The organism is Aeromonas sp. QDB11 (genome assembly GCF_027705265.1).
Classification (GTDB): Bacteria; Pseudomonadota; Gammaproteobacteria; order Enterobacterales; family Aeromonadaceae; genus Aeromonas; species Aeromonas allosaccharophila.
Genome location: NZ_JAPDBM010000037.1, coordinates 1 through 49,669, shown reverse-complemented (window position 1 = coordinate 49,669; position 49,669 = coordinate 1). Strand labels below are relative to the sequence as shown.

Annotated in this window: 42 protein-coding genes; 13 read left to right on the top strand and 29 right to left on the bottom strand. The window is 59.6% G+C overall.

Annotated features, from left to right (window positions below; translation table 11 throughout):
- The first annotated feature begins 513 nt into the window (after window positions 1–513).
- Window positions 514–1,362: an NAD-dependent epimerase/dehydratase family protein gene (locus tag OKC40_RS13565; RefSeq protein WP_270795551.1), complete on the top strand. Its 849-nt coding sequence runs from the start codon at window positions 514–516 to the stop codon at window positions 1,360–1,362.
- 59 nt (window positions 1,363–1,421) lie between these two features.
- A complete protein-coding gene (gene yciA, locus OKC40_RS13560) occupies window positions 1,422–1,826 on the top strand; it encodes an acyl-CoA thioester hydrolase YciA (RefSeq protein WP_270795548.1) in 405 nt (134 codons plus the stop codon).
- Here the strand turns inward: yciA and OKC40_RS13555 are convergent, their stop codons facing one another.
- Complete coding sequence (locus OKC40_RS13555) at window positions 1,827–2,051, bottom strand: hypothetical protein (RefSeq protein ID WP_042061420.1); 225 nt, start codon at window positions 2,049–2,051, stop codon at window positions 1,827–1,829.
- A gap of 106 nt (window positions 2,052–2,157) precedes the next feature.
- On the opposite strand from OKC40_RS13555, the gene OKC40_RS13550 reads away from it, so the two are divergent.
- Entirely contained in the window at window positions 2,158–3,003 is an 846-nt protein-coding gene (locus OKC40_RS13550) for an endonuclease/exonuclease/phosphatase family protein (protein WP_075114512.1), read from the top strand.
- A gap of 105 nt (window positions 3,004–3,108) precedes the next feature.
- Here OKC40_RS13550 and OKC40_RS13545 read toward each other — a convergent pair whose 3' ends face one another.
- The 9 genes from OKC40_RS13545 to OKC40_RS13505 form a co-directional block, all read right to left on the bottom strand.
- Window positions 3,109–3,405, bottom strand: a complete 297-nt coding sequence (locus OKC40_RS13545; protein ID WP_257496286.1) for a GrxA family glutaredoxin — start codon at window positions 3,403–3,405, stop codon at window positions 3,109–3,111.
- 97 nt (window positions 3,406–3,502) lie between these two features.
- On the bottom strand, window positions 3,503–4,939 hold the full coding sequence (dacB, locus tag OKC40_RS13540) for a D-alanyl-D-alanine carboxypeptidase/D-alanyl-D-alanine endopeptidase (RefSeq protein ID WP_270795546.1): 1,437 nt from the start codon (window positions 4,937–4,939) through the stop codon (window positions 3,503–3,505).
- A gap of 131 nt (window positions 4,940–5,070) precedes the next feature.
- On the bottom strand, window positions 5,071–6,831 hold the full coding sequence (locus OKC40_RS13535; protein ID WP_270795553.1) for a DEAD/DEAH box helicase: 1,761 nt from the start codon (window positions 6,829–6,831) through the stop codon (window positions 5,071–5,073).
- A 104-nt stretch (window positions 6,832–6,935) separates the two neighbouring features.
- A complete protein-coding gene (locus OKC40_RS13530) occupies window positions 6,936–7,973 on the bottom strand; it encodes an HlyD family secretion protein (protein WP_075112117.1) in 1,038 nt (345 codons plus the stop codon).
- A 3-nt stretch (window positions 7,974–7,976) separates the two neighbouring features.
- Window positions 7,977–8,315, bottom strand: a complete 339-nt coding sequence (locus tag OKC40_RS13525; protein ID WP_058053676.1) for a DUF3302 domain-containing protein — start codon at window positions 8,313–8,315, stop codon at window positions 7,977–7,979.
- A gap of 222 nt (window positions 8,316–8,537) precedes the next feature.
- Window positions 8,538–9,959 carry a carbon starvation CstA family protein gene (locus OKC40_RS13520; RefSeq protein ID WP_182970749.1) on the bottom strand — a complete coding sequence of 474 codons (1,422 nt, stop codon included), beginning with the start codon at window positions 9,957–9,959 and terminating at the stop codon, window positions 8,538–8,540.
- A gap of 139 nt (window positions 9,960–10,098) precedes the next feature.
- Complete coding sequence (btsR, locus tag OKC40_RS13515) at window positions 10,099–10,803, bottom strand: two-component system response regulator BtsR (protein WP_139407533.1); 705 nt, start codon at window positions 10,801–10,803, stop codon at window positions 10,099–10,101.
- Window positions 10,800–12,470 carry a sensor histidine kinase gene (locus tag OKC40_RS13510; protein WP_270795542.1) on the bottom strand — a complete coding sequence of 557 codons (1,671 nt, stop codon included), beginning with the start codon at window positions 12,468–12,470 and terminating at the stop codon, window positions 10,800–10,802. The genes btsR and OKC40_RS13510 overlap by 4 nt, the downstream gene beginning before the upstream one ends.
- A gap of 353 nt (window positions 12,471–12,823) precedes the next feature.
- The gene (locus tag OKC40_RS13505) at window positions 12,824–14,059 is read right to left on the bottom strand and encodes an HD-GYP domain-containing protein (protein ID WP_182970751.1); all 1,236 of its coding nucleotides are present in this window, start codon (window positions 14,057–14,059) and stop codon (window positions 12,824–12,826) included.
- A gap of 230 nt (window positions 14,060–14,289) precedes the next feature.
- On the opposite strand from OKC40_RS13505, the gene OKC40_RS13500 reads away from it, so the two are divergent.
- The gene (locus OKC40_RS13500; protein ID WP_270795541.1) at window positions 14,290–15,906 is read left to right on the top strand and encodes a phosphoethanolamine transferase; all 1,617 of its coding nucleotides are present in this window, start codon (window positions 14,290–14,292) and stop codon (window positions 15,904–15,906) included.
- A 70-nt stretch (window positions 15,907–15,976) separates the two neighbouring features.
- Here OKC40_RS13500 and nagC read toward each other — a convergent pair whose 3' ends face one another.
- From nagC to nagB, 3 genes are read right to left on the bottom strand one after another with little or no spacing between them, the layout of a single operon-like run.
- Entirely contained in the window at window positions 15,977–17,191 is a 1,215-nt protein-coding gene (nagC, locus tag OKC40_RS13495; protein WP_042057499.1) for a DNA-binding transcriptional regulator NagC, read from the bottom strand.
- Window positions 17,192–17,195: 4 nt separating this feature from the next.
- The gene (gene nagA, locus OKC40_RS13490; RefSeq protein WP_042657090.1) at window positions 17,196–18,341 is read right to left on the bottom strand and encodes an N-acetylglucosamine-6-phosphate deacetylase; all 1,146 of its coding nucleotides are present in this window, start codon (window positions 18,339–18,341) and stop codon (window positions 17,196–17,198) included.
- Window positions 18,342–18,350: 9 nt separating this feature from the next.
- Window positions 18,351–19,151, bottom strand: a complete 801-nt coding sequence (gene nagB, locus OKC40_RS13485) for a glucosamine-6-phosphate deaminase (protein ID WP_042057494.1) — start codon at window positions 19,149–19,151, stop codon at window positions 18,351–18,353.
- Between the two features lie 273 nt (window positions 19,152–19,424).
- Here nagB and nagE point away from each other — a divergent pair, with 273 nt between their 5' ends.
- The 3 genes from nagE (at window position 19,425) to glnS (ending at window position 25,702) form a co-directional block, all read left to right on the top strand.
- Window positions 19,425–20,903, top strand: a complete 1,479-nt coding sequence (gene nagE / locus OKC40_RS13480) for an N-acetylglucosamine-specific PTS transporter subunit IIBC (protein ID WP_058053683.1) — start codon at window positions 19,425–19,427, stop codon at window positions 20,901–20,903.
- Between the two features lie 120 nt (window positions 20,904–21,023).
- Window positions 21,024–23,687 carry a beta-N-acetylhexosaminidase gene (locus OKC40_RS13475; protein WP_182939288.1) on the top strand — a complete coding sequence of 888 codons (2,664 nt, stop codon included), beginning with the start codon at window positions 21,024–21,026 and terminating at the stop codon, window positions 23,685–23,687.
- A gap of 353 nt (window positions 23,688–24,040) precedes the next feature.
- Window positions 24,041–25,702, top strand: coding sequence for a glutamine--tRNA ligase (gene glnS / locus OKC40_RS13470; protein ID WP_182939289.1), 1,662 nt, complete (start codon window positions 24,041–24,043; stop codon window positions 25,700–25,702).
- A 115-nt stretch (window positions 25,703–25,817) separates the two neighbouring features.
- On the opposite strand, the gene fur is transcribed toward glnS, so the two are convergent.
- Window positions 25,818–26,246: a ferric iron uptake transcriptional regulator gene (fur, locus tag OKC40_RS13465; protein ID WP_005334301.1), complete on the bottom strand. Its 429-nt coding sequence runs from the start codon at window positions 26,244–26,246 to the stop codon at window positions 25,818–25,820.
- 242 nt (window positions 26,247–26,488) lie between these two features.
- Between fur and OKC40_RS13460 the strand changes: the two genes are divergently transcribed.
- Window positions 26,489–26,962, top strand: a complete 474-nt coding sequence (locus OKC40_RS13460) for a DUF4442 domain-containing protein (RefSeq protein ID WP_005334300.1) — start codon at window positions 26,489–26,491, stop codon at window positions 26,960–26,962.
- Between the two features lie 90 nt (window positions 26,963–27,052).
- On the opposite strand, the gene fldA is transcribed toward OKC40_RS13460, so the two are convergent.
- The 4 genes from fldA to OKC40_RS13440 are packed head-to-tail and all read right to left on the bottom strand — an operon-like array spanning window position 27,053 to window position 28,993.
- Window positions 27,053–27,577, bottom strand: coding sequence for a flavodoxin FldA (gene fldA, locus OKC40_RS13455; protein ID WP_005334298.1), 525 nt, complete (start codon window positions 27,575–27,577; stop codon window positions 27,053–27,055).
- Window positions 27,578–27,616: 39 nt separating this feature from the next.
- The gene (ybfE, locus tag OKC40_RS13450; protein WP_005334297.1) at window positions 27,617–27,913 is read right to left on the bottom strand and encodes a LexA regulated protein; all 297 of its coding nucleotides are present in this window, start codon (window positions 27,911–27,913) and stop codon (window positions 27,617–27,619) included.
- A gap of 20 nt (window positions 27,914–27,933) precedes the next feature.
- Window positions 27,934–28,155 (bottom strand): DUF2788 domain-containing protein, encoded by a 222-nt coding sequence (locus tag OKC40_RS13445; protein ID WP_033138903.1) that lies wholly within the window; start codon window positions 28,153–28,155, stop codon window positions 27,934–27,936.
- 55 nt (window positions 28,156–28,210) lie between these two features.
- The gene (locus OKC40_RS13440) at window positions 28,211–28,993 is read right to left on the bottom strand and encodes an alpha/beta fold hydrolase (RefSeq protein WP_232093621.1); all 783 of its coding nucleotides are present in this window, start codon (window positions 28,991–28,993) and stop codon (window positions 28,211–28,213) included.
- A gap of 274 nt (window positions 28,994–29,267) precedes the next feature.
- Here OKC40_RS13440 and seqA point away from each other — a divergent pair, with 274 nt between their 5' ends.
- Both seqA and pgm read left to right on the top strand, forming a co-directional pair.
- A complete protein-coding gene (seqA, locus tag OKC40_RS13435; RefSeq protein ID WP_182939290.1) occupies window positions 29,268–29,777 on the top strand; it encodes a replication initiation negative regulator SeqA in 510 nt (169 codons plus the stop codon).
- A 58-nt stretch (window positions 29,778–29,835) separates the two neighbouring features.
- Window positions 29,836–31,485, top strand: a complete 1,650-nt coding sequence (gene pgm / locus OKC40_RS13430; protein ID WP_182939291.1) for a phosphoglucomutase (alpha-D-glucose-1,6-bisphosphate-dependent) — start codon at window positions 29,836–29,838, stop codon at window positions 31,483–31,485.
- Between the two features lie 102 nt (window positions 31,486–31,587).
- Here the strand turns inward: pgm and mltB are convergent, their stop codons facing one another.
- The 8 genes from mltB to tnpA form a co-directional block, all read right to left on the bottom strand.
- The gene (mltB, locus tag OKC40_RS13425; RefSeq protein WP_182939292.1) at window positions 31,588–32,670 is read right to left on the bottom strand and encodes a lytic murein transglycosylase B; all 1,083 of its coding nucleotides are present in this window, start codon (window positions 32,668–32,670) and stop codon (window positions 31,588–31,590) included.
- 132 nt (window positions 32,671–32,802) lie between these two features.
- Window positions 32,803–33,417, bottom strand: a complete 615-nt coding sequence (locus OKC40_RS13420) for a CDP-alcohol phosphatidyltransferase family protein (RefSeq protein ID WP_058053689.1) — start codon at window positions 33,415–33,417, stop codon at window positions 32,803–32,805.
- Between the two features lie 14 nt (window positions 33,418–33,431).
- Window positions 33,432–34,082 (bottom strand): ATP-binding cassette domain-containing protein, encoded by a 651-nt coding sequence (locus OKC40_RS13415; RefSeq protein WP_270795552.1) that lies wholly within the window; start codon window positions 34,080–34,082, stop codon window positions 33,432–33,434.
- A 23-nt stretch (window positions 34,083–34,105) separates the two neighbouring features.
- Window positions 34,106–35,740: an ABC transporter permease gene (locus OKC40_RS13410; RefSeq protein WP_270795538.1), complete on the bottom strand. Its 1,635-nt coding sequence runs from the start codon at window positions 35,738–35,740 to the stop codon at window positions 34,106–34,108.
- Window positions 35,741–35,814: 74 nt separating this feature from the next.
- On the bottom strand, window positions 35,815–37,038 hold the full coding sequence (locus tag OKC40_RS13405) for an ABC transporter substrate-binding protein (RefSeq protein WP_232099215.1): 1,224 nt from the start codon (window positions 37,036–37,038) through the stop codon (window positions 35,815–35,817).
- Between the two features lie 17 nt (window positions 37,039–37,055).
- Complete coding sequence (locus OKC40_RS13400) at window positions 37,056–39,209, bottom strand: FAD-dependent oxidoreductase (protein WP_064338319.1); 2,154 nt, start codon at window positions 39,207–39,209, stop codon at window positions 37,056–37,058.
- Window positions 39,209–39,790, bottom strand: coding sequence for a carboxymuconolactone decarboxylase family protein (locus tag OKC40_RS13395; protein WP_021231092.1), 582 nt, complete (start codon window positions 39,788–39,790; stop codon window positions 39,209–39,211). Before OKC40_RS13395 ends, OKC40_RS13400 begins: the two co-directional genes overlap by 1 nt.
- A 99-nt stretch (window positions 39,791–39,889) precedes the next feature.
- Window positions 39,890–40,306, bottom strand: coding sequence for an IS200/IS605 family transposase (tnpA, locus tag OKC40_RS13390; protein WP_064338318.1), 417 nt, complete (start codon window positions 40,304–40,306; stop codon window positions 39,890–39,892).
- 21 nt (window positions 40,307–40,327) lie between these two features.
- On the opposite strand from tnpA, the gene OKC40_RS13385 reads away from it, so the two are divergent.
- Window positions 40,328–41,533 (top strand): RNA-guided endonuclease InsQ/TnpB family protein, encoded by a 1,206-nt coding sequence (locus tag OKC40_RS13385; RefSeq protein ID WP_149153227.1) that lies wholly within the window; start codon window positions 40,328–40,330, stop codon window positions 41,531–41,533.
- A gap of 39 nt (window positions 41,534–41,572) precedes the next feature.
- On the opposite strand, the gene OKC40_RS13380 is transcribed toward OKC40_RS13385, so the two are convergent.
- The 3 genes from OKC40_RS13380 to OKC40_RS13370 form a co-directional block, all read right to left on the bottom strand.
- Entirely contained in the window at window positions 41,573–42,247 is a 675-nt protein-coding gene (locus OKC40_RS13380; protein ID WP_270795537.1) for a DUF1499 domain-containing protein, read from the bottom strand.
- 180 nt (window positions 42,248–42,427) lie between these two features.
- A complete protein-coding gene (locus tag OKC40_RS13375) occupies window positions 42,428–42,706 on the bottom strand; it encodes a peptidylprolyl isomerase (protein WP_042657102.1) in 279 nt (92 codons plus the stop codon).
- A 133-nt stretch (window positions 42,707–42,839) separates the two neighbouring features.
- The gene (locus tag OKC40_RS13370) at window positions 42,840–43,214 is read right to left on the bottom strand and encodes a hypothetical protein (protein WP_033136756.1); all 375 of its coding nucleotides are present in this window, start codon (window positions 43,212–43,214) and stop codon (window positions 42,840–42,842) included.
- A 514-nt stretch (window positions 43,215–43,728) separates the two neighbouring features.
- Here OKC40_RS13370 and tamA point away from each other — a divergent pair.
- A complete protein-coding gene (gene tamA / locus OKC40_RS13365; protein ID WP_064338317.1) occupies window positions 43,729–45,504 on the top strand; it encodes an autotransporter assembly complex protein TamA in 1,776 nt (591 codons plus the stop codon).
- 61 nt (window positions 45,505–45,565) lie between these two features.
- Complete coding sequence (gene tamB, locus OKC40_RS13360) at window positions 45,566–49,417, top strand: autotransporter assembly complex protein TamB (RefSeq protein WP_270795535.1); 3,852 nt, start codon at window positions 45,566–45,568, stop codon at window positions 49,415–49,417.
- The last annotated feature ends 252 nt before the right edge of the window (window positions 49,418–49,669 follow it).

Genomic DNA, 49,669 nt, shown 5'->3' with positions numbered 1-49,669 from the left:
ATGACTCATGATGAACCCTTTTTCATGGCTCCAGATGACAAACATGATCTCATATCAGGGACTTGTTCGCACCTTCCTTAGCTTGTTTGCGTAATGCAGAGGCGATTCTTCCTGAGCTAGAGTCTGATATTTCCAGAGTGGAAGAACTTGCTGCGATGAGCATTGGAAGTGCAGTCCCAGCAACTGTAACGGGCATAAGAATTGAAGCAGAACGATCCGCCTCGTATGAATGCACCTTTTTTGACGGGGAACATGAAGATGAATTCATAACCATCAGCAGAGATTCTGGTGGCTACCTTTTTACTGATGCTCAGAGCAAGCGTGCAAGGTGAAAGGGCTATAGAAAAGGCTTTATAAGAAGCTGACGAAGCTGACACAGAACCTGATAGACAAATGCCGCCATCTTGGCGGTATTTGTCTATCTGTAGGCTGTAGGAGAGTTGGCCAAGACTTCCTTTTCCTACCAAGGCAGGTAAGCTGCGGGGCAAATAGCGTCAAGCAGGAGAAGGGACGATGACAGAGCAACATTTCGCCGGGACGATCGGCATTCTGGGGGCGGGTTGGCTCGGGCTGCCGCTGGCGCGGGCCCTGCTGGCGGCAGGCAAGCCGGTAGCGGTGACGGTCAGCAGCGCCGAGAAGGCGGCACGTCTGCGGGGGGAGGGGATCAACGCCAATCCGCTGACCATCTCTGCCAACATGGGCTCTGCCGAGATGCCCATCGCTGATCAAAAAGCGCCGTGGCCCATCCCCTGCGAATCGTTGGTTATCTGCGTACCGCCCAGCAAGACCGATGACTATCCGCAAGCGGTGGCAAAGGCCTGCGCATTGGCCAAAGCGAGTGGCACCCGGCGGGTGCTGTTTGTCAGCGCCACCTCAGTGTGGGGGGCAGGGCAGCAGGAGGGGGAAGAACCCCAACCCCGCCATGCCCGTGGCGAGCGGATGCTAGCGGCGGAGCAAGCGGTGCTGGCGGCCGGTTTCGAGGTGGTGATGATAGTGCGCCCCTCCGGCCTTTATGGCCCGGATCGCCATCCCGGCCGTTTCCTCGCGGGCAAGACTCTCGATGGCGGCGCCCAGTCGGTCAATCTGGTTCATCTGGACGATGTGGTGGCGGCTTGCATGCTGCTGCTGGAGCGGGGCAAGGACGGGAATGTTTTCAACCTGAGCGCACCGGTACATCCGCGCCGCGAGCAGTTCTACCCCTTTGCGGCGCGCCAGCAGGGGCTGCCTGTGCCGGTCTTTATCGAGCCTGCCGGTGAATTTCAGCCCATCGACGGTCAGCTGATTTGCCAGCAGATGGGATTCAACTATCGCTGGCCCGATCCGGCCCACTGGTTTGCCGAGCTCGCCGCCTCGGGCAATTGAGGTTTGCCAAGGGGGTGATCGCCCCCTATCATGCCGCCATCCATGAGAGAGAGGCGGTAATGATGGTAGATACAAAACGTCACCCCGATGGGGAGTTGTTGCTGAGAACCCTGGCAATGCCAGCCGATACCAACCCCAATGGCGACATCTTTGGTGGCTGGATCATGTCCCAGATGGATATAGGTGGGGGCATTATGGCCAAGGAGCTGGCAAAAGGACGTATTTGTACCGTATCCGTCGAAGGCATGACCTTTCACAGTCCGGTCAAGGTGGGCGATGTGGTCTGCTGCTACGGTCGCTGCATGAAGATCGGCCGCAGCTCCATGAAGCTCAAGCTGGAGGTGTGGGTCAAGCCGGTACTGCGGGAAAACGATGCCCAGCGTTACTGCGTGACCGAGGGGGTCTTTACCTATGTCGCCATCGACGACAACGGTAAATCCCGCCCGGTTCCGGTCAGCGTCTGATCAAATCAGCCGGGCATTGATGATGGATATTTCCTGCTCAAGCCCGGTTTTTTGCCGTATCATGCGTTCCAGCATCTCTTCCGAGCCCACATATTGCAGGGTGTCAAACAGGCAGAGATCGCATTGAGGGTCCCGTCTTATCTGATAGACGGTGGCCAGCTCCACTTGATGACAATTTCCTTGTTGATCATAAAACGTCACGCAGTACCGAAGTTCTCTCGCCATTGACAGGCTCCTTCTGGTTGGGTGGAACAGGGACTATCAGCTTAGTCGGCGTGGATGACGTTTGTGATGGTCGCAACAAAAAGCAAAGGCGGGCGGTTGTTAGCCAATGAAAAATAGTTATCGCATTCTTGGCACCTCCCTGCTGACCCTGGGGTTGGTAGGTTGTTTTGAGGTGCCGGATCAGAACCATCTGGTCACTGCTCAAGGGATTGTGCCGGGACTCGACTGCCAGCGTCCGCCGCTGGTAGCGTTGGCGACCACGGCGCTGCCCCGCGAATTCGGGGTGACGGTATGGAATCTCTACAAGGGTCAGCGCAAGAACTGGCGCGAAGGGATGGACAGTTATGCCAAGGGGCAGGATCTGGTGTTGCTGCAAGAGTCGGCCACCCGCCCCGAGATGCTCGACTGGCTACGCGCCGGTGATTTCCAGTGGCAGCAGCTGCAAGCCTTCACCCAGGGCGGCGTCTCGTTCGGGGTGATGACGGTGGCCAAGACCCCGCAGGCATTCGTCTGTGGCGTGCGCTCCCCCGAGCCCTTACTGCGCATCCCCAAATCCGGGCTGGTGAGCCTCTATCCGCTGCAGGGCGACCCTGACGGCGTACTGGTGATCAACCTCCATGCGGTCAACTTCGAACTGGGGATGGCCACCTTCCGCGAGCAGCTCAACGATCTGACTGCCTTGGTACGCCGCCATCAGGGGCCGGTTATTCTGGCCGGTGACTTCAATACCTGGAGCGACAAGCGCCAGTTCTGGCTGAATAAACTGGTGGACGAGCTGGGCCTGCAAGAGGCCGTGCCGGTGCCTGATCTGCGCCGCACTGCGTTTGGTCGTCCGCTGGATCACCTCTACTACCGCAATCTGGACTTGGTCGAGGTGAGCTCACCAGCGACCGATTCCTCGGATCACAACCCCATCATTGCGCGCTTTGCCGCCCAGTCGGTGACCCCCTGATCGGGGATGATGTGCGCGTGTTGCCCATAAAAAAATCCGGCGCCTGATGGCGCCGGATTTTTTTTACGCTCTGGCGGTTAACCCGCTCGGGCTGACCCGCAGGTATTACTGGTAGAGACCCAGATTCTCTTTGGCGTAAGCTTCGAAATCGGTGCAGCCACCGATGTGCTGCTCGTCCAGGAAGATCTGCGGCACGGTATTGACCGGCTTGCCGGCGCTCTTGGCCAGATCTTCTTTGGTGATCCCTTCGGCATGGATATCCACGTAGCGGAATTTGAAGTCATCGCGCTGCTCGGTCAGCTGCTCGGCGATCTGTACGGCACGGACACAGTAGGGGCAACCCGGGCGACCAAAAATCACTGCAAACATATTTTCTCTCCGTTCTTTAAGCCGTTTTGCTATGGCCGTTGATATGAGGCAGGCAACAGCATAGCCCTGCCTCGTGGCGACTTGAAGCCGAAATTATCGATACCGTGATTCGAGTGGGCCTATTACGGCATCACTGCTGCTCGGCGATCTGGATCGGTTGCTGCTGGTAGATGCTCTCCAGCACGCCCTTCTCGAATACGGTCCAGGGCCAGGGTGCCTTGCTGGCACGGTAGCGCTCATGGGTGGCCGGATCTTGGGACAGGCCGCGCTGGAACATCACGAACGCCTTGCGCTGGCCGCCTGCCGTGTCGATAAAGCCCACCAGATTGGAGGTGCCGGTGATGGTCCCTGTCTTGGCGTGCACCTTGTTCTTCATCATGGGGGCGGTGACGCTGCGGCGCCACGCCAGGGTGCCATCCACCTGAGAGCTTGGCAGCAGCTTGATCAGGCCAAGTTCGGCATCATTTTTCTGGATGAAGTTCAGCACTGACATCATCTGACGGGCGCTGATGAGATTGTGAGCGGAGAGACCGGAGCCGTCTGCCAGAGTGGCGTTGCCCAGATCGATGCCGTTCTTGGTCAGGATGGCGCGCACCGCCATGGTGCCGCTGCGATAGCTGCCCGGCTTGTTGTAGTAGTGACGGCCCACGGTTTTGAGGAAGGTGTCGGCGTAGAGGTTATCCGATTTCTTCAGCATCTTGGCGAGCATCACCGGCAGGGAGACCGAGTAGTGAGTGCCGAGGGTCTCAGCCCCTTCAGGGGCCTTGTGGGTGACCCGCAGCAGGCCATCATGCTTGATACCGGCACGGTTCATCGCCCAGCGGATGTTGTCCCAGCCCCAAGCCTCCACATCGTGAATGGCGAAACGCAGACCCTGCGGCTCCTTGTTCGGGGTGATGCAGCCCTTGAGCTCGTAGAAGTTGCCCTTGGCCATGTCCACTTCCAGTGCGCAGAACTGGCGCGCCATGTCGCCATAGCTCATCACCTCCACGTTGTCGGCACCGATGCCGATGGGCACGCCGGTAGCTACATTGCCCACCGCCGGTTTGCCAATCTGGGTGGCAGTGATGGTGCCGTAGGCGCAGTTCTTGTCGATGATGACCGAGGAGACAGGAGCGGCGAAGCAGAGGGTCTGATCCCCCCACGACCAGCCGTTACCGCGCTCGTAGCCGTTGTAGGCGCCGGTGTTGACGTAGACATTGCCCTTGATGCTGCTGACGCCGAGCTGTTTGAACAGGGCCAGCAGATCCATGCGGGAGAGGGTGGGGTCACCGACGAAGTTGATCCAGATATCGCCGTTGATGGTGTCACCCTGTTTGGCGCCCGGCTGAGCCTGAATGTCGGTGGCAAAGCGGAAGTCGGCACCCAGCTCAAGGCGGGCTGCCAGGGCGGTGAGCACCTTCATGGTGGAGGCGGGGGCGATCATCTGATCGGCATGGCGGGCGAACTCCACGCCGTTATTGCCCTGCACTATGATGGCGTACTGGCCACCCTGAGGGGGCGTCAGCGGGGCGGCCTGAGCCGCCAGAGAAAAGAGAGCACAAAAACCAATCAACAGCCGCTGCATAACATCCTCTAACGTGACGAAGGGACCCGGCAGTGGTGCCGGCCCTGATAATTCAACCTTGTTTCACCCGCCGATGCAGGATCGGCCGTGGCAAAGCAATTCATACGATTTATGCCGGTCGCCACTGGCCATCACGCCAGCGAGTTGGCGGTGCGATAGCGACCCTCATAATCAAAAATCTTCTCTTTTATCTGCCAAAAACGACCCGATTTGCGGGCGATGACGAAATCGGGATGGCGAAACTGGCTTTCTGCCGCCAGCACGCTCGCCAGGGTGGCAAATTCGGGCTCCAGACCCGGGGCGGGCCAATGATGACGCACAAAGTGCTGTTGAAACAAGCGCCGCGCGCCCTCGGAGTGAAATCCGAAGTACTCGCTGAGGGTCAGACCATCCTCATCGTGGTAGGTCACCTCCAGCCGCTCCCCCTGTTTGCCGCGCCCTGCGGTGAGGGTTAGCCCTGCGCAGCGAATGACCATGCAATCCTTGAGATTGAGCGCCTCTTTAAGCTTGTCGTCCGGATCCACCAGCAGCTGATCGCAGCTCTGGCAGCGGCGGGCGGCAATATCGTTCTCTGCGCCGCAGCCGGGGCAGATCTTGGCCCGAAAGCGGTAGTCGCACTCCTCGCGATTGCCCTCGTCATCTTCAAACAGCCCCTGACAGCGGCGACCGTAGTGCTCGATCACCTTGCCATCCTCGTCGGTCTTGCCCCAGAAGGTGTTGGCAAAGCCGCAGGCGGGGCAGGGAACCTGCACCGGCTCGGTGCCTGCGTGGGGGCGGGGTTCCCCCACTTCGGGGGCGAACAGGTTGAAGTTGTTGCCCGCATAGTCGAGCACCAGACAATCCTCTTTGCCCGGCGAGAGGCGCAGGCCCCGACCGACGATCTGCTGATAGAGCGACACCGACTCGGTGGGGCGTAGCATCACGATGAGATCGACATGGGGGGCATCGAAGCCGGTGGTGAGCACCGCCACGTTGACCAGAAACTTGATCTCCTGTGCCTTGAAGGCGCTGATAAGGGCGTCGCGCTCCGGCCCCGGGGTCTCGCCGGTGACGAGGGCTGCACTCTGGGATTGGGCCTGCAGCAGCCCCTGAATTTCCCGGGCGTGCTCGACGGTGGCGGCGAAGATCATCACCCCCTGCCGGTCGGCGGCATACTCCAGCACCTGACTCAGGATATGAGGGGTAACCCGCTGCTGGCGCTTGAGCTCGCCGTTAAGATCCGCCTCGCTGAACAGGCCGTTCTCCCGAGCCACCAGCTTGCTGAAGTCGTAGTGGACGATGGGGGCATCCACCATGCGCGGCGGCGTCAGGTAGCCGTTTTTCACCATGAAGCGCAGGGGCAGCTCGAACACGCAGTCGCCAAACAGCCGCTCGCCGTGGCTCTTGACCATGCCGTGGTAGTGGCGTCGGTAGATCCAGCCCAGCCCGAGCCGATAGGGGGTGGCGGTGAGACCTAGGATCTTGAGGGCGGGATTGGCTGCCTTGAGATGCTCGATCACCTGATGGTACTGGCTGTCGTCATCGAGCGAGACCCGGTGGCACTCGTCGATGATCAGCAGCGAGACGGCGCCGTCGAAGGCCGCCAGATTGCGGGCGACCGATTGCACCGAGCCGAACACCACCTGAGCGCTCGCCTCCTTGCGATCCAGCCCTGCGGCGAAGATGTCGGCCTTGAGCCCCCACGCCTCGTATTTGGCGTGGTTCTGCTCCACCAGCTCCTTGACGTGGGCCAGCACCAGCACCCGACCGCGTGCCTTGCGGGCCAGTTCGGCGATCACCAGACTCTTGCCCGCACCGGTGGGCAGCACCACCACGGCAGGGTCCGGGTGTTTGCGAAAGTGGCTGATCACGGCGTTGACTGCGTCGGTTTGATAGGGTCTGAGAACGAACATGAGGGTGTGGCGTTTGGGCATGGTGTGGCGCCATTATAGGGATCTTGCCGCCACAAAAACAGCGGGCCGGCATGATGCCGGCCCGCTGGGAGGTAGGGTGCTGATTAATGGAACGGGAAGATGTAGTTCATCCAGCTTGCCATGCGCAGCAACACTTTCCGCATGATGGAGACATGGTGGAAGTAGTGGGTATAGATAGCAGCCTGACCACTGGCACCGGCGATCACCTGATACTTGGGCCACTCGGGGTCAGTGATGGAGATGATCACAGGCAGACGGCCCGGACGCACCGCAGTAGTCTGATCCAGCAGACCGGCGTTGGCTTGCACGTTACCGGCGGCAATGGCCGGGATCACTGCAGTCACCTTGCCCTTGAAGATCTTGCCGGGGATGCCATCGATCACCACTTCGGCCTCGTCGCCAATCGCCAGACGCTGCATGCTGTTTTGCCAGAACCAGCCGACATAGGCGGTCTCATCCTTGTGGATGAAGGTCATCACCGGGCGGTACATGAAGGGGGTGGCGATCATGCCGGGGCGCAGGGCCAGCTGCACTACATGGCCATCGCTCGGGGCATAGACCACGGTTTGGGCCAGCTGATACTTGGCTTCCAGCAGCTGAGCTTGCAGATCGTTCAGGGTGGCTTTCTGCTGGTCAATCTGGGCCACGATATCGTCTACGTTGGCCTGGCTGACATCCAGATCACGCTGTTTGCCGACACCACGTTGCATCAGCTCTTTGGCGCGATCCCGATCCAGCTTGGCGGAGCGCAGCCGCGCTTCGATGGATTTGAGGTGTTCGCGGTTGGATTCGACCCGTGCGGCGAGGCTGTCTGCCTTCAGGCGGAACGGCTCATCATCAAGGCGAAACAGCACATCCCCTTTTTTCACCAGCTGGTTGGGCTTCACCGGGACTTCAACGACCCGGCCCTTGACCAGCGGCACAATCGGGGTGGATATGTAGTAATTGCGCGCCATCTCCGAGTAGGGATGGTTGTAGTTCATCAGTATGATCAGGGCGCCGATGATGATGATGCCACCCAGTGCGGCAGTGGGAACCGTCCACTTGTTGAGCGGGATACGGAAGATTTTGAATACGGCCACACACAGTGCCGTATAAGTCAGGATCAGTAGCAGGTCCATGGTTTATCCCTGTTGCTCACTCTGTTCGATAGTGTTGATACGGCTCTTCAGATCGGCCAGCTCCTGCTTGAGAGCGGCCAGATCGTCTTCATCTTTTTCCAACCGCTGGCTAAAGCCCCAGCCGCGATCCGGCCGATAGAGGGTTGCCCAGATCCAGAGGAAGGGCCACAACACATGCAGGGTAAACAGGCTGACCCAACCCGCGACATGAATAGCATCCTGATGAGGGTGATTCCGGTGTTTGGCAATATCGTAGGGAATATCGTGGATCACGATGATTCCATAAAAAATGACCAGCCCGACAAAGACGAGCAGGCCAAGAGCAAAATAATCAAGGGCCATTTATAACCTCCACTGGCATGACGCGCAGCTTAATCATGGGTTCCAACAAGCACTAAAGCAATTAAGAATCACATATTTATCGTTATTTCGCACGGAATCTTAAGCGCTTTCGCTGTATTGAAGCTGAAGCCATCACAGAGTTTTGTTATTACTTTATTTGTCATTTAAAAAGGCGCCATAAGGCGCCTTTTTATGCTGTTTTTTGCAGCATTTTTTGCCGTATTACCCTTCACTGGCACGGCTGACCAGCGGTTGGCGGAATTTCACCAGGAAGGCAACGGTAATCACTGCGGTGGCTGCCAGACCGATGATGGTGGAGATCCCCATCTCCAGCCCGAACCCGATGGGGGCGTTGGCCAGATAGGTGAACACCACGGCGGTCATGAACATGGCGGGCAGGGTGCAGACCCAGTGCAGCTTGCCCTCTTTGATGAGGAAGGCGGCAGCGGCCCACAGCATGATGACGGCGGTTGTCTGGTTGGCCCAGCCGAAGTAGCGCCAGATCACCCCGAACTCGGCCTTGGAGATGATAAAACCAAGGATGAACATGGGGATGGCGATCAGTAGACGCTTCATCAATGGCTTCTGGGTCATCTTCAGGAAGTCCGCCACGATCAGGCGCGCACTGCGAAACGCGGTGTCACCGGAGGTGATGGGCAGGATCACCACGCCGAGGATGGCCAGAATGCCGCCCACGGTGCCGAGCAGGCTGGTGGAGACTTCGTGTACCACGGCGGCCGGGCCGCCGTTGGCCATGGTGGCGTTGAGCGCTTCGGTGCTGTCGTAGAAGGAGAGACCCAGGGTGCACCAGATCAGGGCGATGATCCCTTCACCGATCATTGCACCGTAGAAAATGAAGCGGCCGGATTTCTCGTTTTGCATGCAGCGCGCCATCAGTGGTGACTGGGTGGCGTGGAAGCCCGATACCGCGCCACAGGCGATGGTGATGAACAGCAGCGGCCACAGCGGCAGCTCGGTCGGGTGCAGGTTGGAGAAGTCCATCCCGGTGTTGTAGAAGCCTTTGCCGGAGGCGATCAGACCGATGATGAGGCCGACCGACATGAACACCAGCAGGGCGCCGAAGATGGGGTAGAAGCGGCCAATGATCTTGTCGATGGGGACTATGGTCGCGAGGATGTAGTAGGCAAAGATCGCCACGATCCAGTAGACCAGATCGGTGGAGGTGAGGTTGGCGAGCAGCCCTGCCGGGCTCAGCACGAACACCACGCCCACCAGCATCAGTAGCACCACGGCAAACAGGTTCATGAAGTGCTTGGCGGCGGTGCCCAGATGCTCACCGACCACGGTCGGCACCGAGGCGCCCTTGGCGCGCACCGACAGCATGCCGGAGAAGTAGTCGTGTACCGCACCGGCGAAGATGCAGCCAAAGACGATCCAGAGCATGGCGACCGGACCGTAGAGGGCACCGAGGATCGGGCCGAAGATGGGGCCGACGCCTGCGATGTTGAGCAGCTGCACCAGATAGACTTTTTTGTCCGACATGGGGACATAGTCCACCCCGTCAGCCATGGTAATGGCGGGGGTTTTCAGCTCGGGTTTTGGGCCAAATATCCGTTCGATGAACTTGCCATATATGAAGTAGCCGGCCACAAGCAAGCCGACACAGAGGAAGAACCAGATCATTGTTACGCTCCTGCATTGTTATTTTTTAGTGTGCAGAGCGAGTCTAAAACGGTTGCGCCTGTCTGGCAGGTGAAACCACCCGAGCGGCGTTTTGGCGCGCCGAGCGGTCGGCGGCTGTGATCAGGCGCACACTCTTGGCTTAGTCCAGTCCCAGTTGATCCTTCAGTTCCTTGAGATAGCGGCGGCTGACTGGCACCCGAGCACCGCTCGGGGTGACGATCTCCGCCAGTTGGTTATCCAGCAGCCGGATCTCGAAGATGGCGTTGGGGGATACCAGATACTGGCGGTGGCAGCGCAGCAGCGGGCTCTTCTCCTCTAGAGATTTGAGGGTGAGCTGGGTGTGGAACAGCTCGCCCTGACAGGCCACATGGACGCCACCGAGATCGGAGAAGGCATACTCCACCTGCGTGATGGGCAGCAACCTGACCCGATTGTGCAGATAGCCCGGAATGTGTTCGATGGTGGGGGCGAGCCGCTCGATGGGCTGTGGGGAGATATCCTGCTTGAGGCGAGCCAGCGTCTTGGCGAGGCGCGCGGGCTCCACCGGTTTGAGCAGGTAGTCGAAGGCGTTCTCTTCGAAGGCCTGGATGGCGTACTCGTCAAAGGCGGTGACAAAGACGATGCGGGGCAGGGGGTCGAGCATGGCCACCAGTTCCATACCGCTCAGCTTGGGCATCTGGATATCGAGAAACACCACGTCGGGCTTGAGCCGTTGAATAAGCGGCAGCGCCTCGATGGCGTTGGCCGCTTCCCCCACTATCTCGATGGCGGGATCGCAGGCCAGGTGCTGTTTCAGCTCCTCACGGGCGTAGAGTTCGTCATCGACAATCAGGGTGCGGATCATGGTTGCTCCTTGGGGATGGTGAACGAAACCCGGGTCCACTGCTCCGGCTCGCACGCAATAGTCACGCCGTAGCGTTCGCCAAAGGCACTCTTGAGTCGCCGGTCAACGATGGTCATGCCAAGACCGTCGCCAGCGGGGCGCGCTTGCCAGGTGCCGGCATTATCTTCCACATGGATGGTGACGCTGGCGGGCTGTTCCTCGGTCCAGAGGCGAATGCGCCCCTGCTCCAGCAGGGTCGAGATGCCGTGCTTGATGGCATTCTCGATCAGCGGTTGCAGGGTGAAACTGGGCAGCCGCAGTGTGGCCAGATGGGGCGGGATCTCGTTGATCACCGTCAATCTGTCGCCAAAACGGGCCAGTTCGATCTCCAGATAGGATTGGCAGTGCTCCTGCTCCTCCTGCAGGGTGGCAAGGCCGCTCTGGCGCTTGAGATTCTTGCGAAAGAACAGGGAGAGGTGCAGCAGCAGACCCCGCGCCTTGTCCGGATCGCGCCGGGTGATGGCACTGATGGTGTTGAGGGTGTTGAACAGGAAGTGGGGGTTGATCTGCGCCTGGATCAGCTTGAGTTCGGATTGCACCAGCAGCCGCTGATGCTGCTCCAGCCGACCGGCCAGCAACTGCTGTGACAGCAGGTTGGCAATCCCTTCCCCCAGGGTGTGGTTGATCTTGAGAAACAGCCGCTTCTTCGGCTCGTAGAGCTTGATGGTGCCGATCACCCCCTTGTCTCCCTGCAGCGGGATCACCAGCACTGAGCCCAGCTGGCAAGCGGGTGAGAGGCTGCAGCGATAGGGCTGGCTGTTGCCATCGGCAAACAGCACCTTGTTGCGGGCGATGGCCTTCATGGTGATGGCCGACGCAATGGGGGTGCCCGGCAGGTGGTGATCTTCCCCGGTGCCGATAAAAGCGAGGATTTTCTCGGTGTCCGTGATGGCAACGGCCCCTACGCCGGTCTCTTCCTGAATGATGCGGGCAATCTTGCTGCTCGCCTCTGGCGTAAAGCCCTGACTCATGATCCCTACGGTGCGGTTGGCGATGTTGAGCGCCTTGGCGGAGAAGACCCGTGAGAACTTTTCATACATCTGCTGCTGGTCGCGGATCATGCTGATAAAGAGCGCAGCGCCGCAGGAGTTGGCCAAAATCATCGGGGTGGCGATGGTGCGCACCAGCAGCAGGGATTTGTCGAACGGGGTGGCCACCAGCAGGATGATCAGCATCTGCATGATCTCGGCATAGAGGGTGGTAAAGAAGGCGATCCGAGGTTGAAACAGGGCATCCGTTCGCCCCGCGCGCATCAGCCGCCAGTGCACCACTCCGCCGAGCAAGCCTTCGCAGGTGGTGGAGATGGCGCAGGCGAGATCGGTAAATCCCCCCAGCGTGTAGCGGTGCAGACCACCGGTCAATCCCACCAGAAATCCCACCAGCGGGCCCCCCAACAGCCCCCCCAACACGGCGCCGACCGCCCGGGTGTTGGCGATGGCATCGTCGATATCGAGGCCGACATAGGTGCCGAGGATGCAAAAGCTGGAAAAGATGATGTATATCAGTATCTTGTGAGGTAGTCTCACCGAATAGTTGGCAAGCGGGCGCAGCAGCGGACTTTTGGAGAAGAGATAGGCGATCACCAGGCTGACGCTCATCTGTTGCAGCAAGGAGAGGACCAACTGCATAAAAAACGTTCCTCATAAGTCGGGTGAAAAAATAACCAGCCCGTGAATAAGTGTGATCAAGATCTTGTTCTGTTGGCCAAAAGGGCTGCAACGGGCCGCCAGTTTGCCAGAACAGGTGGATAAAACCATATTAAATCAGCATGTTAAATTGATATTTGTGTAAGCGGCCACGGGTTGATATTGATGGGTAGAGCATGGAAGTATCCGCTGGATACGCTACACGGAGGTGGCATGCTCCGCCCAGCCCCATGGCTGGGCGTTTTTTATACATGGTCAGATGGCAACCTTGGGATAGGGATTCGAGCAATTATTCCGGTTTGTCCAATGAGTTATCCCCAGCTTCTGGGGATAACTCAGAAGGCAAAGTAGTAGCAGAAGCGGCGGGTCAGATTGAAGAACTGCCGTTGTCCCTCATCCAGTTCGTCCTGTTTGATAAACGCGGTGATGGTGCGTTCATCTTCCCGCAGATCGATCATGGCGACCGCTTCCGGCCGCTGCGCCTTGATATAGGGCAGGATCTTCGGTTTGAGGGGCATGGTGGGCTCGGTGGAGAGCACCAGCGCGATGCTCTCGTCCGAGAGTTTCACCAGTGATCCTGGCGGATAGACCCCCAGCACCTTGACCAGCAACTTGACCAGATTCTGGTCGAACTTCTTCTGGGATAACTTGTAGAGCTGGCTGATGGCCTGACTCGGCGCCGCCGGGGTACCGCTGTTGCGGGGATGGAGCAGTTCGTCGTAGAAGTCGACCAGTCCGATCAGCCGGGCCAGCGGCGGGATCTCCCCCCCCTTGATCCCGAGCGGATAGCCGCTGCCATCGAGTCGCTCGTGGTGCAGATGGGCGACCTGACGGATTTTCGGCTCAAAGGCGTTGAGCTGGGTCAGCATGTCGAGCCCGTATTGCGGGTGCATGTTGAGAAAGTTCTGCTCTGCCTTGCTGAGCTCCCCACGCTTCTGGATGATCTGGCTCGGTATTTTGAGCTCGCCGATATCGTGGATAAGTCCGGCCAGACCGGTTTCTTCCAGTTCGATGGGATTCATGCCCAGCTCGCGCGCCATCAACATGGCGATAAAGGCCACGTTGAGACTGTGCTGCAGCAGGATATCGGTGTGGGGGCTGCGAATAAGGTGCAGCCCGAGGGGGCCCTCGTGCTGACTGAGGGTGAAGGCGGCATTGCGGACGATCTGGGCGGTGTTGGCCAGCCCTTCATCCGGTTTGAGATTGAGCGCCCCGAGCGCATCGCGCAGCTCGCTCATGGACTGGCCAAAGGCTTTGTCGGCGGCGCGCATGGAGCGGCGAAAGGCCTTCTCGTCAAAGGGGGGCGGGCCCGAGGCAATCAGCTCTTCCAGCTCGTCAAGATCAGGTCCTGCATCGGGAATATCACCGCGCAGCAGCGGCTCGATAGGCAGATCGCTCTTGTCGGGGTCGACCATCAGCAGGGTGAGATCAAGATGACGGATAATGTCGAGTTGCTGCTGATCCTTGATCTTGAACGTATTGAACATGAACGGATGGTTGGTCCAGCCGGTCGGAAGGTGGATAAAGTGGCCTACTCTCAACTGCTCTATCGAGGCTTGGATCAGTGCCATCAGTGAACCTGCATTTCGTGAATGCCTACTCAACAAGCTAGCAAAATCCAAGGGATAGACAACTAAAAATCCATTGTGAGTGAGGTGATTACCCCACGCTGTGATGGCGCGCACTAGCACCACGCTTCCCTTCTTAATTCGTTCTTAAGTTTGACTTCCTACGCTGGCCCCGTCGTTTCTGTTGGCTTGACCGCGCCCTCTCTCTGTAGGCCGGTATGTAGGAGTTGTTTATGCGAGTGACCCTCGGTGTACTGCAGACCAATCTGTTGCTGGTGCTCTTTTTCGCTCTGGTACTGAACTGGCCAATCTTTTTGCATTTCTATACGGTGCTCAGTGGTCTGACCCATGTCAAAGCCGGGTTTGCCATCTCGATCCCGTTGGTGCTGATCGCGGCGCTCAATGCCGTGTTTATTCCCTTCACGTTCCGGTTTGTGCTCAAGCCCTTTTTTACCTTGCTGATCCTGAGCGGCTCCATCGTCAGCTACGCCATGCTCAAATACGGCGTCATCTTCGATGCCGGCATGATGCAGAACATAATCGAAACTAACAGTGGTGAGGCTGGGGCCTATTTGAATGGCTCGGTGGCACTCTGGTTTCTGCTGACCGGGCTGCTGCCTGTTCTGGTGCTTTGGTCGATCAAGATCCGTTATCCAGCTCGCTGGTATCAGGGGCTGGCGTTGCGGGCAGGTGCGCTGGCCATCTCCCTGCTGTTTATCGGGGGCGTTGCCGCACTTTACTATCAGGATTACGCCTCGGTCGGGCGTAACAACAAGTCGCTGGCCAAAGAAATTGTGCCCGCCAACTATGTCCACGGCCTCTACAAATATGGGCGGGATGTACTGTTTGCCACCACGATCCCCTACCAGCATCTGGGGACTGACGCCAGGGTGGTGGCCCGGGGAGGCAAGCCGACCTTGATGTTCCTGGTTGTGGGGGAGACTGCGCGCAGCCAGAACTACTCCCTGAACGGTTATGGAAAGGCAACCAACAGCTTCACCTCGAAAGAGCAGGGGGTGGTGTCGTTCAAGGATGTGCGTTCCTGCGGCACGGCAACCGCCGTATCGGTGCCTTGCATGTTCTCCAACCTCACACGGCGCGGCTACGATGATCAGCTCGCCAGCTCCCGTGACGGCCTGCTCGATGTGCTGCAGCATGCCGGGGTATCTGTGCTGTGGAAAGAGAACGATGGCGGTTGCAAAGGGGTGTGCCGCAATGTGCCGACCATCGAGATCCTTCCCAAATCCTATCCGGCGCTCTGTCAGGGAGAGTCCTGCTATGACGAGGTGCTGCTGGAGGGGCTGGATCAGCAGATTGCCGGCATGAAGGGCAACAAGTTGGTGGCCTTTCATCTGATGGGCAGCCATGGCCCGACCTATTTCCGTCGTTACCCTGCCAGCGAGCGCGCCTTTATGCCGGACTGCCCGCGCAGCGACATTGAAAACTGCAGTAACGAAGAGCTGGTCAACACCTATGACAACACCATCCGCTACACCGACAAGGTAGTGGGGCTACTGATAGACAAGCTCAAGTCGCTGGAGAGCCAGTACGATGTGGGACTGGTCTATCTCTCCGATCACGGCGAATCCCTCGGTGCCATGGGGCTCTATCTGCACGGCACCCCCTACAAGTTTGCGCCGGATGACCAAACCCGGGTGCCGCTGTTGACCTGGTTCTCGCCTCAGTTACAGGCCGATCGCCAGCTTGATATGGGTTGCCTGGCGGCGGAGGCAAGCAGCCAGCGCTTCTCCCATGATAACCTGTTTCACTCCATGCTGGGGATCATGGATGTGCAGACAAGTGTCTACGACAACAAGCTGGATCTGTTCAAGCCGTGTCGGGCGGGCTAAATCTCCAACGAGCACACAATAGAAAACGGCAGCCAGTGGCTGCCGTTTTGTTATCTCGCAAGGTAAGTCCTTACTTCTGCTCCATGATGATCTGCAGCAGATCCCCTTCCAGCAGGGCGCGCTTGACCAGCGCAAAGCCGCCATAGGTCGGCTGGTTCTGGAAGCGGGCCTTCACGATGGGCAGGCCACGGTGGAAGCTCGGCAGGGATTGATGCTCGACGCAGCGACGGATGGCCGGGAAGAGGATCTCTTCGGCGGCGGTGATTTCGCCGGCGATCAGCACCTTCTGCGGGTTGAACAGGTTGACCGTAATGGCTACCGCTCGTCCCAGATGCTCACCGACGTTCTCGATCACGCTGCGGGCCAGTTCATCACCGGCCATGGCCGCCTTGCACACCTCCTGAATGGTGATGTGCTTCTCTTGCAGCGCGCTCTGGTGGCCGCGGCTGATGAGCTCCTTCACCTTGTCGATGATCGCTTCGTTGGAGGCGATGGTCTCGAGGCAGCCGAAGTTGCCACAGTGACAGCGCTTGCCGAGCGGCTCGACCTGAATATGGCCGATCTCGCCGACGTTGCGGTTCTGACCAAGGAACACCTGACCCTTGGTGATGATCCCCGAGCCCGTCCCCTGGTGAACACTCACCAGAATGGAGTCCATGCAGTCGCGGGACTCGCCGAAGAAGTGTTCGGCCAGCGCCAGCGAGCGGGTGTCGTTACCCACGTAGCAGGGGAGGTTAAAGTGGTTTTCCAACAGCTTCGCCAGTCCCAGATTGCGGATCTGGTACTTGGGGGTGTAGATGACCATACCGGATTCCGGGTTGACCAGACCCGGCATAGTCAGTGCGATGCTGATCAGGTTGCGGCTGCGTTCGCGGTTGGCATCGATAAAGGCGCCAATCTCCCGCAGCAGCATGTCGACCACGGGTTGCTGGTCGATCTCGGTCACCTGGGTGACGTGCTGGTCGAGCTCCTTGCCATCGAGGTCATAGAGACTCAGTTGCAGGTAGCCACGGCCCAGCTTGGCAGAGACAAACTGAAAGCGTTGTTTGATGGTGGTCAACGAGATGGCTCGCCGCCCGCCGGTAGAGGCTTGCGGTGAGGTCTCCTTGATCAGGCCATGCTCGATCAGTTGCCGGGTTATTTTGGTCACGCTGGCCGGGGCCAGCTGACTCAACTCGGCAATCTTGACCCGGGAGATGGGGCCTTGCAGATCGATGAGCCGATACACGGCTGCACTGTTGACCTGCTTGATAAGATCTACGTTTGCTATTTGTCCGCCAGTCATGATGTCACTGTTGTGTGTAGTGTCCGTTAACCACGGTCCCACGGACCGTGAAGTCCTGATCGAAGACAGTGAGGTTGGCTACTTTACCGACCTGGATACTACCGAGACGTGAGTCCCATCCAATGGCGCGAGCGGGGTAGAGGCTGGCCATTCTCAGTGCTTCATCGAGCGGTAATCCGACCTGCTTGACCAGATTTTCCACCCCCTCAATCATGGTGAGGGAGGAACCGCCGAGTGTACCATTCTCGTCGACACACTGACCATCGCGTAAAAAGACGGTGGTGCCACAAAAATCAAATTTCTCAAAGCCTTCCGGCGCGCCGGCTGCCGCGGTGGCGTCGGTGACCAGCACAAGTCGTTCCCCCAGCACCTTGTGTGCCAGTCGCACGTTGGCCCAGTGAACGTGGTGACCATCGACGATGATGCCGGCATAGACATCCTTGCGATCATAGATGGCACCCACCACGCCCGGCTCGCGACCATTGAGGGTCGGGGTCATGGCGTTGTAGAGGTGGGTCGCAAAGCGAATACCGTTATCGAATCCGGCCATCGCCTGATCGTAACTGGCGGCAGTGTGACCGGCCGAGACCAGAATGCCCGCGTCCACCAGACGGCGGATATGGGCCGGCTCGTTGCGCTCCGGTGCCAGGGTGATCTTGGTGATGGCATCCGCGTTGGCGCAGAAGAAGTCGATCATCTCGTCCGCTGGCTGGCGAATTTGCGCGGCAGGGTGGATCCCCTTGCGCTTGAGGTTGGTGTAGGGCCCTTCCAGATGGACACCCAGCACCTCGTTGGGGTTGGCCGCCATGTAGTCACGGGTGACCGCAACGGCCTGCTTCATGTCGGCATCCGGACTGGTGATCAGGGTCGGCAGGAAGCTGGTGGTACCGGATTTGAGGTTGGCGGCCTGCATGGTCGCCAGGGTCTCGGTGGTGATGTCGGTGTTGAACATCACCCCGCCACAGCCGTTGAGCTGCACGTCGATAAAACCGGCGGTCAGGTTGGCGCCCTTGAGGTCAATCTGCTCGATGCCCGCTGGCAGCTCGGCCAGGTGAGAGATGGCGACAATCTTGTCGCCCTCGACAAGCACCCCGTAGCCGGTCAGCACGCAGCTGCCGGTGTAGAGGGTGCAGTTGGTCAATGCGTACATGACGACTCCTTACAGACGGCCGATGTTGGCGGCTTCCAGCTGCTGGAAGTAGCGGACGGTCTTGACCTTGAGCTCCATGGTGGAGGGCTCGTCGCACACCATCATTCCCTTCGGATGCAGTTGCAGGGTGGAGATGGTCCACATATGGTTGACGCTGCCTTCCACGGCGGCTTGCAGGGCCAGTGCCTTGCTGTGACCGGTGACCAGGATCATGATCTCTTCGGCATCCATCAGGGTGCCGACACCCACGGTCAGCGCCAGCTTGGGCACCTGCTCCATGTCGCCGCCAAAGAAGCGGGAGTTGGCGATGCGGGTATCTTCGGTCAGGGTCTTGACCCGGGTGCGGGAGGAGAGGGAAGAGGCCGGCTCGTTGAATGCGATGTGGCCATCGTTACCCACGCCACCCATGAACAGGTGGATCTTGCCGTAGGACTTGATCTTCTCTTCGTAGCGCTTGCACTCGGCCACCAGATCGTCGGCATTGCCGTTGAGGATGTTGATGTTCTCGGGGCGAATGTCGATGTGACAGAAGAAGTTGTTGTGCATGAAGCTGTGGTAGCTCTCCGGGTGATCCTCCGGCAGGCCGACGTACTCGTCCATGTTGAAGGTGACCACGTTCTGGAAGCTCACTTCACCGGCTTTGTGCAACTCGATCAGGCGCTTGTAGGTGTTGAGCGGAGTACCACCGGTAGGCAGACCCAGTACGAAGGGGCGATCCGCCGTCGGCTTGAACGCGTTGATGCGGTCAACGATGTAACGGGCAGACCAGAGGCCTACTTGGCTGGCAGATTTCAACGGGATCAGGCGCATGATGGATACCTCTGTTTCGGGTTGCGACCGGGTTGGCGGTGGCAATTGGCTAAGACGGATTCAAGTTGTTTTATAGCGTAAATAAAGATTGCGAACTAAGCCACATCTATCCACCACCTTTATCTTGTTTGGGTGATAACGATCACGATTATCGGTTTATTAATTTGCGCAGCGAAATAAAAGCCCTAGACTGCCAATCAAGCCTTGATGGCTTATGCGTCAAACGTGATAAGCACTTAATTTCTAGAAAAACATTAACTAAGGAGAGGAACCGTGAACATTCTCGGTTATTTGCAAAAGATCGGCCGTGCCCTGATGGTGCCGGTAGCGGTATTGCCTGCCGCAGCGATCCTGATGGGGGTTGGCTACTGGATTGACCCGAATGGTTGGGGTGGTGACAGCGCGCTGGCTGCCTTCCTGATTAAGGCGGGTGCAGCCATTATCGATAACATGTCCGTACTGTTCGCAGTCGGTGTCGCTTACGGTATGTCCAAGGATAAAGACGGTTCTGCTGCCCTGGCAGGTCTGGTCGGCTTCTTGGTGGTTACCACCCTGCTGAGCCCGGGTGCTGTGGCCCAGATCAAGAGCATCCCGGTGGATCAGGTTCCTGCCGCGTTTGCCAAGATCAGCAACCAGTTCGTCGGTATCCTGTGTGGTGTTATCGCCGCTGAGCTGTACAACCGCTTCAGCAGCGTCGAGCTGCACAAGGCACTCTCCTTCTTCTCCGGTCGTCGTCTGGTACCGATCGTAACCTCCGTCGTGATGATCGTTGTCTCCTTCATCCTGATGGCGGTATGGCCGGCAATCTACGGTGGTCTGGTCTCCTTCGGTGAATCCATCGTGAGCCTGGGTTCCACTGGCGCCGGTATCTACGCCTTCTTCAACCGTCTGCTGATCCCGATTGGTCTGCACCACGCCCTGAACTCCGTGTTCTGGTTCAACGTGGCCGGTATCAACGACATCCCGAACTTCCTGGGTGGTCAGGCTACCATCGATGCCGCGCTGGCCGCTGGCAAGAGCCTGGATCAGGTGAAAGGCGTGGTCGGTATGTACCAGGCTGGCTTCTTCCCCATCATGATGTTCGGTCTGCCGGGTGCCGCTCTGGCCATCTACCACTCCGCCAAGAAAGAGAACAAAGAGAAAGTTGCTTCCATCATGATCGCAGCTGCCTTTGCCTCCTTCTTCACCGGTGTCACCGAGCCGCTCGAGTTCTCCTTCATGTTCGTGGCGCCGGTACTGTATGTCATCCACGCCGTACTGACCGGTATCTCCGTGTTCATCGCTGCCTCCATGCACTGGATGGCTGGTTTCGGCTTCAGTGCCGGCCTGGTGGATATGGTGCTCTCCAGCCGTAACCCGTTGGCGACCAACTGGTACATGCTGATTGCTCAGGGTCTGGTGTTCTTCGGCCTCTACTACGTGGTGTTCCGCGCAGTGATTGCCAAGCTGAACCTGAAAACCCCGGGTCGTGAGGAAGATGAGGACACAGCTCCGGCTGTCGCCCAATCTACCAACCGTACCGAGCTGGCCAAGCAATACCTGGAAGTGCTGGGTGGTCAAGAAAACCTGGTCTCCATCGATGCCTGCATAACCCGTCTGCGTCTGACTCTGAAAGACCGCAGCGTCGTCGATGAGCGCAAGCTGAAAGCCCTGGGTGCGGCCGGTGTGGTCAAACTCGGTGAGCAGAACCTGCAGGTGATTCTGGGCCCCTTGGCCGAAATCATCGCCGGTGAGATGAAAGCCCTGCGTTAATCGAGCACTCGCTCACCTCAAGTCTAAGTCCATTGTTGACATAACTAAGGGCCCCGCTCCGGGGCCCAATATAAAAAAGCCAAGAAAATCCAACCTTTACTTCAAATGAGAGCAGCAGTTATGAACTTGAAACATTCTCTGTTAGCCATTGCCATGTCTACCGTTTTTGCCGGTCCTGCGCTGGCAGCCGATGCCGCCAAGCAGGCCGTGGTCGACTCCCTCGCCAGTAACCTGGTGGTCAAGTATGAAGTGGTCACCAACGACGGTGCCGGTGCCGGCCTCGATTGCCAGGCGCTCGGTTCCGAGTGGGCGAGCTGTGGCGTTGCCAAGCTGCACCTGACCAACACCGGTGCTGACGTGACCTCCAAAGACTGGAGCATCTACGTCTCCTCCATCCGTCGTATCCAGCGTGTGGATAACGACCAGTTCACCATCACTCACCTGACCGGCGATCTCTATCGTTTGACGCCAACCGAGAAGTTCCAGGGCTTTGCCAAGGATGCCACGGTCGAAGTGCCGCTGGTGGTGGAATACTGGGTACTGTTCGAATCTGACATCATGCCGAACTGGTATGTCGCCAGCGAAGGTGCCGAGCCGAAAGTACTGGCCAGCATGAGCAACATCAATGATGCCAGCACCTACGAGAAGCCGATGCCGGCCGATGGCTGGAAGCGCACCAAGGATGACAAGAACATCCTGATGAACAGCGAAACCCGTTTCGCGGCCAACCAGACCAGCACCCTGCTGCCGGCTGGCAAGATTGACAACCAGATCCTGCCGACCCCGATGAAGCAGGTGGTCAAGGCTGGTCCGCAAATCGACTTCTCTACCATCAAGCTCAATGCCCTGGATTTGCCGAGCGATCGCGCCGAGGCCCTGAAGGCTCAACTGACCAAGCTGGGTGTTACCCTCTCCGACACCGGCTACCCGGTGACCATCAAGCTCGGCAGCAAGCTCAAGCAGGCTGAAGGCTATGACATGACCATCGGTCAGAAGGGCACCGTGATCCAGGGTCGCGACATCGACGGGGCATTCTGGGGTGCACAATCCCTGATCTCCCTGCTGGGTGTTGATGACAAGCTGGTGAGCCCGATGACCGTCGAGGATGCGCCGCGCTTTGAATACCGTGGCATGCAGACCGACGTGGCCCGCCACTTCCGCAGTCTGGATACCATGAAGAAGCTGGTTGACCAGATGTCTGCCATGAAGCTCAACGTGCTGCACCTTGGCCTGACCAACGATGAAGGCTGGCGTCTGGAGATCCCGGGTCTGCCGGAGCTGACCCAGGTCGGTAGCCAGCGTTGCCACGACGAGTCCGAAACCAAGTGCCTGATGCCGCAACTGGGTTCCGGCCCGACCAGCGACAACCAGGGTTCCGGTTTCTACAGCAAGTCTGACTACGTGGATCTGGTGCGTTATGCCAAGGCCCGCGGTGTGACCGTGATCCCCGAGATCAACATGCCGGCCCACGCTCGTGCTGCTGTGATCTCCATGGAAGCGCGCTACAAGCGTCTGATGGCGGAAGGCAAAGAAGCGGAAGCCAACCAGTTCCGTCTGACTGATCCGGCTGACACCTCCAACGTCACCTCAGTCCAGTTCTACGACAAGATGTCCTTCATCAACCCTTGCCAGCCAGGTGCTGCCACCTTCGTGGCCAAGGTAATGGATGAAGTTGCCCAGATGCACCAGGCCGCTGGTCAGCCGCTGACCGCATGGCACTACGGTGGTGATGAGGCGAAGAACATCATGCAGGGCGGTGGCTATCAGGATCCGGCCGTCACCAAGAAAGAAGAGCTGGTCGCCTGGAAAGGCAACGTCGATTCCAGCAAGCAGGACAAGCCGTTTGGCAAGTCCCCGATGTGCCAGAAGATGATCGACGAAGGCAAGATCAAGGAAGTGGGCGAGCTGCCGGTTTACTTCGCCAAGGAAGTGGGCCAGATGGTCAAAGACCGCGGCTTCTCTACCCTGCAGGCGTGGGAAGATGGCCTGAAGTACGCCAGCGGTGCCAAAGACTTCGCCACCGACAACACCCGAGTCAACTTCTGGGAAACCCTCTACTGGGGTGGCTTCAACGAAGCGATGAAGTGGGCGCACAAGGGTTACGAAGTGGTGCTGTCCAACCCGGATTACCTCTACTTCGATTTCCCGAACGAAGTACATCCGGCTGAGCGTGGCTACTACTGGGCAACCCGTTTCAACGACACGCGCAAGGTGTTCGCCTTCGCCCCGGAAAACCTGCCGCAGAACGCCGAAACCTCGGTTGACCGCGACGGCAACGCCTTCGTGGCCAAGGGTGACCAAGATCCGGTCAAGTTCAAGGGGATCTCCGGTCAGCAGTGGAGTGAAACCGTGCGTACCGATGCTCAGTACGAGTACATGGTCTACCCGCGTATCTTCTCCGTGGCCGAGCGTGCCTGGCACAAAGGCGGCTTCGAGCTGGATTACGTGAAGAACCGCGAGTTCTCCGGCGAGACCAAGCATGTCAACAAGGCCACCCTCAACAAAGAGTGGAACCAGTTTGCCAACGTACTGGGTCAGCGCGTGCTGCCGAAACTGGATCAGGCCGGTGTTGAATACCGCCTCTCCGTACCGGGTGCCAAAGTGGTGAACGGTGTGCTGGAAGCAAACGTGGATCTGCCGGGTCTGCCCATCCAGTACAGCCTGGACGGCACCAACTGGAGTGCCTATGACGCCGCGGCCAAGCCGAGCGTGAATGGCAAGGTCTACCTGCGTACCACCAGCTTCGATGGCAAGCGCACCAGCCGCGTCACCGAACTGAACTGATAGCAGTCAACCGTTAATGCAAGGTGGGTCGCAAGACCCGCCTTTCCCAAGGGCGATGGCGCATCGGGTTTGGGAAAGGTTGACTGTGCGTGTGAGCCTTTGTTGTGTGTAATTGTCTGTTTTGTTTTTCATCACTTTTAGCCCCGCCTTGTGCGGGGCTTTTTTATGCATTTGCTGCGCAATGTGCCAACCCCGCCCGTTTTTAGTGGCGCAATGGCCGGGAAATGGCCCGGAAGTGCCAAATTCAGGTTGAGGCAGCGCCCGTAATGAGGGATCATACCCGGCTTGACGGCGGGGGGATGAGGGTGCCAGCCGGCACAACTTCCGCCAGTGACGCTTTTTTGAGGTGAGCCATGAGTCAGGCGAACAGCCCAACTAACTTTATTCGTCAGATCATTGATGAAGATCTGGCCAGCGGTAAGCACACCAGCGTGCATACCCGTTTTCCGCCCGAGCCGAACGGTTATCTCCATATCGGCCACGCCAAGTCCATCTGCCTGAACTTCGGCATCGCTCGTGACTATCAGGGCCAGTGCAACCTGCGTTTCGATGACACCAACCCGGTGAAGGAAGACATCGAGTTCGTAGAGTCCATCAAGCAGGACGTACAGTGGCTCGGCTTCCAGTGGAGCGGCGAGATCTGCTACTCCTCCGACTATTTCGACAAGCTGCACGGCTATGCCATCGAGCTGATTGAAAAGGGTCTGGCCTATGTGGACGAGCTGACGCCCGAGCAGATGCGCGAGTACCGTGGCACCCTGACTGAAGCGGGCAAGAACAGCCCGTTCCGCGATCGCAGCGTGGAAGAGAACCTGGCGCTGTTTGCCAAGATGAAGAACGGCGAGTTCGCCGAAGGCACCGCCTGCCTGCGCGCCAAGATCGACATGGCATCTCCCTTCATGGTGATGCGCGATCCGGTGATCTACCGCATCAAGTTTGCCCACCACCACCAGACCGGTGACAAGTGGTGCATCTACCCGATGTATGACTTCACCCACTGCATCTCGGACGCGCTGGAAGGGATCACCCACTCCATCTGTACCCTGGAGTTCCAGGACAACCGTCGTCTGTACGACTGGGTGCTGGACAACATCACCATCGACTGCCACCCCCGTCAGTACGAGTTCTCTCGTCTGAACCTCGAGTACACCGTCATGTCCAAGCGCAAGCTGAACCTGCTGGTGACCGAGAAGCACGTCGATGGTTGGGATGACCCGCGCATGCTGACCGTCTCCGGTCTGCGTCGTCGCGGCTACACTCCGGCCTCCATCCGCGAGTTCTGCAAGCGCATCGGCGTCACCAAGCAGGACAACATCGTCGAGATGAGCATGCTGGAAGCCTGCATCCGCGAAGACCTCAACGAGCATGCGCCGCGCGCCATGGCCGTGCTGCATCCGGTGAAAGTGGTTATCGAGAACCTGGCTGCCGACGAAGTGCTGACTGCCCCGGCCCACCCGAGCAATGCCGAGATGGGTACCCGCGAGCTGAACTTCACCCGCGAGATCTTCATCGACGAAGCGGACTTCAAAGAAGAGGCGAACAAGCAGTTCAAGCGTCTGGTGCTGGGCAAGGAAGTGCGTCTGCGCAATGCCTATGTGATCAAGGCCGAGCGCATCGAGAAAGATGCCGATGGCAAAGTCACCTGCATCTACTGCTCCTACGACCCCGAGACCCTGGGCAAGGATCCGGCCGATGGCCGCAAGGTGAAAGGGGTGATCCACTGGGTCAGCGCCACTCACTCCCTGCCAGCGGAAGTGCGTCTCTACGATCGTCTGTTCAAGGTACCGAACCCGGGCGCCGAGGATGACTTCGAAGCTGCGCTGAATCCGGAATCCCTGGTGATCATCGAGGGGGCTCGTGTTGAGGCATCCCTGAAGAACGCCAAGCCGGAGCAGGCTTACCAGTTCGAGCGTGAAGGTTACTTCTGCGCCGACAACAAGCTCTCCAGCCCGGAGCATCTGGTGTTCAACCGCACCGTTGCCCTGCGCGACTCCTGGGGCAAAGTCGAAGGCTAACTCAGTAGGGCAGGGGAGACCCTGCCCTGTGCGATGCCACGGCCTGCGCCGGACAATAAAAAAGCCAGCTGATGCTGGCTTTTTTATTGTCCGTTATCTGCAAGTCGCGGGCGACTTATTCGTCGTGCTTGCACTCACCTGTTGCACAGTGACCGTAGAGGTAGAGGCTGTGGTTGGTGAGACGGATATTGAATTTCTTGGCGATCTCGCGCTGACGCTGTTCGATCACTTCGTCGGAGAACTCGATCACCTTGCCGCAGTCAAGGCAAACCAGGTGGTCGTGGTGCTCCTGAGTCGCCAGCTCGAATACCGACTTGCCACCTTCGAAGTGGTGACGGGTAACGATACCGGCATCATCAAACTGGTTGAGAACGCGATAGACGGTAGCGAGACCAATCTCTTCACCCAGGTCGATCAGTCGTTTATAGAGATCTTCGGCGCTGGTGTGCTGGCAATCCGGCTGTTGCAGGATTTCCAGGATTTTGACCCGGGGCAAGGTGATCTTGAGCCCGGCCTTTTTTAACGCTTGGTTGTTGTCTGCCATATTCTACTTATTCGCATTCTCGAAGGTGGGGTTATTCTGATGGACTGCCGCAGGAATGGCAACCTTGAACTCGCTTGGCCTGTCATTATAGGTCGTAGCCTCCCTAAAAATAAACCCAGCAATTCAAGGGGTTTAGTCCTAAATGGCCGATTGGATTGAAATAATCAATCGTGTCGTCCGACTTGCCGGTATGGCAGATGTTGATAAGATGTAACTTTCATATTTCTGGTCGGATGAGATCCATGGATTGGCTTTTTGACAATGCGGCCTGGGTGCGCCGCGCACTCAACGCCTGGCCCCCCTTCTGGGGCGCCGGTATCAAGATAGAGACCCTGAGCGATGACTTTCGCTACTGTCGGGTGACCCTGAAATCCCGCTGGTGGAACAAGAACGCCAACCGCACCCAGTTTGGCGGCAGCATGTTTGCCATGACGGACCCCATCTATCCGCTGATGCTGATGGGCTACTTCAAGAATCGCTACTACGTCTGGGACAAGGCGGGCAGCATCAACTACATCAAGCCGGGCAAGGGCAAGCTGGTGGCCGAGTTCAACCTGACCGAGGGCAAGCTGGCCGAAATCGTGGCGGCGACTGAAGGTGGCAACAAGCACTTCCCCGAATTCGAGGTCACGGTGCAGGACAAGAGCGGCGAGCTGGTGGCGCAGGTCAAGCGCACCCTCTATGTGCGGGCCAAACCGGAGCACAGGGGTGAATAACAGGGGAGAATAAAGGCAGGCATCGCAACAAGCAGATACAACAAGGGCCCCGTCGGGGCCCTTGTTGTCAGAGGTATGAGGGTAGGCGGATTACTCCAGCTCGCCCAGGCACATCTCTTCGTGCAGCTGTTTGCACCAGCCCTTGACGCGCTCGGCGGTCAGCTCCGGCTGGCGATCTTCATCGATACCCAGACCGACAAAGTGCTTGTCATCGACCAGCGCCTTGGAGGCTTCAAACTCGTAGCCGGCAGTCGGCCAGTGGCCGATGATGATGGCGCCTTTGGCTTCGACGATGTCACGCAGGGTGCCCATGGCGTCGAGGAAGTACTCGGAGTAGTCTTCCTGATCACCGCAACCGAAGATGGCGACCAGCTTGTTGGTGAAGTCGATTTCGCCCAGATCAGGGAAGAAGTCGTCCCAGTCGGCCTGGGCTTCGCCATAGTACCAAGTCGGGATGCCGAACATCAGCAGGTCAAAGCTCTCGATGTCGGCCTTGCTGCTCTTGGCGATGTCGCGGACTTCAATCAGGTTTTTGCCCAGCTCTTTCTGGATCATCTTGGCGACAGCTTCGGTGTTACCGGTATCGCTGCCAAAAAACAGACCTACACTTGCCATAGTGTTTAGTTACCCGTATTTGGTGTTAATGCTCAACGCTCAGACTGCAATGTCCACCGCAAAGGCGGACTCAATCTGTTGTTTCAGAATAGATTGGATCAGCTCGGCTCGGCTGATGTTCTGTTGTAACGCAAGTTGGTTCAGGCGCTCCAGCAACTCGGCCTCCACCTTTAACTCTACCCGCTTCAGCCCATTTTCCCGATCGCGCTTAAGCTGGTTACGCTTGTTGATCTTGAGCTGGGTCTCGCGGGGGAGTGGATTGGTCTTTGGCCTGCCGGGGCGCTTCTCATTTGCGAACAGATCCAGTGTTGTTCGATCAGTTTGCTGTTTGGCCATACATCACAGATGAAAATAAGTTAGCCGAGTCCTGAGCCTTCCCAGCCCAGTTCGATCAGCCCCTTGGCGACAAAACCCGCACAACCCAGAAACAGTACCAACCAGACGATAAAACGGCCAAAACGGGGCACATTGCCGCGTTTGAGCACGTCATGAATGGCAAGACCAATCAAGATGAAAATCGCCAGAAAAAATAATTTCAGGCCCAAACTTTCGATCAGGTCGATATGTTCACTTAGCATGGATTGCGCACACTCCTTATGACGGGCGCACTATATCACAAAGGATTTGAAACTGTTAACCGCCTGTCGACAGGAAATCCACAACCAATTTGTTGAACAGAGCCGGTTTTTCCGCATGCAGCCAGTGGCCGGTGTCGGCGATGACACGCACCTTTGCCGCCGGGAATTGGGCCAGCGCCGCCTCGCTGTATTGCGGCTGCATATAGTCAGAATCCCCCCCCTTGATAAAGAGCACCGGCCCCTCGAAGCGGCGATCATCCTCTGGCCAGCCCATGATGTTGGCGTAGTTTTGCTTAAGTGCCGGCACATTGAAGCGCCAACCCCAGCCCTGCTCGCCTCTGGCGAAGGATTTGAGCAGGAACTGGCGCACCCCGGCGATCTCGATGTGCTGCGCCAGCATGGCTTCCGCCTCGCTGCGGCTTTGCGGCGGCGTGCGCAGGGTGGCATTGAGTCCGGCGAACACATTCTGGTGGCGGGAGTGGGGATAGGCGACCGGCGCCATATCGGCGACGACTAGACGGCTTACACGTGCTGGCGCCAGCTTGGCGACCTGCATCGCCACCTTGCCCCCCATCGAGTGGCCAATCAGAGTAGCGTCGGCAATCTCCAGCCGATCCATCAGGGTCAGGATATCGGCAGCTTGCGCCGGATAGCTCATCTCGCTGCTATGAAAGGAGCCACCGTGGTTGCGCAGATCGACGCTGATGACCCGATACTGCTCGCAGAGGGCACGGGCCAGCAGGCCGAGGTTGTCGAGGCTGCCAAACAGGCCGTGGATCAGAATGACCGCCGGGCCCTGACCCTGCTCCTTGAAGTTCAATATGCTGTTTTGTTGCAAAATGACACCTTGTCGGTCGTGAGTACGTATCGCTGTTTTATTTAACGCACTGGAAAGAAAAGGATTTCGTCCAACGGATGGGAAATAAATGTGGTTTTTTTTCTAAAAAATCCCGTCCGGATCGGCTATCAGTGCGGCTGATCACACACTTGGCCCGCTATTATGCCGTATTCTCGATGAGATTCATGTACATCTGCCAGCCCCTTGCTTGGGCTGTCGGGTTTGCCTATGTATAATCGCCGCATCCGAATTTCGACGAGTCCAGCGCATCCCTATGAAAACCATCGAGCTTGATGACGATCTCTACTTCTATATCGCCAGCCAGACCCGGCACATTGGTGAGAGTGCCTCCGATATCCTGCGCCGTCTGCTGGAACAGCCTGCTCACCAACGTGTGCCGGTTGCCGAGCCCGTTGCCGTGGTGCAGCCCAGTGCGGTAGCCACCCGGCAAGGGCTGCAAGCCCTGCTCGACTCCGGTGAGCTGCAAAAAGAAGAGAAGTCCATCAACCGCTTCATGCAGGTGCTCAGTACCCTCTACCGGGACGACCCGGTCGGGTTTACCCAGGCCACCGAAATCAAGGGGCGCAAGCGCGTCTATTTCTCACGGGATCCCGAGGCTCTGCGCGCCAGTGGTAGCACCACCAAGCCCAAGCCGGTACCGGAGACCCCGTTCTGGGTGATCACCAACACCAACACCAGCCGCAAGCAGAATATGGTGGCCCAGCTGATGGCCAGCATGGGCTATGGCGAAGAGGTGATCGCGCAGGTGTGTGGCGCCATTTAACGGTTTATCAAGACTCAGGCCTTGCCCGCCAAGGCCGCCATTACGCAAGGAAAACGCCATGGCTCAGCATTCCCACGCCGGTCAGCCGGCCCGTTTAAGCGACCTGACCAACATCCCCCGTCTGGTCAGTGCCTACTACCTCAACAAGCCGGACATGAGCCGCCCCGAGCAGCGGGTTGCCTTTGGTACCTCCGGCCACCGTGGCAGTGCCTTGCACAACGCCTTTACCGAATCCCATATTCTGGCGGTGACCCAGGCGCTGGTGGAGTATCGCCAGCAGGCCGGTATCACTGGCCCGCTGTTTGTCGGCATGGATACCCATGCCCTGTCCGAATCCGCCTTTGCCAGCGCAGTCGAAGTGCTGGCGGCCAACGGCGTTGAAACTCGCATTCAAGCCGGTATGGGCTTTACCCCGACCCCGGTCATCTCTCACGCCATCCTGCGCTACAACGCCAGCAAGCCTGCCGCGCTGGCAGACGGTGTGGTGATCACCCCGTCTCACAACCCGCCGGAAGATGGTGGCTTCAAGTACAACCCGCCCCACGGCGGTCCCGCCGAAGGGGAGATCACCAAGTGGGTGGAAGACCGTGCCAACGCCATTCTGGAAGCGGGTCTGGCTGGCGTGAAACGGATGCCGTTCGCCGAAGCGCTCAAGAGCCCGTTCGTGGTGGAGCACGACTATGTCACCCCTTACGTGGATGACCTGAAGAACGTGCTGGACATGGATGCCATCAAGCAGGCGGGCATCAAGATTGGTGTCGATCCGCTGGGTGGCTCCGGCGTCGCCTACTGGGACGTCATCGCCAAGACCTATGGCCTGAACATCGAGGTGGTGAACTACAAGGTCGACCCGACCTTCTCCTTCATGACCCTGGATAAAGACGGCAAGATCCGGATGGACTGCTCCAGCCCGTTCGCCATGGCGAGCCTGATTGCCCTCAAAGACAAGTTCGACATCGCCCTTGGCAACGACCCTGACTACGACCGTCACGGCATCGTCACCAAGTCTGGCCTGATGAACCCGAACCACTATCTGGCGGTAGCAATCCAGTATCTGTTTACCCATCGCACCGGCTGGGCTGCCGATGCGGCTGTCGGCAAGACGCTGGTCTCCTCTTCCATGATCGACCGGGTTGCCGGCGAGATTGGCCGTACCCTGAAAGAGGTGCCGGTCGGCTTCAAGTGGTTCGTGGATGGCCTCTACAGCGGCGAGTTCGGCTTTGGTGGCGAGGAGAGCGCTGGCGCCTCCTTCCTGCGCAAAGATGGCACCGTCTGGACCACCGACAAGGATGGCTTCATTCTGGCGCTGCTGGCGGCGGAAATTCTGGCGGTCACCGGCAAGGATCCGCAGGCTCATTACGATGCACTGGAAGCCAAGTTTGGTCGCTCCAGCTACCGTCGTATCGACGCCCCGGCCAACAGTGCCCAGAAAGCGGTGCTCTCCAAGCTGGATCCGGCACTGGTCGAAGCCTCAACCCTGGCCGGTGAGCCCATCATCGCCAAGCTGACCAAGGCGCCGGGCAACGATGCCGCCATCGGCGGCCTCAAGGTGGTGACCGAGAACGGCTGGTTCGCGGCGCGCCCCTCCGGCACCGAGTCCATCTACAAGATCTACATGGAGAGCTTCAAGGGCGAAGTACACCTGGATCTGATCCAGCAAGAGGCCCAGCAAATTGTCTCTGCTGCGTTGGCCAAGGCAGGCGTCTAAATCAGGTAGCCATCCTTGAGCCCCTGATGGGGTTGAACGTTGGATATAAAAAAGGAGCCATAATGGCTCCTTTTTCATTGTCTGTTTTATGCCAGCGAGTTGTCAGCGCGCCGCCTTCACCGCCAGCCCCAGCTGCCACACTGCCATGGCGTAGTGGGTGCTGTGGTTGTAGCGGGTGATGGTGTAGAAGTTGGGCAGGCCGTACCAGTATTGGTAGCCGGTGCCCACATCGAGGCGCAGCAGGCTCGATTCGCTGTGATTGCCCAGGCTGCTGGTGGGGGTGAGCCCTGCGCGGCGCAGGGTGGCGACCGGGTAGCGGGTCTGGAAGCCATGCTCATAGCCGGGCAGCTGACCCTGACCGCGCACCGCCACCGGTTGGCCTTTCTCCCAGCCGTGGGCCTTGAAGTAGTTGGCGACGCTGCCGATGGCATCCACCGGATCCCACAAATTGGTGTGGCCGTTGCCGTCAAAGTCCACCGCATAGCGCTGGAAGCTGGAGGGCATGAACTGGCCATAGCCCATGGCCCCGGCGTAGGAGCCCTTGGGCTCTGCAGGATCCATCCCTTCATCGCGGGTCATCACCAGGAAGGCTTCCAATTCGCTGGTGAAGAACTCGGCGCGGCGCGGATAATCAAACGCCAGGGTGGCCAGCGCATCCAGAATGCGGGTCTTGCCCATCACCCGGCCCCAGCGGGTCTCGACCCCGATAATGCCGACGATGATCTCCGGCGGCACCCCGTAGATCTGCTCCGCCCGGTTCAGCTCGCTTGCGTATTCACGCCAGAAGTTGACGCCGTTTTGCACGTTGTCGGGGGTGATGAACTTGGCGCGATAGCGGTTCCAGGCGCCGGTCGGACCGGTGGGCTTGGCGGTGGTCGGTGCCTGGGCATCCATCAGGCGGATGATCCAGTCGTAACGCTCTGCCTGAGCCAGCACCTGATGCAACTGGGCACTGTCAAAACCGTGCTTCTCGACCATCTTCTGGACGAACCGGTCCACGTTGGGGCGATTGGCGAAATCCCCCTTGCTAACCCCTTGTGTATAAACAGGTTTGTTCGATGGAGTCTGATTGATAAAGGCGCTGTTGGGCTGGGGCTTGACCACGGGCTTGGGGGCCGGGGCGCTGCTGCAGCCACCGAGCAGGGGGAATAACGACAGAGTCAGAAGAGAGGCAAGGCGACGCATAGGGTTCTCAAAGAGACTAACAAAAGTGTCGTCATGGTAAAACATTGTCATCCGCGTGCAAGTGTTCCGTGCGCCTCGTTGGCCACCAATTCATCGTGCGATGGATTAGCCCTCCGGTGAGTGCTGCGCTGTTTAGCTCGGGGGGTGACGCAGGGTGTGGTATCCGCTCCAGAGTCGGGTCAGGGTGGTGATGGCGCAGAGCAGAGCAAAACCGTAGGCGAGTGGGGCGAAGGCGGCGGGCCACAGACACATCAGCACAAAAAGGACGATGGTCTCGCTCCCCTCGGTGAGGCCGCCCAGATAGTAGAGGGACTTGTGGTGGTAGACCGGATTGTCGATCCCCCGCTTGCCTGCCATGATGGCAAAGGCCAAAAAGCTCGACCCTGTGCCCATAAAGGCAAACAGCAGGGTGGCGGCGGGCAGTGCATTGGCGGGGGCGGCGAGGGCAAAGCCCAGCACCACGGCAGCGTAGAAGATGAAATCCAGCGTGATGTCGAGAAAGCCGCCGCAGTCGGTGATGCCAGTTTCCCGCGCCACGGCACCATCGAGCCCGTCCAGCAAGCGGTTGAGCAGGATCGCCGCAAGCGCCCATTGATAGCAGCCAAAGGCCAGCAGCGGCAGCGCCAGCATGCCGATGGCAAAACCGGTGAGGCTCACCTGATTGGCACTGACCCCGGCACGGCAGAGCGGTTTGGCAAGCTGGGTGAGGGGGCTGCGGATCACGGGGATCAGGTGGCGGTCAAACAAGGTGAACTCCTCGGTCAAAAACAGGATTCGGTGAGATTGAGTATGGTGCCCGGCGCGTCGTCTTCGTCGTGGGTTACCAGAATGGCGGGAATGGCCAGCGCTTTGATCTGCGCGAACACCAGCTGGCGAAAGGCGGCCCGCAGCGGCTTGTCGAGGCGGGAGAAGGGCTCGTCCAGCAGCAGGGCGTCGGGTTCCGCTAACAGCGCCCGCAGCAGGCTGACCCGCGCCCGCTGACCCCCCGATAGCAGTTGCGGCAGCTTGTCAGCCTGATCCGCCAGCGCGATCCGTGCCAATGCGGCCAGTGCCTTTTCCCGCCGCGCGCGTTTTCCCTTGATGGTCGCCGGCATGCCGAACATCAGGTTCTCCGCCACCGTCAGATGGTCAAACAGCAAGTCATCCTGAAACAGCATGCCGATGCGCCGCGCTTGCGCAGGCAAGGTGTTGAGTGGCCGCTCGCCGAGCCTTACCTCCCCCTCCAGCCGGATTGGGCCGCTCCCCGTCAGCGCGCTCGGCAGTACCCCGGCGAGCCCCGCCAGCAGGGAGCTTTTACCACAGCCGCTGGGCCCCATCAGGGTCAACACCTCGCCGGGTGCCACCTGCAGGGCGGGCAGCGAGAGCAACAGGCTTTCCTCCAGATAGAGCCGAAGAGGCGTGGTGCTCAGCACATGGCTATTTCCATCATGAGAGTTCATCGTGAGCCGCCCCCCTTGAGCGCCGGATTGATCCGCGCCGGCAGCCAGAGCGCCAGCAGATAGATAACGAGCGGCAGCAGCAGTTGCAGCAGGCCGTAGAGCCCCGCCAGCCGCCGGTTGAGGCCACTGCCGATGGCCACCGCTTCGGTGGTGATGGTGACCACTCTGCCTGCGCCAAACAGCAGGGTCGGCAGATACTGGGCCAGGCTTACCGCCGCCCCGACACCGAAGGCAAATAGCAGAGGGCGGGCCAGTAGCGGTGCTTTGACCTGCCACCAGGCTCGCCACGGTGTTGCTCCCAGCAGCAGGGCGCTTTGGGTGATCCGCGGATCGAACTGACGATAGGGGCCGTGCAGGCACAAATAGACATAGGGAAAGACAAACAGCAGCTGGCTCCAGAGCACCCAGCTCCAGCCAATGGCGCTGCTTATCGAGTCATGTGCAAGCCAGTCCAGCCCGAGCCGGATGCCAAACAGCAGGCTGGCCTGCGGCAGCAACAGCGGCAGGCAGACAAGCCAAAGTGGCCAGCGGCGGCGCCCGGCTTGCACCTCCAGTCTACACACCGCCATCACCAGCGCCAGCAAGCCACTCGCCAGTGCCAACAGCGCACTGGTTGCCAGCAGCGGCAGCAGGGTTGGCAGCAGATCCAGCCAGTAGTGACCGCTCCACTGACTGGGCAAGAGGGCGGGAAAGGGCCAGCGGCGCGCCAGCGACCAGAGCAGCAGGGCCGCCAGCACCGCCAGATTGAGGGTGATCAGGGTGAATGAAAAGCATGCTGCGAGCCGGTTGGCAAAGGAGTGAGGCATCGCCCGTTTGCCATCGAGCCAGCAGCCTTTGCCCACTTCTTGATGAAACCACTCCAGTAATCTGAGCAGGGCGATCAGCAGCGCCGTGATGGCGAGCAGCAGCAGGGCGCCGCTGGCGGTGGCACCGCGCCAGAGCAGATCCGGGTCCTGATACCAGAGCCACAACCGCACCGCCAGCGGGGCGGGGGCATCGGGCCCGAGCAGCTGGGCGAGATCCACCACCGCCACACCATAGGCTGCCACCGCATAGATGGGCAGGCGCAGGGCGGGCCAGAGCGCTGGCAGCAGCAGGCGCCACCAGATCTGGGGGGGGCTGAAGCCGAGGCTCGCCCCCAGCCACTGCTGGCGCGCCAGCGGGATGGGTTGCTGCGCGGCCATCGCCATCAGCAGCAGAAAGGGGGTCTCTTTGAACACGAGCAGTGTAATCAGCCCGAGTCCTAGAGGGTCGCGAATAGTCTGCCAATCGGGGGGCAGTTCAAATCCGGTAAGGGCTGGCGAGACGAGCCGCAGCAGCCAGCCGGAGGGGGCGAGCAGAAAGGTAAAACCGATGCCAAAGGCGACGTGGGGCATGGCCAGCATCGGCGAGAGCAGGCGGCGGAGCAGGCCGAAAGCCCGGCTGTCGCTGTGGGCCAGCAGCAGGGCGGTCAACAGCAGGCTACCGAGGGTCGAGGCGGCGCCAATCCACAGGCTCAGCGCAGCGGAGTGCCACAGGCCAGGCTGGGCCAACAGCAAGGCAAGATGAGAGGCGGTCATCCCCTCCGCCAGCAGTTGCCATAGCCCCGCCAGCAGGGGAATGACGAAGATCACCAGATAAACAACGCCCATACCCATCCCGCGGTGGCGGATCAGCAACCTGCGCCATGGTCGGGAGCGGGCAAGCGGGTGACCAGCGGCACTCATCAGTGGCCGTAACGCCCGGCCCAGGCCGCTTCCAGTTTGAGCTGCCAGCTGGGATGGGGCTCTGACACTGATTTGAAGCGCAATGCCGGTTGCCCCTTTGTGGAGTCAGGCTGGGCATCGGCCCGCAGCACGCTGGGATCACCCCAGAATGCCGGATTGGCCTTGCGCGCCTGCGCTGCCGGGCTCAGCAGGAAGTTGGCCACCACCTTGGCCCCGGCGCGGGCACTGGCGTTGAAGGGGATAGCGAGAAAATGGCTGTTGGTGAGCGCCCCTTTCTCCATGGCAACCGCCTCCACACTGGGGGGCAGGGCGCCAATCTGGGCGGCGCTTTGCGCCTCCTGCGGGTTGAAGCTGATGGCCATGGCCAGTTCGCCATCATCGAGCAGTTGGCGGGTTTCGGCGGCGCTGGTGGGGAACAGCTTGCCCTTGCGCCAGAGTGCCGGATGCAGCTCATCGAGCCAGGCCCAGAGCGGGGCGGTGAGCTTGGTAAAGTCGCTCTCGGTCGCTTCCCGATAGAGGGGGGCGGGGTTTGGCGTCAACTCCAGCAAGATCTGCTTGAGAAAGCTGGAGCCATGGAACTGGGGCGGCTTGGGATAGGTGAAACGGCCGGGATGGGCCTTGGCCCACGCAAGCAGGGCAGCAGCCGAGGTGGGCGGGCTGGCGACCTCTTCGGTGTCGACCATCAGATTGAGCTGGCCGATGCCCCAGGGGGCTTCCAGCCCTTCCACCGGCAGGGTGAAGTCCTCACTCACCGGCAGGCTGCTGTCTACCAGCGCCATGTTGGGCAGCTCAGTGGTAAAGGGCGCGCCAAGCAGCCCCTGCTCCTTGAGCGCCTTGAAGTTCTCACCGTTGACCCACAGCAGATCGATGGGGCCGCCAGCTTGCTTACCCGCCTGCTTGTTGGCCAGCAGCTGGCTGACGCTCTGGGCGATGTCATCTACCTTCACCTGCACCAGCTTGACCTGATAGTCGCGCGCCAGCTCCTGCCCGGCCCACACCAGATAGGCGTTGATCTCCGGGCTGCCGCCCCAGGCGTTGAAGTAGACGGTCTGCCCTTTCGCCTCCTCAAGGGTCTGTTGCCAGCCGTCGTCTGGATTGGCCGCCAACAGCGGGCCACTGGCCAGCAGTGGCAGGGCGCACAGCAGGGCGTTGAGCCGCTGTTTAAGCCGAGAGTTCTGGCGTGATCTGAGGTGTGAGCCGAGCAGTGAGAATGGCTTGAGCATAAACGTTTCCCTGATTGTCAGGCGCCACGGCGCCAGCGGTGATAACGGGCCAGCAACGCCAGCACCCGGGTGGGCTGGTGGGCCCGTTTCCATTCACCTGCCACGTATTTGTTTCCCTCCATCAGGGTGGGATAGGCGTGAATGGTGCCGAGGATCTTGCCAAGGCCGAGGCGGTGACGCATGGCGAGCACGAACTCGGCAATCCGCTCACCGGCGTGAGTGCCCACTATGGTGGCGCCAAGGATAGTATCCTTGCCCGGCACGGTCAGCACCTCGACAAAACCGTGGCGCTCACCATCGGCAATGGCGCGATCCAGCTCGGCCAGCTCGAAGCGGGTCGCCTCGAAGGGAATCCCCTGCGCCTCTGCCTCCTTGCGATTGAGGCCGACCCGGGCAATCTCCGGAGTGGTGTAGGTGGCCGCCGGAATGACCCGATAGTCGGCCCGAAAGCGCTTGAACTGGCCAAATAGGGCATTGACCGCCGCATACCAGGCCTGATGGGCGGCGAAGTGGGTGAACTGGTAAGGGCCCGCTACGTCTCCCACTGCCAGTATGCTGGGGAAGTTGGTGGCAAGAAAGCCATCGACCGCTATGGTGCCGCGGGGGGCAAGCTCGACTCCCAACGCTTCGAGCCCGAAGCCGCTCACATTGGCGACCCGACCCAGTGCCAGCAGCAGTTGATCCCCTTCAATCACCTGCGTCTCATCGCCCCGGCGCAGTTGCAGCCGGATGGGCAGATCCCCCTCGGCTGCGGGCAGGTAGTCGGCTCGCTCGGCGCGCCAGCCGGTGAGTAGCCGCACGCCATCGCGGCTCATCTGCCCGGCCAGCGCGTCGGCCACTTCCCTATCTTCGCGGGGCAGCAGCTGCTCCGAGAGCTCCACCAAGGTCACGGGAATGCCGAGCTGGGCGAAGCTTTGGGCCAGCTCGCAGCCGATGGGGCCGCCGCCCAGCACCAGCAGGCGGCGCGGCGGGGTGCGCAGTTGCCAGAGGCTATCCGAGGTGAGGTAAGGCACCTGATCCAGCCCCGGCAGCTTGGGCACCAGCGGCCGGGCGCCGGTGGCAATAACGATATGGCGGCTGGCAAGGCGCTGGCCATTCACTTCCACCTCCCAGGGGGAGACCAGCCGCGCCTCCCCTTCGATGCACTCCACCCCAAGCCCCTGATAGCGCTTGATGGAATCGTGGGGCTCGACCGCCTTGATAACCTCAGCCACCCGCTCCATCACAGCGGCAAAATCGGCGCGGGAGTGGCTTGGGCTAAAGCCCAGCTCGTCGGCCTTGCGCTGCTCTGCGGCAAAGCGGGCGCAGCGGATCAATGCCTTGGAGGGGACGCAGCCGCTGTTGAGGCAATCGCCCCCCATCTTGTGTTTCTCGATGAGCGCCACCTTGGCCTTCACCGCTGCGGCGATATAGCTGGTGACCAGTCCACCGGCCCCGGCACCTATCACCAGCAGGTTGTAGTCATAGCGAGCGGGTTTGCGGTAGGTGGCGAGCAGGCGCCGCTGGGCGAGGTGTGCGGTCAATTTCTTGACCAGCCAGGGCATCAGCCCCAGCAGGGTCAGCGCCATCATCAGGCCGGGAGAGAGGATATTGCCGGTGCTGGTTAACTGGCCAAGCTCGCTGCCCGCCAGCACATAGACGAAGGTGCCGGGCAGCATGCCAAGCTGGCTCACCCAGTAGTAGGTGCTGACTCTGATGGGGGTGAGCCCCATCAGCAGATTGACCAGAAAGAAGGGGAATACGGGGATGAGGCGCAGGCTGAGCAGATAGAAGGCACCCTCCTTCGCCATGCCGGAGTGAAAGGTGGTCAGCTTGTCACCAAAGCGGGCCGTGACCCAGTCGCGCAGCAGAAAGCGGGCGCTGAGAAAGGCCAGGGTCGCGCCGATGGAGCTGGCAAAGGAGACCAGCAGCAGCCCCCAGGCGACGCCGAACACCGCGCTGCCACCCAGGGTGAGCAGGCTGGCACCGGGCAGGGAGAGGGCTGTGCTCAGCACATAGATAAGCACGAACAGCAGGCTGGCCGAGACAAAGTGGCTGTCGACCCATTGCGCCAGTGCCGCCTGCTGGGCCTGCAAGGCGCCCAGAGTGAGGTAACGGCCAAGATCGAGGGTAAAAAAGGTGCCGATGAGGCCCCCCATCACCAGCGCAAGCAGCAGGCGGGTCCGGTTCATCAGGCGTCCTTGCTGTCTGGCTGGGCGGGGCGTTCCGGTTGCACCGGTAGTTGGCAGAAGCCCTGCGGCGCGATATCGAGGGCGGCGTTGAACTTGGCCGACATGTTCTGGAAGGCGATAAGGCCGGTCAGCTCAACCATGGCGTCGTCGTCGAACCAGGGCTTGAGGCGGGCCGCCTGTTCATCGCTAACCCCATCCAGCCCGGTCATCGCTTCGGTGTAGTCGAGCACTGCTTTCTCCCGTTCATCGAACAGCGGGCTTTCGCGCCAGTTGGCCAGCGCCTCCACCTTCTCGCTGGAGCCGGCTCTCTTTACCAGGGTCATGGCATTTATGTCGACGCAAAAACGACACCAGTTGAGCTGGGAGACCCGCACCGTCACCAGCGAGCGCAGCACGGGGTCGATGGGGGATCGCTTGCGGTTGATGACCCCGTAGAGGGTAGCGACGGCGGCAAACAGGCGCGGCGAGCGGCCCCAGCATTTGCCCGGAATAAGCACCTGACCATAGTTGCGCTTTTGCAGCCAGAAAAAGGGGCGGATAAACCAGGCATATTCCCGGTCGGGTTTGACCTCAACGCGCATCAGTTACCTTCTTGTTGTTTCACACTTACCCAAAAGCACCGTAAAGCCCCGTCATTCATGGCGGGGATATAAGGTGTGAATGGCGTAGCCGTTCCATGGTTAATGAGGTGTTTGCTGTTGCTCGATGTACTGCCGGATGATCTCTATCGGAGCGCCGCCACAACTCGATGCAAAGTAAGATGGCGACCACAACATGCCCTTGTAGTAGAACTTGGCGGCGATGTCTGGCCGCTCTTTTCGCAGCACCCGACTGGATGCCCCTTTTAGGCTGTTCACCAGCGCCGATACTGCCACTTTTGGCGGGTAATTCACCAGCAGGTGAACATGATCAACCTCTCCATCCATCTCTTTTAGCTCTGCCTCAAAGTCAGCGCAGATCTTGGAGAACAGCTCTCTAAGGCGGTCGATGGCGGCATTGTCGAATACTCTTCTGCGATATTTCGTCACAAAGACCAAATGAACATGCATAGAGAAAACGCAGTGTCTGCCAGTTCTAATGTCATTGATTTTGCTCATAGACCAAAGTATATTATAGCCATGCAACGACTTCAAGCCTTCAAATATGAACTTCGGCCAGACGGCCAGCAACAGCTGCGAATGCGCCGCTTCGCTGGTTCATGCCGTTTCGTGTTCAACAAGGCGCTGGCGTTGCAGCAGGAGCGCTTTGAACAGGGCGAGAAGAAGCTCGGCTATGCGGAGCTGTGTAAACAGCTCACCCAATGGAAGTCGGAAGACTCAACCGCTTGGCTTGCCGAAACGCCCTCCCAACCCTTGCAGCAAACGCTAAAAGATCTGGAGCGAGCCTACACTAACTTCTTCGCCAAACGCGCCGATTTCCCTCGCTTCAAAAAGAAGGGTTTATCCGATAGCTTCCGCTATCCGCAAGGTTTCAAGCTCGATCAGGCCAATAGCCGTCTGTTCCTGCCTAAGTTGGGTTGGCTACGCTACCGCAACAGTCGGGATGTGCTCGGGGTGATCAAGAACATCACCGTGAGCCAATCAAGCGGTAAGTGGTATGCCGCTATCCAGACCGAGCGAGAGGTTGATGTGCCCGTTCATCAAGGCACAGCTGTTGGCCTCGATATGGGGATTAAACGCTTTGTCACCCTGTCAGATGGCAGCCACAAAGACCCACTCAACAGCTTCAAGGCTCACGAAAAAGCCTTGCGCAAAGCGCAGCAGGCGATGAGCCGCAAAGTCATATTCAGCCGCAATTGGAAGAAAGCGAAAGCCCGTATTCAGCGCATCCAGACTCATATCGGCAGTGCCCGCCGCGACTACTTGCATAAGATCTCGACCGCCATCAGCAAAAACCACGCGCTGGTATGTGTCGAAGATTTGCAGGTGCGAAATATGTCCAAGTCAGCGGCGGGCACAACTGACACGCCTGGGCGCAACGTGCGAGCCAAGTCGGGCCTGAATAAGGCTATTTTAGATCAAGGCTGGGGCGAGTTTCGGCGTCAGCTCGACTACAAGCTGGCTTGGAATGGCGGGCATTTGATAGCGGTGCCGCCGAAGAACACCAGCCGAACGTGCCCATGTTGCGGGCATATCTCGGCTGATAATCGTCAAACACAAGCTACGTTCGAATGTGTGGAGTGTGATTTTAAAGAAAACGCCGATCTAGTCGGCGCGATCAATGTGTTAAGGGCGGGACACGCCCAGTTAGCCTGTGAAGTGAGTGGTGCAATAAGGCCGCCAGCAGCAGGAACCCACCGAAGCGAATTAAGCGTAATCGCCTAACCGCAGTAGGAATCCCCGTCCTTTAGGGCGGGGAGGATGTCAAGGTTTCAAATTGGGTTTGTAGGCCTGACCGAGTCGCTCGTTCAGGCGGATCAGAAAATCCTCGATCCGCGCCCGGTTGGTACCCAAGTCGCTGCGCCCCTGACGGGAGGCCGATCGCATATCGATGCGAGTCTCTTTCGGGCCGGCAAAGACCCGCAGCGCCACATCATCCTGAAAGCCGAACCAGCCGGTGGTGACCACTGCATCCAGACCATCCGGGCTCGGTCGTACCTGCCAGCCCAGCTCCTGCATCAGTTCGCTGGCTTCAATCACCACTTCGGCAGGGGAGGCCCTGGTAAAGAGAGGACCGGGTTTTGCCTCAACTGCTTTCAGCGGGGCGCTATTAATTGGCAGATCCTGCTCGGTTCTAAGCTCCGCCGCCCAGCGCAGCAGGGGGGGATTGTAGGGATCGGTACTCACATCGTTGATCAGCGGCATGCGCAGCGCCTGCACCACAAAGAGCAGCGGCAGCAACAGCGGCAAGGCGCCAAAGCCGTTGGCGTAGTGGTTGCGGCTCCAGGGCAGGCGCACCAGCAGGATAAGGGAGACAAGCGCTCCGATGAGACAGATCGCAAAACCTATCCACCAGGGCCAAAGATGGAAGCGGCTGCCGAGGGCGCCAGCGAGCGGGAGTAACCAGGCCAGCAGGGGCCACAAGCAAGAGCGGGGCATAGCACGGGATCCATCGTCGAATGTGGACAATGCCGAGAAGGATAAACTTAATTGTCTGATAACGTTAGTAAATTGATGCGAGTTTGGCGTTGTTTCAGCCAGTTTTGCGAGGGGGGATGCAGAGGTCGGTGAAGCCCGCTTGATGGGAGCTTCACCGAGAGAATGGTCAGTTGCGATGGTTTAATTGCGATAGAGCACTTTGATCAGATGGAAGCCGAACTTGGTGCGCACCGGCCCCAGTACCTTGAGCAGTTCGCCCTTGAATACGGCATCGTCGAAGGGCTTGACCATATCCCCTTTATTGAACTCCCCCAGATCGCCGCTACGTTTTGCAGAGGCGCAGGTGGAGAAGCGCTTGGCCATCTGGCCGAAGTCGGCTCCCTTCTCGATCTTCTCCTTGATCTCCATACACTGTTTTTCGGTCTTGACCAGAATGTGCTGGGCACAGGCTTTTTTCATCGGGGCGCTCCTGGGCGTGATGGCGAAGGTTGTTAATGCCAAGTGTGGTGGCAAATGGGGGCGCAAGAGTACCCCAATTTGCCACCGGCGTCAGCCATCACAGCCCGCCGTTTACCGGCGCTGGTCAGCCCTATTATTGGCGAGCGCGGGTGGCTAGCACGGCGCGGGGGCGAGCTTGCCAGATGATCTCCAGCCCGAGCAGGGCGTAGAGGCTCCAGATGGCCAGCGGATTGAGCCACTCGCCCCCCAGTTGCAGGGTCATCAGGGCGCAACCTGCCAGCAGCAAGGTGATGCCTGGCAGCCGCCAGTGGGCGGGCAGCGGGGCCAGCATCGCCATCGCCAGCAGAATACCGAGGCCAAACGGCAGATTCAGGGCGGTAAAGGCCAGTGCCTGTTGGCCACTCATGCCGGTCAGCAGGGCCAGCAGGGCGCTGCAACAGGCGAGGAAGGTGATGAACTCGAGACGATCGGCAATATAGTCAGCCATCTGTTCGCTACGTGCATGCATGATGTGTCTCCTTCAGTTGATGGTTCAAGTGTGAGGGAGTGACGTCTGCAAAGGCAGCGGGATAATTCGATTGCGCTGAACGAGCAATTCTTAATCACCCGCTACGGCGGGCTTTGGCGTGTGCCGGGCCTGCTAAACCGTGAGGGTGGGGCGATGCCGACAAACTCTGTCGTGGTGGGTTTCTGGTGGTAAAGAGAGGGGGAGAGGTGACAAATGGTGCCTGACGACGGGGTGAAGCATGTTCAGGGCAGGTCAGCTCGCCCTCATCGGGAAAGCGGGCGTCGTCATTGTCACCAAAATGTGTGATTTGTGGTCAACCTCTTAAAAGATATGGCGAATTTGCCAATGGCACCGCGCTGTCGCTGGCCGATGCCTATGTTAGGATAAGGTTCGCCATTTTTCTGGCGCGCATTATTGTGTCACGGCCATGCACTGCATGGCGTGCTGCGCCGCTTTCGGGGTTGGCCCGAAAGGGCGCTGGTTTCCTTCACCACAGATTCAGGAATATTGACCTTTGACAGGATGCATTTCATCCCTGCTGGCAGGGCGTTCGCTGTCTGGCTCTGCGTTTCGCCGCGGCCTGTTGGTACTGGGGGTGGGCCTGTTGCTGTCGCTGCTGGCTTCGCCCGCGTTTGCCGCCAAGCTCACCTATCAGGTCAAGGGGTTGAAAGGGGAGAACAAGGATAACGTTGAAGCCTACCTCAATGCCCTGCCGGTCTATCAGGAGCGGCAATACCGCCCGGCCCGCGCCAGGATCACCGAGAGCGTGCAAAAAGCGCTGCAAGTTTATGGCTACTACCAGCCGAAAATCACCCTGAGTCGCGACAAGAAGAGCCCGTCCAAAGTGGTGATCGAGGTGGACAAAGGGGAGCCGGTCATCGTCTCTCGCCTCGATATTCTGCTGGAGGGGGATGCGGGCAGCGACGAGCTCTACAGCGCCCTGCTGGACAAGTTACCGCTGAAAGAGGGGGAGCCTCTCAACCACGCCAAATATGAATCGATCAAGGCGGATCTTGGCAGCCTCGGGCTGGCCCGCGGTTACTTTGATGCCAAGCTGAGCAGGAGTCAGGTCAAGGTGTTCCAGGACAAGGGGACGGCGGAGATCTTCATCCTGTTCGAATCGGGCCATCGCTACCGTTTCGGCGAGATCCGCTACGATGCCACTCCCGAAGCGCTCCACCTGATCCGCCCGCTTATCAACATCAAGAGCGGTGACCCCTATCTCGCCATCCGGCTGGCCGAGATGTCGCAGGATGTCTCCTCCACCAAGCTGTTCCGTCAGGTCGATATCAAGCCGGTATTGAGCGAGGCGAGCAACTATCGGGTGCCCATCGCGGTGACACTGGATAACCGGGTCGATCACGAAATCGAGACCGGTATCGGTTACGCCACCGACGTGGGGCCAAGATTGAGTGCCACCTGGGAGAAGCCCTGGGTCAACCACTACGGCCACCGCCTCTTTGCCACCGCCAAGGTGTCGGCGCCGGAGTCTGAACTCAGTTTCGACTACCAGATCCCGGTGGGCAACCCGCTGCGAGACTACTACTCGGTACAGGCCGGTTACCAGTACAAGGACAACAACGATACCCGCTCCGATCTGACGGCTATCGGTGTGCACCGCTGGACGCGGCGACCGGAGAGCTGGGATCGGGACGTTTTTATCCGGCTGGAGAACGAGATCTATACCCAGGGCGCCGACGAGGGGAACAGCTTGCTGCTGATCCCGGGGGTCTCCTGGTCCCGGCTGCGGGTACGCGGCGGATTGGTGCCGGACTGGGGCGATCGCCAGCAGTTGACGCTGGAGTTCTCCGACCCCAGATGGGGCTCCGACATCAGCTTTATGCGGGTGTGGGGGCGCAGCAAGTGGCTGCGTACCCTCGGGGATAACCACAGATTCCTGATGCGGGCCGAGCAGGGGGCCATCATAGGTGACAGCTTCTCGCTGGTGCCGCCGTCGTTACGGTTCTTTACCGGTGGTGATCAGACGGTGCGTGGCTTTGGTTATGAGACCATCTCCCCCACCGGGTCGGATGGCAAGCTGACCGGTGGCCGCTACACCAGCGTGGCGAGTCTGGAATACAACTACCGCTTCAGCGAGAAGTGGCTGGGTGCCATGTTTGTTGATGGCGGCACCTCCACCACCGATTACAGCGAACCCTGGAAAATAGGTACTGGCGTCGGTGTGCGCTGGGTGACTCCCATCGGTCAGGTCAGGCTGGATCTGGCGGTCGGGGTATCGGAGGAGGATAAGCCCTTGCGGCTGCATTTCGCATTGGGGCCTGAATTATGATGTTGTCTAAACGCTTTTTTCTTTGGCCGCTGCGGCTGTATCTTGCGCGGGGGGCTGCATTGTGATCTGGCTAAAACGCATTTTTCTCTGGCTGATGGGGCTGGTGTTCCTGCTGCTGATCGGCGTCAGCCTGCTGGGCTTTACCCATCAGGGCAACAAGTGGTTGTGGCAACAGGCCAAGGGGGCGCTGCCCTCCCTCAAGGGGGAGCTGGTGGCCGGTCAGCTTGGCTACGGCTGGACCCTGGAAGGGGCGGGCTGGCAGGATGAGCTGGTGGATGTCACGGTCGATCGCGCCGTGCTCGACTGGGATCTTGGCAAGTTATTGCAGGGCAAGCTCTGGATAAAATCCCTGGCGGTGACCCATCCGGTGGTCAAGGTAACCGACTCCGAGCCGACACCGGAAGAGCCTTCCGAACCCTTTGTCTGGCACCCGTTGCCGCTCAAGATCCAAGTTGACAGCCTCAAGGTCGCGGATCTCGATCTGGCGGTGCCCGGCGTGGCCGTGACTCTGGGGTCCCTCGATATCGGCGCCACCCTCAATCGCAAGGGGCTGATTGTGCGCGGCCCGGTGCTCAATAACCTGAAGGTGACGCTGGATGACGCGGCGCCTGCCAATGCAGGGGCCAACTCCACCAAGCAGTCAGCCACAGCTAACGCCAAGACCGTTAACGATAAGCTCGCTAACGATAAGCTCGCTAACGAGCAGCAAGCCGGGGCTGCGGTTGCTCGCACCGACAAGGCCAGTGCCAAGGCAGCCAAACAGGGCAAAGGGGCGCCAGTTGCAAAACTTGCAAAGGCTGCCCCCATTGTCCTGCCCGCCATTCACCTTCCTTTCCCCATTCAGCTGGAAGGGGTCAATGCGACCCGGGTGCAATATAAGCAGGGCGAGCTGATCGAAGGGCTCGACAAGCTGCTGCTATCGGCCACCGCCGCCGATGATCGCATCGAGGTGCGCGAGCTTTCGCTGCGCCACGCCATGGCCGATCTGGCGCTCAAGGGCCACATCCAGCTCAGTGATGACTACCCGCTGGCGGTGACGCTGGATGCCAAGGCCCGTAAAGGGCTGCTGGATGGCGAGCTGCAAGGGGAACAGGCCACGCTGGCGCTGACCGGTTCGGTTGGCAAGCTGGGGTTGGCGTTGTCGGCCAAGGGGCCGGTTGCCGCCAATCTCAAGGGCTCGCTGGCCGCGCTCGACCCGGATCTCCCTTTTGATTTGGCCCTCGACTGGAAGGGCCTCGGTTGGCCTCTTCACAAGCCTGCCAAAGATGAGCCGAGCTATCGGCTGGACAAGGGGAGCCTGACTGCCAAGGGCAAGCTCTCCGGCTACCAGTTTGCTCTCAATACTTCCGGCAAGGGGACCGATGTGCCCCCCTTCAAGCTTGCGCTTGACGGGAAGGGGGATCTGGAGCGGCTCAGCAAGATCGCCTTGCAGCTCAACGCCCTCAAAGGGGGGCTGAAGCTCGATGGCAAGCTGGCCTGGAACAAGGGGATCGAGTGGCAGGGAACCACCCTGTTCAAGGGGATCAATCCAGCCGAGCTGGTGCCTGAGCTGAAAGGGACGCTGGCCGGTGAGCTGGAGAGCCGTTTCGTGATGAACGAATCGGGCCACTGGGAGCTGAAACTGCCCAAGCTCAAGGTGGATGGCAAACTCAATCAGTACCCGCTGGCCCTCAAGGGGGCGCTTAGCGGCAACGACAAGATGGAGTGGCAGATCCCGGCGCTCTCGCTGCAAAGTGGCCCCAACCAGTTGCAGGCCAAGGGCAGTATCAGTAGCGTCCAGTGGAGGCTCGATGCCAACCTGCAGGCTCCCCAGCTGGGGGGCATCTATCCCGGCCTGAAAGGGGATATCAAGGGACAGGTGAAGGTCAGTGGCAATCAGCAGACGCCAAAAATCGATGCGGATCTGGCCTCCGAGCGGCTCTACTATGCTGGCACCGACCTGAAGGGCATTAGTCTCAAGGGCAATGCGGCGATCGGTGCCAAACCGGCCGGTGAGCTCTCGCTGTTGGTGGCGCAGCTGAAACAGGGGGATACCAAGCTCAGCCAGCTGGCCCTGAACCTCAGCGGCGATATCAGTCAGCATCTGTTGACCCTGACCATGAAGGGTGACCCTGTTGCCGCCAACCTCAAACTAGGTGGCGGCGTGCGCGGGGATCACTGGCGCGGGGCGCTCTCCGAGTTGCAGTTGAAAACCCCGCTGCGCCGTTGGGACTTGAGCTCCCCCTGGGCGCTGGATCTCGATCTGCCGCGTCAGCGGCTGGCGATGGGGGATCTCTGTCTCGGCTCCAAGGGAGCCAGCCTCTGCGTCAAGGGGAGTCAGGTCTCCGCTGCCCAAGGCACCCTGGAGTTTGCCCTGAGCGAGTTTGATCTCAAGCGGCTGCGCCCCTGGTTGCCGGACAACTTCCGCTGGCAGGCGATGCTCTCGGCCGACGGCCGCGCCAGCTGGCGTGGCAATCAGCCGACCTTGCATGCAGTGGTGCGCACTACGCCGGGCACTTTTGTGGCAGATGGCCTCAAGACTAATTATCAGCAGCTGGCACTAGCCCTGGATTTCGAGCGGCAGCAGGCGGCCATTCGCCTCGATTTTGCCTCCAAGCAGATCGGCAATATCGATACCGACCTGCTGATCAAGGAGCCTGCCGGTCGCGGTCTGCTCGGTGGTCAGCTCAAGTTTGACGATCTCAAGCTCAATACCTTCGCGCCACTGATCCCGGAGGTGCGCTCCCTGCAAGGGATCATCTCCGCCGATGCCCGTTTCGACGGCACGCTGGCGGCGCCCCTGCTGTTTGGTCAGCTCAACCTGCGTGACGGTGAAGTGCAGACCCACTCCGACATGGTGACCCTGACCAAGCTGGTGACCCGCCTCAAGATCGAGGGCAACCGCGCCGAGCTCGATGGCTCCATGCTGGTGGGCAAGGGGCCGCTGGCGTTGGGCGGCTGGCTCAGCTGGGCCAAGATGCCGGTCAGCGGCAGCCTCACCATTCAGGGCAAGGATCTGGAGGCGCAATATCCGGGCATGGGCCGGGTCAGAGTCTCGCCCGATATCGCAGTGTCGCTGGGGGAGGAGACCCGCATTACCGGTCAGGTGGATATTCCCTGGGCACGCATTCTGGTCAAGAGCCTGCCGGATTCGGCGGTGGCGGTCTCCGACGATGTGACCGTGGTCTATGACGATCTGCCCCCTGCTCCCAAGCAGGCCAGCCTGCCGCTGGCGATGAAGGTGGCGATCCGCCTTGGCAACGATGTGAAGCTCGATGCCATGGGGTTGAAGACTGATGTCTCCGGCGGTCTCAATATCCGTCAGGATCCCGAGAAGCCGCTGGCAGGCAATGGCCGGCTGGTGCTGACCAACGGCCGCTTCAAGGCTTACGGTCAGAACCTCATCATCAAGGAGGGTCGGATCCTCTTCTCTGGTCCGCTGGATCGGCCGTTCCTCAACATCGAGGCCAACCGGGATCCCGATACCATCGAGGGTCAGGTGACGGTCGGGGTGCGGGTGACCGGCCCAGCCAGCAAGCCGGAGATCACTGTCTACTCCGAGCCGCAGATGGCGCAGTCGGAACAGCTCTCCTATCTGCTGCGCGGCAAAGGGTTGCAGACCGGTGGTGAGGATGGCGGTTTCAACGGCCTGCTGGTGGCCGGTGCGGTGAGTCAGGCCAACGGCGTGGTGTCGAGCATCGGCGAGTCGCTCGGGATGAGCGATGTCTCCCTCGATACTGCGGGCAGTGGCGACAACACCCAGGTGACTCTGTCGGCCTATCTACTGCCGGGCTTGCAGTTCCAGTACGGGGTCGGGGTGTTCAGCCCCATCGCCGAATTCAAGCTGCGCTACGAGGTATTGCCACGGCTCTATCTGCAGGCGATGAGCGGGGTGGCCCAAGCGGTCGATGTCTTCTATCGCTTCACCCTGTAACGCTTTGCCCCCTAACAAGGCTGATATGAACGTAAACGGGAGGCGCAGGCCTCCCGTTTTTTATTGCGCGATCGGCAGCAGGTAAACGGCGATAAGAGACTGGAGTGCAGAGGGAAAATAGATTGCGGCGGGCTATAAATGCGAAAACCCGGCGCTAGGCCGGGTTTTCTGAATGATGGTGGAGGGAGAAGGATTCGAACCTTCGAAGGCAGAGCCGTCAGATTTACAGTCTGATCCCTTTGGCCGCTCGGG

Excerpts from the sequence above, each read along its gene's own strand:
- OKC40_RS13565 (WP_270795551.1), top strand. The coding sequence starts at position 514 with ATGACAGAGCAACATTTCGCCGGGACGATCGGCATTCTGGGGGCGGGT.
- yciA (WP_270795548.1), top strand. The coding sequence starts at position 1,422 with ATGATGGTAGATACAAAACGTCACCCCGATGGGGAGTTGTTGCTGAGA.
- OKC40_RS13555 (WP_042061420.1), bottom strand. The coding sequence starts at position 2,051 with ATGGCGAGAGAACTTCGGTACTGCGTGACGTTTTATGATCAACAAGGA.
- OKC40_RS13550 (WP_075114512.1), top strand. The coding sequence starts at position 2,158 with ATGAAAAATAGTTATCGCATTCTTGGCACCTCCCTGCTGACCCTGGGG.
- dacB (WP_270795546.1), bottom strand. The coding sequence starts at position 4,939 with ATGCAGCGGCTGTTGATTGGTTTTTGTGCTCTCTTTTCTCTGGCGGCT.
- OKC40_RS13535 (WP_270795553.1), bottom strand. The coding sequence starts at position 6,831 with ATGTTCGTTCTCAGACCCTATCAAACCGACGCAGTCAACGCCGTGATC.
- OKC40_RS13530 (WP_075112117.1), bottom strand. The coding sequence starts at position 7,973 with ATGGACCTGCTACTGATCCTGACTTATACGGCACTGTGTGTGGCCGTA.
- OKC40_RS13525 (WP_058053676.1), bottom strand. The coding sequence starts at position 8,315 with ATGGCCCTTGATTATTTTGCTCTTGGCCTGCTCGTCTTTGTCGGGCTG.
- OKC40_RS13520 (WP_182970749.1), bottom strand. The coding sequence starts at position 9,959 with ATGATCTGGTTCTTCCTCTGTGTCGGCTTGCTTGTGGCCGGCTACTTC.
- btsR (WP_139407533.1), bottom strand. The coding sequence starts at position 10,803 with ATGATCCGCACCCTGATTGTCGATGACGAACTCTACGCCCGTGAGGAG.
- OKC40_RS13510 (WP_270795542.1), bottom strand. The coding sequence starts at position 12,470 with ATGCAGTTGGTCCTCTCCTTGCTGCAACAGATGAGCGTCAGCCTGGTG.
- OKC40_RS13505 (WP_182970751.1), bottom strand. The coding sequence starts at position 14,059 with ATGGCACTGATCCAAGCCTCGATAGAGCAGTTGAGAGTAGGCCACTTT.
- OKC40_RS13500 (WP_270795541.1), top strand. The coding sequence starts at position 14,290 with ATGCGAGTGACCCTCGGTGTACTGCAGACCAATCTGTTGCTGGTGCTC.
- nagC (WP_042057499.1), bottom strand. The coding sequence starts at position 17,191 with ATGACTGGCGGACAAATAGCAAACGTAGATCTTATCAAGCAGGTCAAC.
- nagA (WP_042657090.1), bottom strand. The coding sequence starts at position 18,341 with ATGTACGCATTGACCAACTGCACCCTCTACACCGGCAGCTGCGTGCTG.
- nagB (WP_042057494.1), bottom strand. The coding sequence starts at position 19,151 with ATGCGCCTGATCCCGTTGAAATCTGCCAGCCAAGTAGGCCTCTGGTCT.
- OKC40_RS13475 (WP_182939288.1), top strand. The coding sequence starts at position 21,024 with ATGAACTTGAAACATTCTCTGTTAGCCATTGCCATGTCTACCGTTTTT.
- glnS (WP_182939289.1), top strand. The coding sequence starts at position 24,041 with ATGAGTCAGGCGAACAGCCCAACTAACTTTATTCGTCAGATCATTGAT.
- fur (WP_005334301.1), bottom strand. The coding sequence starts at position 26,246 with ATGGCAGACAACAACCAAGCGTTAAAAAAGGCCGGGCTCAAGATCACC.
- OKC40_RS13460 (WP_005334300.1), top strand. The coding sequence starts at position 26,489 with ATGGATTGGCTTTTTGACAATGCGGCCTGGGTGCGCCGCGCACTCAAC.
- fldA (WP_005334298.1), bottom strand. The coding sequence starts at position 27,577 with ATGGCAAGTGTAGGTCTGTTTTTTGGCAGCGATACCGGTAACACCGAA.
- ybfE (WP_005334297.1), bottom strand. The coding sequence starts at position 27,913 with ATGGCCAAACAGCAAACTGATCGAACAACACTGGATCTGTTCGCAAAT.
- OKC40_RS13445 (WP_033138903.1), bottom strand. The coding sequence starts at position 28,155 with ATGCTAAGTGAACATATCGACCTGATCGAAAGTTTGGGCCTGAAATTA.
- seqA (WP_182939290.1), top strand. The coding sequence starts at position 29,268 with ATGAAAACCATCGAGCTTGATGACGATCTCTACTTCTATATCGCCAGC.
- pgm (WP_182939291.1), top strand. The coding sequence starts at position 29,836 with ATGGCTCAGCATTCCCACGCCGGTCAGCCGGCCCGTTTAAGCGACCTG.
- mltB (WP_182939292.1), bottom strand. The coding sequence starts at position 32,670 with ATGCGTCGCCTTGCCTCTCTTCTGACTCTGTCGTTATTCCCCCTGCTC.
- OKC40_RS13410 (WP_270795538.1), bottom strand. The coding sequence starts at position 35,740 with ATGGGCGTTGTTTATCTGGTGATCTTCGTCATTCCCCTGCTGGCGGGG.
- OKC40_RS13405 (WP_232099215.1), bottom strand. The coding sequence starts at position 37,038 with ATGCTCAAGCCATTCTCACTGCTCGGCTCACACCTCAGATCACGCCAG.
- OKC40_RS13400 (WP_064338319.1), bottom strand. The coding sequence starts at position 39,209 with ATGAACCGGACCCGCCTGCTGCTTGCGCTGGTGATGGGGGGCCTCATC.
- OKC40_RS13395 (WP_021231092.1), bottom strand. The coding sequence starts at position 39,790 with ATGCGCGTTGAGGTCAAACCCGACCGGGAATATGCCTGGTTTATCCGC.
- tnpA (WP_064338318.1), bottom strand. The coding sequence starts at position 40,306 with ATGAGCAAAATCAATGACATTAGAACTGGCAGACACTGCGTTTTCTCT.
- OKC40_RS13385 (WP_149153227.1), top strand. The coding sequence starts at position 40,328 with ATGCAACGACTTCAAGCCTTCAAATATGAACTTCGGCCAGACGGCCAG.
- OKC40_RS13380 (WP_270795537.1), bottom strand. The coding sequence starts at position 42,247 with ATGCCCCGCTCTTGCTTGTGGCCCCTGCTGGCCTGGTTACTCCCGCTC.
- OKC40_RS13375 (WP_042657102.1), bottom strand. The coding sequence starts at position 42,706 with ATGAAAAAAGCCTGTGCCCAGCACATTCTGGTCAAGACCGAAAAACAG.
- OKC40_RS13370 (WP_033136756.1), bottom strand. The coding sequence starts at position 43,214 with ATGCATGCACGTAGCGAACAGATGGCTGACTATATTGCCGATCGTCTC.